The organism is Roseateles sp. P5_B10 (assembly GCF_056400485.1).
Map to the genome: position 1 here is coordinate 1 of NZ_JBFULE010000002.1, position 50344 is coordinate 50344.

Annotated in this window: 42 protein-coding genes; 22 read left to right on the forward strand and 20 right to left on the reverse strand. The window is 68.8% G+C overall.

The genetic code is table 11. The features are described from left to right. Window positions 1-2954, forward strand: a 2954-nt coding sequence (locus AC1DU6_RS00315; RefSeq protein WP_477855788.1) for an efflux RND transporter permease subunit, incomplete at its 5' end; no start/stop codon positions are given. Between the two features lie 8 nt (window positions 2955-2962). Further along, a complete protein-coding gene (locus AC1DU6_RS00320; RefSeq protein WP_477855790.1) occupies window positions 2963-4363 on the forward strand; it encodes an efflux transporter outer membrane subunit in 1401 nt (466 codons plus the stop codon). Here AC1DU6_RS00320 and AC1DU6_RS00325 read toward each other — a convergent pair. Both AC1DU6_RS00325 and AC1DU6_RS00330 read right to left on the reverse strand, forming a co-directional pair. Next, complete coding sequence (locus AC1DU6_RS00325; RefSeq protein ID WP_477855792.1) at window positions 4329-5003, reverse strand: GNAT family N-acetyltransferase; 675 nt, start codon at window positions 5001-5003, stop codon at window positions 4329-4331. The two genes, AC1DU6_RS00320 and AC1DU6_RS00325, sit on opposite strands and share 35 nt — an antisense overlap. Continuing rightward, the gene (locus AC1DU6_RS00330) at window positions 5000-5476 is read right to left on the reverse strand and encodes a MarR family winged helix-turn-helix transcriptional regulator (RefSeq protein WP_477855794.1); all 477 of its coding nucleotides are present in this window, start codon (window positions 5474-5476) and stop codon (window positions 5000-5002) included. The genes AC1DU6_RS00325 and AC1DU6_RS00330 overlap by 4 nt, the downstream gene beginning before the upstream one ends. A 479-nt stretch (window positions 5477-5955) precedes the next feature. On the opposite strand from AC1DU6_RS00330, the gene AC1DU6_RS00335 reads away from it, so the two are divergent. Beyond that, window positions 5956-6525 (forward strand): thymidine kinase, encoded by a 570-nt coding sequence (locus AC1DU6_RS00335; RefSeq protein WP_477855796.1) that lies wholly within the window; start codon window positions 5956-5958, stop codon window positions 6523-6525. A gap of 85 nt (window positions 6526-6610) precedes the next feature. Here AC1DU6_RS00335 and AC1DU6_RS00340 read toward each other — a convergent pair whose 3' ends face one another. The 3 genes from AC1DU6_RS00340 to AC1DU6_RS00350 all read right to left on the reverse strand — a co-directional run bounded on the left by AC1DU6_RS00340 (window position 6611) and on the right by AC1DU6_RS00350 (window position 9473). Further along, window positions 6611-6847, reverse strand: a complete 237-nt coding sequence (locus tag AC1DU6_RS00340) for a hypothetical protein (protein ID WP_056266878.1) — start codon at window positions 6845-6847, stop codon at window positions 6611-6613. A 95-nt stretch (window positions 6848-6942) separates the two neighbouring features. After that, window positions 6943-7704, reverse strand: a complete 762-nt coding sequence (locus AC1DU6_RS00345) for an enoyl-CoA hydratase/isomerase family protein (protein WP_457323754.1) — start codon at window positions 7702-7704, stop codon at window positions 6943-6945. After that, window positions 7701-9473: a hypothetical protein gene (locus AC1DU6_RS00350; RefSeq protein WP_477855799.1), complete on the reverse strand. Its 1773-nt coding sequence runs from the start codon at window positions 9471-9473 to the stop codon at window positions 7701-7703. The genes AC1DU6_RS00345 and AC1DU6_RS00350 overlap by 4 nt, the downstream gene beginning before the upstream one ends. A 62-nt stretch (window positions 9474-9535) precedes the next feature. On the opposite strand from AC1DU6_RS00350, the gene AC1DU6_RS00355 reads away from it, so the two are divergent. Further along, the gene (locus tag AC1DU6_RS00355; RefSeq protein ID WP_056191671.1) at window positions 9536-11188 is read left to right on the forward strand and encodes an alkaline phosphatase family protein; all 1653 of its coding nucleotides are present in this window, start codon (window positions 9536-9538) and stop codon (window positions 11186-11188) included. Here AC1DU6_RS00355 and AC1DU6_RS00360 read toward each other — a convergent pair. Both AC1DU6_RS00360 and AC1DU6_RS00365 read right to left on the reverse strand, forming a co-directional pair. After that, the gene (locus AC1DU6_RS00360; RefSeq protein WP_477855801.1) at window positions 11178-11819 is read right to left on the reverse strand and encodes a hypothetical protein; all 642 of its coding nucleotides are present in this window, start codon (window positions 11817-11819) and stop codon (window positions 11178-11180) included. The genes AC1DU6_RS00355 and AC1DU6_RS00360 overlap by 11 nt on opposite strands. 33 nt (window positions 11820-11852) lie before the next feature. After that, window positions 11853-12647: a head GIN domain-containing protein gene (locus AC1DU6_RS00365; protein ID WP_457323752.1), complete on the reverse strand. Its 795-nt coding sequence runs from the start codon at window positions 12645-12647 to the stop codon at window positions 11853-11855. 127 nt (window positions 12648-12774) lie between these two features. On the opposite strand from AC1DU6_RS00365, the gene ypfJ reads away from it, so the two are divergent. The 6 genes from ypfJ (at window position 12775) to pssA (ending at window position 17557) form a co-directional block, all read left to right on the forward strand. Further along, window positions 12775-13653 (forward strand): KPN_02809 family neutral zinc metallopeptidase, encoded by an 879-nt coding sequence (ypfJ, locus tag AC1DU6_RS00370; protein WP_056191665.1) that lies wholly within the window; start codon window positions 12775-12777, stop codon window positions 13651-13653. 178 nt (window positions 13654-13831) lie between these two features. Beyond that, a complete protein-coding gene (locus AC1DU6_RS00375; RefSeq protein ID WP_457323751.1) occupies window positions 13832-14569 on the forward strand; it encodes a hypothetical protein in 738 nt (245 codons plus the stop codon). Window positions 14570-14639: 70 nt separating this feature from the next. Next, a complete protein-coding gene (locus AC1DU6_RS00380; RefSeq protein WP_457323750.1) occupies window positions 14640-14915 on the forward strand; it encodes a hypothetical protein in 276 nt (91 codons plus the stop codon). Continuing rightward, window positions 14909-15814, forward strand: coding sequence for an HprK-related kinase A (locus tag AC1DU6_RS00385; protein ID WP_457389756.1), 906 nt, complete (start codon window positions 14909-14911; stop codon window positions 15812-15814). The genes AC1DU6_RS00380 and AC1DU6_RS00385 overlap by 7 nt, the downstream gene beginning before the upstream one ends. Continuing rightward, a complete protein-coding gene (locus AC1DU6_RS00390; protein WP_477855805.1) occupies window positions 15811-16926 on the forward strand; it encodes a nucleotidyltransferase domain-containing protein in 1116 nt (371 codons plus the stop codon). The genes AC1DU6_RS00385 and AC1DU6_RS00390 overlap by 4 nt, the downstream gene beginning before the upstream one ends. A gap of 13 nt (window positions 16927-16939) precedes the next feature. After that, window positions 16940-17557 (forward strand): CDP-diacylglycerol--serine O-phosphatidyltransferase, encoded by a 618-nt coding sequence (pssA, locus tag AC1DU6_RS00395; RefSeq protein ID WP_056191659.1) that lies wholly within the window; start codon window positions 16940-16942, stop codon window positions 17555-17557. Here the strand turns inward: pssA and AC1DU6_RS00400 are convergent. Then, the gene (locus AC1DU6_RS00400) at window positions 17554-17775 is read right to left on the reverse strand and encodes a hypothetical protein (RefSeq protein ID WP_056191657.1); all 222 of its coding nucleotides are present in this window, start codon (window positions 17773-17775) and stop codon (window positions 17554-17556) included. The genes pssA and AC1DU6_RS00400 overlap by 4 nt on opposite strands. A 296-nt stretch (window positions 17776-18071) precedes the next feature. Between AC1DU6_RS00400 and AC1DU6_RS00405 the strand changes: the two genes are divergently transcribed. Beyond that, on the forward strand, window positions 18072-18245 hold the full coding sequence (locus AC1DU6_RS00405; protein ID WP_157281035.1) for a hypothetical protein: 174 nt from the start codon (window positions 18072-18074) through the stop codon (window positions 18243-18245). Here AC1DU6_RS00405 and AC1DU6_RS00410 read toward each other — a convergent pair whose 3' ends face one another. Continuing rightward, window positions 18246-19151, reverse strand: coding sequence for a LysR family transcriptional regulator ArgP (locus AC1DU6_RS00410; RefSeq protein ID WP_457389758.1), 906 nt, complete (start codon window positions 19149-19151; stop codon window positions 18246-18248). It lies immediately after the preceding gene. Window positions 19152-19224: 73 nt separating this feature from the next. Between AC1DU6_RS00410 and AC1DU6_RS00415 the strand changes: the two genes are divergently transcribed. Further along, the gene (locus tag AC1DU6_RS00415) at window positions 19225-19863 is read left to right on the forward strand and encodes a LysE/ArgO family amino acid transporter (RefSeq protein ID WP_477855808.1); all 639 of its coding nucleotides are present in this window, start codon (window positions 19225-19227) and stop codon (window positions 19861-19863) included. 18 nt (window positions 19864-19881) lie between these two features. After that, on the forward strand, window positions 19882-21159 hold the full coding sequence (locus tag AC1DU6_RS00420; RefSeq protein ID WP_477855810.1) for a D-amino acid dehydrogenase: 1278 nt from the start codon (window positions 19882-19884) through the stop codon (window positions 21157-21159). On the opposite strand, the gene prsT is transcribed toward AC1DU6_RS00420, so the two are convergent. Beyond that, a complete protein-coding gene (gene prsT / locus AC1DU6_RS00425; protein WP_477855812.1) occupies window positions 21160-23946 on the reverse strand; it encodes an XrtA/PEP-CTERM system TPR-repeat protein PrsT in 2787 nt (928 codons plus the stop codon). It lies immediately after the preceding gene. 105 nt (window positions 23947-24051) lie between these two features. Between prsT and AC1DU6_RS00430 the strand changes: the two genes are divergently transcribed. Then, the gene (locus AC1DU6_RS00430) at window positions 24052-25350 is read left to right on the forward strand and encodes an Hsp70 family protein (RefSeq protein WP_457351300.1); all 1299 of its coding nucleotides are present in this window, start codon (window positions 24052-24054) and stop codon (window positions 25348-25350) included. On the opposite strand, the gene AC1DU6_RS00435 is transcribed toward AC1DU6_RS00430, so the two are convergent. Then, window positions 25262-25930, reverse strand: coding sequence for a YecA/YgfB family protein (locus tag AC1DU6_RS00435; protein WP_457389762.1), 669 nt, complete (start codon window positions 25928-25930; stop codon window positions 25262-25264). The two genes, AC1DU6_RS00430 and AC1DU6_RS00435, sit on opposite strands and share 89 nt — an antisense overlap. A gap of 353 nt (window positions 25931-26283) precedes the next feature. Here AC1DU6_RS00435 and AC1DU6_RS00440 point away from each other — a divergent pair, with 353 nt between their 5' ends. Further along, window positions 26284-28440: a putative bifunctional diguanylate cyclase/phosphodiesterase gene (locus AC1DU6_RS00440; protein WP_477855815.1), complete on the forward strand. Its 2157-nt coding sequence runs from the start codon at window positions 26284-26286 to the stop codon at window positions 28438-28440. A gap of 12 nt (window positions 28441-28452) precedes the next feature. Here the strand turns inward: AC1DU6_RS00440 and gshA are convergent, their stop codons facing one another. From gshA to AC1DU6_RS00485, 9 genes are all read right to left on the reverse strand, one after another. After that, on the reverse strand, window positions 28453-29946 hold the full coding sequence (gene gshA / locus AC1DU6_RS00445) for a glutamate--cysteine ligase (protein ID WP_457320587.1): 1494 nt from the start codon (window positions 29944-29946) through the stop codon (window positions 28453-28455). A gap of 46 nt (window positions 29947-29992) precedes the next feature. Then, a complete protein-coding gene (locus AC1DU6_RS00450) occupies window positions 29993-31660 on the reverse strand; it encodes a SulP family inorganic anion transporter (protein WP_477855817.1) in 1668 nt (555 codons plus the stop codon). Between the two features lie 152 nt (window positions 31661-31812). Then, window positions 31813-32799: a tripartite tricarboxylate transporter substrate binding protein gene (locus AC1DU6_RS00455; protein WP_235531782.1), complete on the reverse strand. Its 987-nt coding sequence runs from the start codon at window positions 32797-32799 to the stop codon at window positions 31813-31815. Window positions 32800-32967: 168 nt separating this feature from the next. Next, window positions 32968-33960, reverse strand: coding sequence for a Bug family tripartite tricarboxylate transporter substrate binding protein (locus AC1DU6_RS00460; protein WP_457320591.1), 993 nt, complete (start codon window positions 33958-33960; stop codon window positions 32968-32970). 8 nt (window positions 33961-33968) lie between these two features. Further along, a complete protein-coding gene (locus AC1DU6_RS00465; RefSeq protein WP_477855820.1) occupies window positions 33969-36005 on the reverse strand; it encodes a GGDEF domain-containing protein in 2037 nt (678 codons plus the stop codon). After that, a complete protein-coding gene (locus AC1DU6_RS00470; protein ID WP_477855822.1) occupies window positions 36002-38101 on the reverse strand; it encodes a GGDEF domain-containing protein in 2100 nt (699 codons plus the stop codon). Before AC1DU6_RS00470 ends, AC1DU6_RS00465 begins: the two co-directional genes overlap by 4 nt. A gap of 122 nt (window positions 38102-38223) precedes the next feature. Further along, complete coding sequence (locus AC1DU6_RS00475) at window positions 38224-39909, reverse strand: ABC transporter ATP-binding protein (protein WP_457351314.1); 1686 nt, start codon at window positions 39907-39909, stop codon at window positions 38224-38226. An 85-nt stretch (window positions 39910-39994) separates the two neighbouring features. Next, window positions 39995-41050 carry an ABC transporter permease gene (locus AC1DU6_RS00480; protein WP_477855824.1) on the reverse strand — a complete coding sequence of 352 codons (1056 nt, stop codon included), beginning with the start codon at window positions 41048-41050 and terminating at the stop codon, window positions 39995-39997. Further along, window positions 41047-41985 (reverse strand): ABC transporter permease, encoded by a 939-nt coding sequence (locus tag AC1DU6_RS00485; protein ID WP_457351318.1) that lies wholly within the window; start codon window positions 41983-41985, stop codon window positions 41047-41049. The genes AC1DU6_RS00480 and AC1DU6_RS00485 overlap by 4 nt, the downstream gene beginning before the upstream one ends. Before the next feature lie 143 nt (window positions 41986-42128). On the opposite strand from AC1DU6_RS00485, the gene AC1DU6_RS00490 reads away from it, so the two are divergent. The 7 genes from AC1DU6_RS00490 to AC1DU6_RS00520 all read left to right on the forward strand — a co-directional run bounded on the left by AC1DU6_RS00490 (window position 42129) and on the right by AC1DU6_RS00520 (window position 50204). Beyond that, on the forward strand, window positions 42129-43937 hold the full coding sequence (locus AC1DU6_RS00490; protein ID WP_457351320.1) for an ABC transporter substrate-binding protein: 1809 nt from the start codon (window positions 42129-42131) through the stop codon (window positions 43935-43937). Beyond that, window positions 43937-45742 carry an ABC transporter substrate-binding protein gene (locus tag AC1DU6_RS00495; protein ID WP_477855827.1) on the forward strand — a complete coding sequence of 602 codons (1806 nt, stop codon included), beginning with the start codon at window positions 43937-43939 and terminating at the stop codon, window positions 45740-45742. The genes AC1DU6_RS00490 and AC1DU6_RS00495 overlap by 1 nt, the downstream gene beginning before the upstream one ends. 105 nt (window positions 45743-45847) lie before the next feature. After that, the gene (locus AC1DU6_RS00500; protein ID WP_457324297.1) at window positions 45848-46177 is read left to right on the forward strand and encodes a PspC domain-containing protein; all 330 of its coding nucleotides are present in this window, start codon (window positions 45848-45850) and stop codon (window positions 46175-46177) included. A gap of 130 nt (window positions 46178-46307) precedes the next feature. Continuing rightward, complete coding sequence (locus tag AC1DU6_RS00505) at window positions 46308-47918, forward strand: wax ester/triacylglycerol synthase family O-acyltransferase (RefSeq protein WP_477855829.1); 1611 nt, start codon at window positions 46308-46310, stop codon at window positions 47916-47918. Window positions 47919-47922: 4 nt separating this feature from the next. Then, complete coding sequence (locus AC1DU6_RS00510) at window positions 47923-48441, forward strand: hypothetical protein (RefSeq protein ID WP_457324299.1); 519 nt, start codon at window positions 47923-47925, stop codon at window positions 48439-48441. Window positions 48442-48613: 172 nt separating this feature from the next. Next, a complete protein-coding gene (locus AC1DU6_RS00515) occupies window positions 48614-49360 on the forward strand; it encodes an esterase/lipase family protein (RefSeq protein ID WP_477855832.1) in 747 nt (248 codons plus the stop codon). 76 nt (window positions 49361-49436) lie between these two features. Next, window positions 49437-50204: a DUF4184 family protein gene (locus tag AC1DU6_RS00520; RefSeq protein WP_457324301.1), complete on the forward strand. Its 768-nt coding sequence runs from the start codon at window positions 49437-49439 to the stop codon at window positions 50202-50204. Window positions 50205-50344: the final 140 nt, after the last annotated feature.

The window sequence follows — 50344 nt, forward strand, 5'->3', positions numbered from 1 at the left end:
GCCTGATGACGCTGACCGTCAGCTTCAAGCTCGGCACCGACCCCGACAAGGCCCAGCAGCTGGTGCAGAACCGCGTCAGCCAGGCCGAGGCGCGCCTGCCCGAGGAGGTCAAGCGCCTGGGCGTGACGACGGTCAAGAGCAGCCCCGACCTGACCATGGTCGTGCACCTGACCTCGCCCAACGAGCGCTACGACATGACCTATCTGCGCAACTACGCGCTGCTCAACGTCAAGGACCGCCTCGCGCGCATCCCCGGCGTGGGCCAGGTGCTGATGTTCGGCTCGGGCGACTACGCGATGCGCGTCTGGCTGGACCCGCAGAAGGTCGCCGAGCATGGCCTGTCGGCCAGTGACGTGGTTACCGCCATCCGCGGCCAGAACGTGCAGGCCGCCGCCGGCGTCGTTGGCGCTTCACCGGGCCTGCAAGGCATCGACCTGCAGTTGTCCGTCAACGCGCAGGGCCGGCTGCAGACCGCTGAGGAATTCGGCGACATCATCGTCAAGAGTGGCGCCAATGGGGCCGTGACGCGGCTGCGCGACCTCGGCCGCATCGAGCTCGGCGCCAGCGAATACGCGCTGCGCTCGCTGCTGGACAACAAGTCCGCCGTCGCCGTGCCCATCTTCCAGGCTCCGGGCGGCAATGCGCTGGACATCTCGGCCAATGTGCGCGCCGCGATGGAAGACCTGAAGACGGCCATGCCCGAAGGCGTGGAATACACCATCGTCTACGACCCGACGCAGTTCGTGCGCGCGTCCATCGAGTCGGTCATCCACACGCTGCTCGAAGCCGTGGCACTGGTGGTGCTGGTCGTCATCCTGTTCCTGCAGACCTGGCGCGCCTCCATCATCCCGCTGCTGGCCGTGCCGGTGTCCATCATCGGCACCTTCGCCGTCATGCACGGCTTCGGCTTCTCGATCAATGCGCTGAGCCTCTTTGGGCTGGTGCTGGCCATCGGCATCGTCGTCGACGACGCCATCGTGGTGGTCGAGAACGTGGAGCGCAATATCGCCTCGGGCCTGTCGCCCCGCGACGCCACCTACCGCGCCATGCGTGAGGTGTCGGGCCCCATCATCGCCATCGCGCTGACGCTGATCTCGGTGTTCGTGCCGCTGGCCTTCATCAGCGGCCTGACCGGCCAGTTCTACAAGCAGTTCGCGCTGACCATCGCCATCTCGACGGTGATCTCGGCGATCAACTCGCTGACGCTGTCGCCGGCCCTGGCCGCCCTGCTGCTGAAGAGCCACGACGCCCCCAAGGACGCGCTGACCCGTGGCATGGACGCCGTGCTGGGCCGTTTCTTCGGCGGCTTCAACCGGCTGTTCTCGAGCGGCTCCGCCAAGTACGGCAGTGGCGTGAAGACGCTGATGTCGCGCAAGGCCTTCATGATGGTCGTCTACCTCGTGCTCGTTGCAGCCACGGCCGGCCTGTTCAAGGCCGTGCCCGGTGGCTTCGTGCCGGGCCAGGACAAGCAGTACCTGATCGGCTTCGCCCAGCTGCCCGACGGCGCGACGCTGGACCGCACCGAGGACGTCATCCGCCGCATGACCGACATCACGCTGAAGACGCCGGGTGTGGAGCACGCGGTGGCCTTCCCCGGCCTGTCGATCAACGGCTTCACCAACAGCTCCAGCTCGGGCATCGTCTTCGCGACGCTCAAGCCTTTTGACGAGCGCAAGAGCAAGGACCTGTCGGCCGGCGCCATTGCGGGCTCGCTGAACGCGCAGTACGGCGCCATCGAGGATGCCTTCATCGTCATGTTCCCGCCGCCGCCCGTGCAGGGCCTGGGCACGACGGGTGGTTTCAAGCTGCAGCTGCAGGATCGCGGCGGCCTCGGCTACGAGGCCATGGACCAGGCGCTGAAGGGCTTCATGGCCAAGGCCTACAAGACGCCCGAACTGGCCGGCCTGTTCTCGAGCTACCAGGTCAATGTGCCGCAGCTGTTCGCCGACCTCGACCGCACCAAGGCGCGCCAGCTTGGCGTCGCCGTGACGGACGTGTTCGACACCATGCAGATCTACCTCGGCAGCCTGTATGTGAACGACTTCAACAAGTTCGGCCGCACCTACTCGGTCCGCGTGCAGGCGGACGCCGCCTACCGCGCCCGTGCCGAGGACATCGGCGCGCTGAAGGTGCGCTCCAACACCGGCGAGATGGTGCCGCTGGCCGCGCTGATGAAGGTCACGCCCAGTTTCGGGCCGGAGCGCGCGCTGCGCTACAACGGCTTCCTGTCCGCCGACATCAATGGCGGCGCCGCACCTGGCTTCTCGTCGGGCCAGGCCCAGGCCGCGGTAGAACGCATCGCCGCCGAGACCCTGCCCCCGGGCATCGGTTACGAGTGGACCGACCTGACCTACCAGGAAAAGATTGCCGGCAACTCGGGTGCGTGGGTCTTCCCGCTGGCCATCCTGCTGGTGTTCCTGGTGCTGGCCGCGCAGTACGAAAGCCTGACCCTGCCCATCGCCATCCTGCTCATCGTGCCCATGGGCCTGTTGGCGGCGATGACGGGCGTGTACCTCAGCCATGGCGACAACAACGTGTTCACGCAGATCGGCCTCATCGTGCTGGTGGGCCTGAGTGCGAAGAACGCCATCCTGATCGTCGAGTTCGCCCGTGAGCTGGAGTTCGCCGGCAGAACGCCGATGCAGGCCGCGCTGGAGGCGGCGCGGCTCAGACTGCGTCCCATCCTGATGACGTCAATGGCCTTCGTCATGGGCGTGCTGCCCCTGGTGCTGTCCACCGGCGCCGGCGCCGAAATGCGCCAGGCCATGGGCATCGCGGTGTTCGCCGGAATGATCGGCGTGACGCTGTTCGGCCTGTTCCTGACGCCGCTGTTCTACGTCATCGTGCGCCGCGTCACCGGCAATGCACCGCTGCGCCACCACGGTGGCCAGGTCGCCGCTCCTGCCGCACCCACGCAGCCCGTCATCGACGCCCTGCCGCAACGAGGAAAGTGATCAACATCATGAAATTGAACCTGACCCCACTTTTTGCAGCGCTGCTGCTGGCCGGCTGCGCGTCGGTCGGCACGGTCGACCCGGCCCAGCTGCCGCAGGCACCTGGCGCCTACAAGGCCACGTCTGCAAACGACGCACCTGCGCTGACCGCCAGCTGGTGGCAGCCCTTTGCCGACCCCGTGCTGGAAGAGCTCGTCGGCCGCGCGATGGCCGCCAACACCAGCGTGCAAGCGGCAGCCAACCGCCTGGCCCAGGCTCGTGCGGCGCTGGGCGGTGCCGAGGCGGCACGCTTGCCGCAGCTCGGCGTCGCCGCCGGCGCCGGCCGTGCGGCCGACCCCGGGGCGCGCGGCCTCACGCAGTACAACGCCGGCCTGAACCTGGCCTATGAACTGGACCTGGGCGGCCGCYTGCTGCACGAACGCAATGCCAGCGCGCTGGACGTGCTCGCCCGCGAACAGCTGCTGGCCGACGCCCGGTTGCTGGTGCAGGCCAATGTTGCGCGCGGCTACCTGGCGCTGCGTGCCCTGGATGCCGAGCGCGAGATCGTCAGGGGCACCGTTGCGGCCTATGGCGAGACGCTGTCGCTGACCGAGAAGCGCGCCCGCGCTGGCGACGTCGCCGACCTGGACCTGGCTCGCGTGCGCGCCGAGCTGGCCGCCAACGAGGCCGAGGCGCTGGCCCTGGACCGCCGCCGCCTGGAGCTTGAAACTGCGTTGGCCGTGCTGCTGGGCGAGCCGGCCTCCAACTTCCGACTCGCGCCCACCGCGTGGGCCACTGCCCTGCCCACCGTACCCGCCGGCTTGCCGAGCGAGCTGCTGCAACGACGCCCCGACCTCGCCGCCGCACGCAGCCAACTGCAGGCCGCGCAGGCCCGCGTCGGCGTCGCCCAGGCCGCCTGGTGGCCCAGCCTGTCACTGACGGCCCAGGGCGGCGGCGTGTCGAGCGAGCTGTCCAACCTGCTGAAGAGTGGCGCCAGCACCTGGGGCGTCGGCCTGCTGGCCGCGCTGCCCATCTTTGACGGCGGCCGCCGCGAGGCGGGTGTCAACGCAGCCAAGACCCAGCTCGATGGCTCGGCGATTGCCTTCCGCGAGCAGTTCCTGCTGGCGCTGAAGGACGTTGAAGACCAGCTCGGTGCTTTGACGCTGCTGCAGCAGCAGGGCGAGGCCAATGCGCGTGCGGTCAGCGCGGCCGGCCAGGCGCTGAAGCTGTCGGACACGCGCTACCGCAACGGCCTGGTCAGCCAGCTGGAACTGCTGGACGCGCGCCGCAGTGAGCTCGCCAACAAGCGGGCCGCGCTGCAGGTGCGCTCGGCTCAGTACCAGGCCACGGTCGGGTTGATCCGCGCGCTGGGCGGCGGCTGGAGTGAGGCGCCCTTCAAGCTGGCTGGCGCTTCAGCACCGCGATATTGACCGTGGCGCGTTTGACGAAACCCAGGCTCTCGTAGAGCACGATTGCGGCGGTGTTGATCGTCCAGGCGTGCAGGAAAGCCTGCTCGCCGCGACGCTGGATGTCGGCCGTCACCGCGGCCGACAGCCGGCGCGCCAGGCCCCGACCGCGGAAGTCGGGGTGGGTGCAGACACCGCTGACCTCGACATGGCCGGCAAAGCGCATGCGCTCGCCGGCCATCGCCGCCAGCCGGCCGTCGATGCGGATGCCGATGAAGCGGCCCATGGTGTGGGTTCGCGGCAGGAAGGGCCCGGGCTCGGTCAACGTGGCCAGGGCCAGCATCTCGGCGGCATCGGCATCGCCGAGGACTTGCAAGTCTCCGTCTGCCGTCAAAGGTTGCGTCGCCACCATCTGCACGCCCAGCGCTTCCTTCACTGCGATCAAGCCCGGCGGCACGACGATGGGTGGCACCTGGGCCAGGAAGACGGCGTCATCGCCCGGCTGCACGAGGGCGGCGAGCGCGGCCAGGCTGGCGGCGCTTTCGTTGGGTGTCGCAGCAAAGCGGTTGATATCGGCCTTGAAGCGTCGCGCCTTCTCGTCACCCACGCCCCAATGCGGCTGGTGCTGCAGGYTGGCCCAGACGGGTCGGTCGAGTTCGTTCATGCCGGCCCTCGCTGCATCAGCGGCGCTTCGATCAGCGCGTCTTCCAGCGCCGCAAGCTGGGCCAGCAGGTCGCCTTCCAGCCCCGCGCAGGCCTGCGCGACGGCCGCTTCGATGGCCGGCCAGGCCTCACGCTGCGACCGCTCGACGAGACCCTGCCCCTTCCTGCTCAGCGCGATGCGGCGTATCCGCCGGTCCTGCTCCGACGCCTCCGAGCCGATGAGGCCTTCGTCTTCCAGCCCGCGCAGTGAACGCGTGATGACGGGCTGGCTGACGCCCACGGCCTGGCTCAGCTCGCCAACGCTCAGCGGCCCCAGCCGGTCCAGCGCCGCCAGCAGCGGAAACCATGCGGCCGGCTGCTCAAAGCCATGCGCCACCAGCACGGCCTGGGTCTGCGCCTGCAGCGTCTCGCCGATGCGCTTGAGGCGAGTGCCCAGGCTCAGGTGGCCCAGTTCCTTGACGACATCCTCGACCATGACGAGCTCCGCTCAACCGATATGCATATCATGCTATGCAACCGGTCCAGCGCCGTCAATGGCGGGCGTCATAGGGTGCGGCAAGCGCACCCAGCCGACAGAGGCCCCTTAGGGCTCGGCCTTGCAGTTGGGCTTGCAGACTACCTCGTTGCGGCCAAGCAGTCGGATGGACTGCAGGCTGGCCGGCGCACGATGCTTGCCGCATTTGAAGCAGGAGCGGGTGTGGCCGCTTCCAAGGAAAGGCGAACCGCCGATTTTCGACTGGTAGCGCAAGCCATCCTGGCGGACCGCGGTGACGGTGTCTTTGCTCATTCTTCAGACAGGTCGGGACGAAACGTGAATTGACGCACGGCGAAGATGACAACGCCATCTCGCAAGCCCGCGGTTGCCGCCAGCAAAGGCCGAAATCGCGGGCTTTCCCTACCCCGATCTGCGGGGTAAGCGAGCGAGGACAATGCCGCTCCGCTCCAGAAGACGACATGGCCAAGCTTTTTTTCCGCTACGCCGCGATGAATGCCGGCAAATCCACCGCCTTGCTGCAGGTGGCACACAACTACGAGGAACGCGGCCATCGGGTGCGCATCTTCACGGCTCGCCTGGACGACCGCTATGGCCACGGCTTCGTCACGTCGCGCCTCGGCCCGAAGCGTGAGGCCGAGCAATTCGACGAGACCACCAATTTCCTGGCCCTGGTCGGCCAGAACGAAGACGGGCCGGGCATCGCCTGCCTGCTGGTCGACGAGGCGCAGTTCCTGTCCAAGCACCAGGTGCAGCAACTGCACGAATTGGCGCATCTGCGCAATCTGCCGGCCATCTGCTACGGCCTGCGCACGGATTTCCAGGGTGAACTCTTCCCCGGTTCGGCCACGTTGCTGGCGTTGGCCGACGAGATGGACGAGATGAAGACCATCTGCGACTGCGGCCGCAAGGCGACGATGAACATGCGTGTGGACGCCAACAACCGCAAGGTCACCGAGGGCGCCCAGGTCGAGATCGGCGGCAACGCGCGCTACCGTTCCGTCTGCGGCCGCTGCTTCCGCCAAGGCTGAATGCAAAAAGCGCCGCCACGGCGGTCGAGGCCGTGGCGGCGCTGGGTCGTTCATGGCCCTCACGCGAGGTGAGGGGCTGACAGCCCTATTTGGCTGCTATTTGCGCATCGAGTTCCTTGCAAGAAGGCGAGCAGACGGGCTGCGACTTGCCCAACAGCTTCTTGGACTTGAGCATGGCTCGGGGGCGGTGCTTGCCGCAAAGGAAGCAAGACATCGTTGCTGCGCCGAAAGACGAGGTTGCCGCGAAGGGCGAACCGGGAGCTTTGGAGCGGTAGCGCAGACCATCCGCTTCGATGGTGGTCTTGGTGGTTTCTTTGGCCACGCTGGTCCTGTCGAAGAGTGTGTAAAGAGGGGCGCCAGGCAGGCGCGCAGGCCCCGTATTTTCCACGATGTGGCGAAAGCCCCGGCCTAGGGCTTTCAACCCCCCTTGAATCGCGCTGGTCTTTTGCCCGCCCAGGCCGCCTGACCCTCGGCAAGATCGGCCGAATCGCGCGCCTTGACGATGTCGGCCGCCAGCTGTTTGGCGTCGAGTCGGCCGGCGGCGATCGCGTTCAGGTGCTGCTTCATCGGCAGCAGGGCCAGGGGCGCCATGCCCTGCAGTTCGTCGGCCAGAGCCTGCAGCGCGGCGTCCAGCGTTGCGACGTCGGGCAGCAACTGGTCCAGATAGCCGCAGCCAAGGAGGGCGGCGGCGTCCAGCGTGCGCCCAGCCAGCAGCACCTGCTTGGCGGTGGCGAGACCCAGTCGGTCGACGAAGCGCTGCAGGCCACCGGCATAGAAATGCAGCCCGATGCGCGCCGCCGGCACGAACATCTCGACGGCCGGCACGCCGAGGCGGAAGTCGCAGGCCAGGGCCAGATCGGCGGCGCCGCCATAGACACCGCCATGCAGGCGCGCAATCGTGATGGGCCGCACGGCCTCCAGTGCATCGGCCAGTTCCCCGAAGCGCGCGCCCGCATCGACGGCGCCCAGGGCGCCGAGGTCGAAGCCACTACAAAAATGCCTGCCTTCGCCGGCCAGGACCAGCACACGCACGGCATCGTTCGCATGCACCGCCTCGATGAAGCCGCCGAGGGTGTCGAGGTCGTCCACAGCCAGACGATTGGCCTGGCGTGGCCGGCGCAGCGTGATGCGCGCCACGCCATCGGCCACCTCCAGCAACGGCGCCTGGCCACTCGTCATGGCTTGCGCCGGGCGACACGGCCCTGGGTCTGGTAGCCGGCGTTCAGGCGCGCCAGGTTGGCGCGGCGCTCCGCTTCCACGAACTCGCGCAGCACCTGCGCGTGAGTCGGCCGCAGGCCCGTGTCCTGACGCAGCACGAGTTCCGCCACCAGCCCCCAGTCCGCCTCCAACTCGGCCGGCCACAACGCCGCCTCGGTGGGCAGTGCCTCCAGCAAGGACGCCAAGGCATCGACTCTCGTCGCCGCGCCGACGAGAGTGACCATCTCAGGCCAGCGCGCCAGCAGTGCCGGCTGCTTGTCCTGGGGCGGCCACAGGGCGCAGAGCCACTGCGTTGCATGGTTTTCCACGTGCAGGCCATGCGCCGTCTGCGACACCTCGGTACTGGCATCGGCCACGTGCTGCGTCAACGCCGTCCAGGCCTGCGGCTGCCACTCAGCAACCAGCCGCGGGTCGGGTTCGCTGCGCGAGGCAAGGGCCTGCATGTCCAGCACCGGTGCCTCGACGGCCGTGGGCAGGGGCACCACCTTGGGCAGCTCGATGTCGTCGAGGACCTGCTGCGGGTCCGGCTCGGGCGGTGGCGGCGGGGCCCGGAAGTCCAGCACCGGCGCTTCGACGACGGCAGGGGGCGGTGCGCGGAAATCCAGTACCGGCGTTTCGACGGTGGCCGGCGGCGTGTCGAGCGGCCCGGCGTCTTCCGCGACGGCGGGCGTGGACAGCGGCGGCGCGGGTGGCGGTTCAGGCATTTGCGCGACTGCGGGCTGCAGCGGCTCGTCGGGCAGCTCGACGGGTTCGATGAGCGGTTCGGGCTCGGGCTCGACCGTCGGCGGCTCCGGGTCCAACACTGCCGCTTCGACCGCAGCAGGTGGCGGAATTTCGAGCGGCTCAGCGTCCTCCACAAGGGCAGGCGCTGTTGGCAGCGGCGCGCTCAACGACTCAGGCGCCTGCGCGGCAGCGGGCTGCAGCGGCTCGTCGATCGACTCGGCGATGTCGATGAACGGCGTTGATTCCGGCGCGAACACTTCGGGCGCTTCAACGTCTGCCATCAGCGCGGCGGCACCCACGTCCGACGAGGGCGCTGCGAGCGCTTCGCCGCCATGCATGACCGCAGTTGCGGGTGGCGRCTCCGCCAACGCTTCATCGTCCTCAACGATCTGAGGCGGCTCGAACCGGAGATCAAGCCATGCCGCTTCGGCGGCGAAAAGCGGCGGCGCTCCAGGCGAGTCGACAGCGTCGGGCTCGGCGGGCACCGAGGCCATTTCCTCAAGGACCTGTGCTTCGGCTTCGAAGAGGGGCCATGGCCCCTCGACCGGCGGCGCAGGCGGCACCTCGCTCACAGGCGGCGGCACGAACTCGGCCTCGGCAAGCGGTGGCGCGGGCGAGACTTCCCGAACCAGGAGCTCGACGGCGATGCGCGGCGGCGGCGCCTCGGGCAACTCGATGTCCTCAACGTCCAGCATCTCGTAGCCACGCGCCTTCAGTCGCGCCTTCTTGGCCTCGTCGGGCCCGCTGCGGCCCGCGCGCACCAGGGACCTGAGTTCCAGGTCCAAGGGCGCCGGAGCGGGCGGGCGCCAGCCGTCCAGCAGATGCGTGGGGTCGAAGTTGACGGTTTCAGCCCTGACGAGAGGAAGCAGCGGCTCACTGCCCTGCCCATTGCCGTCGCCCCGCAGCAACGCGCCGAGCGCCAGATCCTGCAGCGGCACGGGCACAGGCGCGGGCGGACGCCAGCCGTCCAGCGCATGGGTGGGGTCGAAGGTGTCCGGTTCGGCCATGGCGTTTACAAGCCAGACATTGTGACGACGTAAGCTTGCGGACCCACTGTCACGAAAACGTCATGTTGCACACTCGCCGTCGCCTGCTGAGCCTGGCCTTCGCCGCTGCCCTGTCCGCCTGCGCAACGACGGCGCCGCCGGCCGTGGCGCCGCAAAAAAACCCCAAGCTCCTCGTCCTGGTCGTCATCGACGGCCTGCCGATGCGCCAGGTGACGGGCTACCGGGACCAGCTGGCACCTGACGGCTTCGCCCGCTTCCTCGACCATGGGCGCTGGTTTTCGCAGGCCCACTACGGCCATGGCCACACGGTGACGGCAGCCGGCCACTCGGTGATGCTTTCCGGCGCCTATCCACAGCGCAGCGGCATCATCAGCAACGAATGGCGCGACCCCGCCACCGGCGCCCAGGTCTACAACACCGGCGACGTGGCTTACCAGTACATCGACAGCCCGACCGCGCCGCTGGCCGGCACCAGCCCGCGCAACCTCAAGGTCGAGACCCTGGGCGACGTGCTGCGCACGGGTTCGCCGGCGTCCAAGGTCATCGGCATCTCGGGCAAGGATCGCGGCGCCATCCTGCCGGCCGGCCACAAGGGCACGGCGTATATGTACATGACGGAGACGGGCCGTTTCGCCTCCAGCACCTATTACATGCAGGCCCATCCGCAATGGGTGAAGGATTTCAACGCCACCAACCCGGCCGACGCCTTCTTCAAGAAGACCTGGGCTCCCCTTCTCCCGGAGGCGGCCTACGCCCGCTCCGTGCCTGACGGCCAGTCCTGGCAGATCGCCAGCGGCAACGGCAACAAGCTGCCGGCCGTCATCGGCGACAAGATGGACGGCCCCGGCCCGCGCTTCTACGGCGGCCTGCTGGCCTCGCCCTTCGGCGACGAGCTAACGCTGGCCTTCGCGCGCGCCGCCATCACGAACGAGAAGCTCGGCCAGCGCGGTGTGCAGGACATCCTGTCGGTCAGCCTGTCCAGCCACGACTACATCAACCATGCCTTCGGCCCCGAGTCGCGGCTGTCGCACGACCACACCCTGCATCTGGACCGCCATCTGCAGGCCTTCTTCCAATTCCTCGACAAGGAAGTCGGTGCCGGCAACTATGTACTCGCGCTGACGGCGGACCACGGCTTCACCGATACGCCGGAATGGGCGGCCACCCAGGGCCGCGATGCCGGCCGCTTCAACAGCTCGCCGTCACTGGCGGTCGTCAATACCGCCCTGTCGGCACGCTTTGGCGTCGACAGGCTGGCACGCGACTTTTCCGCTTCCGGTCTGTTGCTGGACGAGAAGCTGGCCGCCGACAAGGGCCTGAAGTTCGCTGACGTCCAGGCTGCCGCCCGCGAGGAACTGCTGAAGCTGCCCGGCGTGGCCACCGTCTTCACCCGCGAGCAGTTGCTGGGTGACGACCGCACCACCCCCTACCTGGAAGCCATGCGCAAGTCCTTCGATCCGACGCGCGCCGCGCAGTTGCAGATCGTGCTGAAGCGCAACTGGATCTTCAGCTACCGGCCTGGTGGCAGCACCCACGGCAGCCCTTACGACTACGACACCCATGTGCCCCTGCTGTTCTGGGGTCCGGGCTATGTCGGCCAGGGCGAGGTGAAAGAACGCGTCGAAATTGCCGATCTGGCGCCCACGCTGGCCGCCATCGCCGGCTTGCCCGCGCCGGCCCAGGCTCAAGGCCGGGACCTGAAGCTCAAGCCCTGACGATCAGTGCCGCTGCCGATTCGCCCCAGATGGCCTCGGTGAGCGTCAATGCCCCGAGGCGCTCGCCCAGCGCCGCGGCCTGGGCTGGCCCAGTGGACGGCAGCATGACGAGCAGCCGCCCGTCGTCCAGGCGCATGCAGCCATCCTCGCCACGGGTGCGCGCCAGCAGCTCGGCCGGATCGGCCTCGGGTGCCAACGTCGCCACGGACAAGGGCCAGGCGCGCGGGTCGGCCAGCAGAGCCTGCAGCAGTTCGCGGCCGGCCTGAGCCGACAGCAACTGGCCCGTCAAAGGCCGCGGCCCCGCCAGCGCGCTGATGTCCACGCCGGTCAGCGCCAGGCCGCCGTCTGGCATGCGCTGCTCCACCCACCAGAGGCGCCGGCCGTCGCGCCAGGCCTGTTCATAGCCTCGCTGCGCCATGCGGCTGCGGCGCTCCGGCACGTCGGCCGGGCCGACGCCGGCCCGCTGGGCGGCCTCGACCATCTCGAGCCAGCCCGGCGATGCATCGGCAGCCAGCCCCCAGGCCTGTCGATAGGCCGCATTGGCTTGCCGCAGGCATTCGCCCGCATCAAACAGGGCCAGCAGCAGCGGGCCATCGGCCAGCGTCTGCCACCAGAGGTCGTTGGGGTTCACGGCCCCATTCTGAGGGGCCTGGGCCGTCGCGCTCTAGCGGCGGCTGATCTCGCCCGAGCCGCTGACGCTTTGGCGCAACTGCGGCCGTCCGGCGTAGCTCAGGTCGCCGGAACCGCTCAGTTGGACGTCCAGCTGTTCCGTCACCCCGACAGACACGTCGCCCGAACCGTTGATGTTGACTCGGGCTGCGCGGCCGGCAAGGGAGCGCGCGTCAACATCGCCCGAACCGCTGACCGTCCAGCTCTGCTGGTCCGCCCGGCCGGCCAGGCGCACATCGCCCGAGCCGCTGATACTGACGCTCAGGTCCTTCAGCTCGACGGCACCGAAATGCACATCCCCCGAGCCGATGACGTTCAGGCTGAGGCTGTCGGCCTTGAAGCGCTCCACGGCCAGGTCGCCCGAGCCATTGATGGCGATGGACTGCAGGGCCCGGGCGTCGACGCGCACCGTCGGCGCGGAACGCGTCGTGAAGCCGGCGTCGCGTTTCATGCGCACCACCAGGGCATCGCCCTCGACAACGGTCTCCACCAGCGGCTCGATGTTGTCGTCGGCAACCACCGTGGCCTGGTCGCTGCCCGCCTGGGTCAGCTTGACGTCGAAGGGGCCGTCGATGCGCAGCTTGCTGAAGCTGCCGAGGGCGCGCGCCTTCTCGACCTTGACGCCCGAGCCCTTGATGCGGTTCTTGCCGCTGCCGTAGTCGATGGGACCGCTGAAGTGGGCCGTCCAGCCGTCGGATTCCTTCTTGATGCGCAGATGCCAGTCGTTGTCGCCGGCAAAGCTGCTGGTGGCAAGGGCGGCGGCAAGGGTCAGCAGGGCGAGGCGTTTCATGGGGGCTCCTGGTTCGGCGATGCGGCGGCAGTGTGTCCAGCCGGCCGGTGCGACGCCCGCGAGAGGCGACGGACTGCGTTTTGGCGGTCATGGGCCGTAGGATTGCCCGATCAGCAGGAGAGACAGCATGAAGTTGGATGGCCAGCGTGAGAGCGACAACGTCGAAGATGTCCGTGGCAGCAGCAGCGGGGGTGGTGGCCTGCCCATCGGCGGGCGCGGCCTGAGCCTGGGCGGTGTCGTCATCGCCCTGCTGGCATCCTGGGCCTTCGGCATCAACCCGCTGACGGTGCTCGGGCTGCTCGACGGCGGGGGCGGCGCTGCGCCGCAGGTCCAGCCGGGCGCGCCGGCCGAGCAACACCCYAAGGATCCGGGTGCGGTATTCGTCAGCAAGGTACTGGCGGATACCGAAGACGTCTGGGGCGCCTACTTCCAACGCGCAGGCCAGCAATACCCCGCTCCCAAGCTTGTCATCTTCCGCGACCGCTGGCCCACCGGCTGCGGCACCGGCGAGGCCGCCATGGGCCCGTTCTACTGCCCCGCCGACCGCAAGGTCTACATCGACCTGGGCTTCTACGACACCTTGCGACAGCGCCTGGGCGCGCCGGGCGACTTCGCCCAGGCCTATGTCATCGCCCACGAGGTCGGCCACCACCTGCAGAACCTGATGGGCACGACCGAAAAGCTGGATCGCGCCCGCGGCCGCGTCTCCGAGCGCGAGGCGAACGCCATGAGCGTCAAGCTGGAGCTGCAGGCGGACTGCTTTGCCGGTGTCTGGGCGAATCTGTCGCAGCGCAGCAAAGGCTGGCTGGAGCAAGGCGACATCGAGGAGGCGCTGAACGCCGCCTCCCAGATCGGCGACGACACCCTGCAAAAGCGCTCCCGGGGCGCCGTCGTGCCCGAAAGCTTCACCCACGGCAGCAGCGCGCAGCGTGTTCGCTGGTTCAAGCGCGGCCTGGAAGCGGGCGATCTGAAGACATGTGACACGTTTTCGTCAGCCGCCCTCTAAGTCCCTGATTCAGGCCCACCCAATCAAGGGGGCGCCAGATGACCCCCAAAAGGCTTTGTGTGAAACACTGCCATCCAAACCGCCGAGCCCCCTATTAGCATCGGCCCGCTCTGACGCCCAGAGCGAGTTGTGCCCTAGTCTGGTGCAACCCAAAAACGGATCCACGAGGCACACTGTCATGAGCGAACGCCAAATCAACGACCCGCAGTCGACGCCCAAGGTGCCGGCCTCCGTCGACGCGTCCGCCGGCCGGCCGACCTCGACCCGGATGAACGCGTCGCGCCGACGCTTTGCCCAAGCGGGCGCGGCCACGCCGGTCGTGCTGGGCAGCCTGTTGAGCAAACCGGCGCTGGCGAGCCAGGCCTACAACTGCACCGTGTCGGGCCAGATGTCCGGCAATGCGTCGCCGCGGCCTGGCAAGGCGGACTGCAAGCTCCTCGGCAAGTCGCCCGGCTACTGGAAGAACGCAAGCACCTGGCCGGCCGGCACGCTGAAGGGCACGCTGCCCACGGCGAGTTGCAGCTTCGGCGGCAACAAGGGCACCGTCTTCGGAGGCTTCATCAGCGGTGGCCAGACACTGATGGACGCCTTCCGCTACAAGGCTGAGTCCTCGGCCTGCAATGTTTATGGCTACCGCGATTCGGCGTTCGGGTTGTGCACGAGCAAGGCCACCCTGCTGCAGGTGCTGAATTCGCCCGGCGGCCAGAACGACACGATGATCTACGCGCTGGGCCGCGCCACCGTGGCGACCATCCTGAATGCACTGAACGTCGGTACCGACTACCCGATCACGGTCGCCCAAGCCATCAAGATGTTCAATGCCGTCTGCCCGCTGGGCGGCAAATACCAGGTCAATACGACGGTCTCCTGGGACGCCAACCAGGTCATGGCTTACTTCCAGAGCCTGTACTCCTGAGCGGCCGGCACCGTCGGTGTGACACTTCGGGCGTCCGTAGCGACGCCCGAAGTCTTTCTGCAGCCACTCCGTGACCTCCACCGATCCAGTGCCAACGCCTCGATGGGCACTCACTTACGGGGCCGATCTGTCGATCAGGGCCTGGGGTGACGACTGCCTCGTGCATCACGCGCTGTCCAACGACACCCATCGCCTCGCCGCCTGGCTGGTACCCGCCCTGCGACGCCTCGCCGAGCAGCCGCCTGCGGAGTTCGACGAACTGGCTGCGCTGATGGATGCCGATTCGGAAATGACCGCCGATGTGCTGCAACAGCTCGAACAGCTGTTGTTGGTCCAGCGATGCTGACGCTGGGCATGCTGGCCCCGGCGGAACTTGGCCAACGGCTGCACGACGGCCTGACGCTCAGGACTGGCCCCTTCGCCTACCGCATCCACAGCAGCTGCCCGCCCGTGGCGGCGGGCCTGGCGGCGTTGTACGCGGATTTCGAGCTGGAACCCGAGGGCGGCATCGCCGACTTCCACGTGCATGTGCAGCCTGTCACCGGGCTGCGGCGCTGGCTTGGCGCCCAGGTGGAATTCCGGCTGGATCAGCACAGCCCCTTTCTGCCGCTGCCTGCCAACCACGCCTTCGCTCTGCTGGAATGGGGCATGAACTGGTGCCTGGCCAGCCAGGCGAATCACTACCTGCTCTTCCACGCGGCGGTACTCGAGAAAGACGGCCAATGCCTCGTCATGCCGGGCGACCCCGGTGCCGGCAAAAGCACGCTGACGGCCGCGCTGATGCTGTCGGGCTGGCGGCTGCTCTCTGACGAGATGGCCATGATCGACCGCGATGACGGGCAGGTCGCACCGCTGGCCCGTCCGGTCAGCCTGAAGAACCAGTCGATCGCCATCATCCGCCGCTTCTCCCCGCAGGCCGTCTTGGGTGAGGCGGCCCGCGACACGCACAAGGGCACGGTCTCCCATTTGCGCGCGTCGGCCGCCAGCGTGACCGGCCAGCAACAGCAGGCGCGGCCTACGCAGCTGATCTTTCCGCGCTGGCACGCCGGCGCGCCGACGCAGCTGGCGCCGGTGCCCAAGGCCCAGGCCTTCGAACGGCTGGCCGGTCATGCGTTCAACTACAGCATGCTGGGCCGGGCGGGTTTCGAGCTGACGGCGGCGTTGATCGATTCGTGCGGGTGCTGGGATTTCTGCTACTCCGACCTGGCGGAAGGGCTGGCCACGCTTGACGGGCTGAAGTCATGACGCCGGCATGGGAACCGCTGCTGCGCTCCTTGCGCGAGCCGGCGTTCATGGCTTCCCATGGCGAAGCGACCTGGGACCTGCTGCTGCGCCAGGCCGTGTCGGCCGGCTTGCTGGCCCGGCTGGGTGCGCTGGCCCGTGAGGCGGGCGTCGAGCGCTCACTGCCCTTGCCCGTGCGCCGCCAGATGCGCGCGCTGCTGGGCGTTTCCCAGGAACAGCGGCGCGCCGTGCGCTGGGAGCTGGTGCTGCTGTCCCGCGATCTGGCAAGCCTCCCCGGCCCCGTGATGCTGCTCAAGGGCGCGGCCTATGTCGCCGGCGACCTGCCGCCAGCCCCGGGCCGGCTGTTCTCGGACATCGACATCCTGGTGCCGCGTGAGCAGCTCGACGAGGCGGAGGCGGYGCTGATGCTCGGTGGCTGGGCCAGTGCTGCGGGGACAGCCTACGATGAACGCTACTACCGACGATGGATGCACGAGCTACCGCCGATGGTGCACCTGCGCCGCCAGACCAACCTCGACCTGCACCACACCATCCTGCCATTGACGGCGCGCATCAAAACCCACAGCGCACCGCTTCTGGCGGCCGCCCAGCCGGTCACGGAATTCCCGCGTTTCAGCCTGCCGTCGGCGCCGGACCAGATCCTGCACAGCGCGACGCATCTGATGCACGAGGGCGAATGGGGGCACGGCCTGCGCGACCTCAGTGATCTCGACAGCCTGTTGCGCCGCCATGCTGTCGAGCCTGGCTTCTGGAACACCTTGCTGGCGCGCGCCGCAACCCTGTCGCTGGGCCGGCCGCTGTTCTATGCCCTTTGCCTGTGCCGGCGCCATCTGCACACACCCGTCCCCGAGGATGTGCTGGAGCGCTGCCCTGCCCGCCCCGGCCCTCTGTTGCGCTGGCTGATGCAGGGCTTGCTGAGGCGGGCCCTGACCAGCGCCCACCGCGGCTCGATGGCGCCGGGCACGCGCGTTGCCGAGTTTGCGCTCTTCGTTCGCAGCCATTACCTTCGCATGCCACTGCATCTGCTCGTGCCTCATCTCGTCGTGAAAGCGGTCAGCCGGCCGCCTGCGAGCCCGTCCCGGCGCGACGACATCGATCCGCTGGAGCAGCGTTGAGGAGGAGGTCCTGATGGAAAAACCCAAGCCCTTTTCGATGATCCGCGAGTTCCATCTCGCCGATTGGTTCACCCTCGGCAATGCCTGCGCCGGCATGGGCGCCCTGTTCGCCGTGATGAGCTTCCTGCAGACCGGCGAGCGCCAACATCTGCAATACGCCTGTGCGTTGATTCCGCTGGCGCTGGCCTTCGACGTGCTGGACGGCCGTATTGCGCGCTGGCGCCAGAAGAGCTCGGCCCTGGGCCGCGAGCTGGATTCCCTGGCCGACGTGATCTCCTTCGGCGTCGCGCCCGCGGCGATCGCCTACGGCTGCGGCATGCAGGGGCTGTATGACCGCATCGTGCTGGTGTTCTTCGTCGCCTGCGGCGTCAGCCGGCTGGCGCGCTACAACGTGACGGCGGAAAAACTCAGCGCAGGCTCGGACAAGGTGGCGTATTTCGAGGGCACGCCGATTCCGACGTCCATGCTGCTTGTGGCTGTGCTGTGGGTGGCCGCGGTTCAGGGGGCCATCGGTGACGCGCTATGGGGTGGCGTCTGGTGGCTGGCGGGCTTCAAGTTGCACCCGCTGGTGCTGATGTTCGCGCTATCCGGCTCGTTGATGGTGAGCCGGATTCGGATTCCGAAACTCTAAGCCGTTCGGCGCGACAACCAGCTCAGCGGCGATTCCTGAATCGCGACAGACGACTGGGATTCGAGGAAATCACTGGGCGGCTGGCTGCGATATTCGCTGACGCCCACGCCGTCCAGGCAGGCATCCAGGCCGAAGGCGGTGCCGAGGTCGGCGGGATCCGGCTCGCTGCGCGCAGCGACGTCTCGGCGGAAGAAGCGCAGCGCTGGAACGAATCGCATGGCAGACCTCATTGGCTTGACGGGCCGACAACAACATCAGCACCGTGAACCCAGTGTGCGGGATTCATGTGACAACCGAACCCCCCATCTGTGAGTAAATATTGCCTCGCCAGGCATTTCCGCACAGGGGCAACCCCTGTTTTTCCCAGTGTTGATGGGGTCTGCGGGCCGATGCCCCCGATCCGAGGGGAGCGTTGCGCTTTTGCAATTCTTTTCTGCGCCTCCCTAGAGCTCAGGATAGGTTCGCAGGGTCCGGCGCTTAAGCTGCCCCACCTCCAAGCCCCCCGGCTTTTTGCATGAGTTCAGAACTGTTGAAGTGGGTCGCCAGCGGCCTGATTGCCACCGTGCTCGTCTGTACGTTGTGGATGGCGAGTGCCATACATCCCGAACAGGGCGGCACCAACTTGATGCTCGCCCAGGTGGCAGCACCGACAACGGCCGCATCGGCTCCAGTGACGGCCACTCGCTGATCAGCCCAGCGCAAGCTTGGCGCCGTCCGCCAGGGCCTGGCCGATCTGATCCAGCAGGGCGCCCCGCCCTTGCAACTGCCATTGGTGCCAGTACAGCGCCACGTCGACGCCGATCTCCGGCCTGAGCACGACGAGCTGGCCGGCTTCGACAAGGGCGCGAACCTGGATCTCGGGCGCCACGCCCACGCCCCAACCCATGGCGGCGGCGCGCACATAGGCTTCGCTGGACGGCACAAAGCGTTCGCGCAGCCTTGGTCCGCGCACGCCGAAGGCCTGTGACACCCATTGCACCTGCGTGTCGTCCTTGCGGTTGAAGACGAGAAACGGGGTGTCGGCGAAGTTGCCGGCGTGCAAACCTTCGGGCAACTGGCTCGCCAGGAAACCCGGGCTGGCCACTGCCACATAACGCATGACGCCCAGGGCCTGCACCCGGCAGCCCTGCAGCGCCTCGGCCACTGTGGACATGCAGCCGAGCACCGCGCCCTGGCGCAGGCTGTCGTGGGTGAAGTCCTGGTCGTCGACGACGAGCTCCAGCCCATAGCCCTCACGCAGGCCCCGCTGCACGAGCGCGTCCAGCGCTGCGGGCACCCAGGTCGCCAGGCTGTCGGCGTTGACGGCAATGGCCAGGCGCGATTGCGGCGCGACGCGCTCGCCCAGTTCTCGTGCCACATCCACGCGCAGCGCCTGCAACTGCCGGGCAAAGCGCAGCAGCACCTTGCCCGCCTCCGTCAGCCGCAGCGGCCGCGAGCGCACCACCAGCGGCTGGCCGACCTGGGCCTCCAGCGACCGCAAGCGTTGCGACACGGCGCTCTGCGTGATCGACAGGCGCTGGGCGGCACGCTCGAAGCCCTGCTCGTCGGCCAGGGCGGCCAGGCAGTCCAGCGCGGCGTGATCGAAGTCATTCATTAGCACTGCTAATGTATGGCCAATAATATGAATGACACTTCTTGAATTGCCTGCCGATGCAGAGAATCCGCCGATGCCCGCTTCCGCTCTGGCCTCTGCAACCGCGCCCGCCGTCTTTGCGCAGGGCTGGGCCATGGGCGCCGGCCTCATCCTGGCCATTGGCGCCCAGAACGCGCTGGTGCTGCGCCAAGGCCTCAAGCGGGAACACGTCGGCGCCGTCGTCGCGGTCTGCACGCTGTCGGACTGGCTGCTGATTGCGCTGGGCGTCTTCGGCCTCGGTGCGCTGATCCAGGGCCAGCCGCTTCTGCTGGAAGTGTTTCGCTTCGGTGGCGCCGCCTTCCTGCTCATTTACGCGCTGCTCGCCGCCCGGCGCGCCTGGCGTCCCGCCCCCGGGCTGGATGCCGCAACAGCCGCGTCCAGCCTCGGCGCCACCTTGTCGGCCGCTTTTGCCTTCACCTATCTGAATCCCCACGTCTACCTGGACACCGTCGTGCTGCTCGGCGGCCTGGGTGCGCGCCAGCCGGCCGAGCTGCGCACCGCCTTCGCGGCCGGGRCCGGCCTGGCGTCGGCGATGTGGTTTGGCCTGCTCGGTTTCGGCGCGGCGGCGGCGGCGCCGCGGTTGCGCAGCGCCCACACCTGGCGGGTCATCGATGCCCTCGTCGCTGTGCTGATGGCCGCGCTGGGTTTACAACTCCTCCTGCAACCCCTCTAAGAACTCAAAAGGACAGCCATGAAGATCGTCGTTCTCGGCGCCGGCATCATCGGCATCGCCACCGCCTGGTATTTGCTCGACGAGGGGCATGAGGTCATCGTCGTCGACCGCCAGCCGGACGCCGCGCTGGAGACCAGCTTCGCCAACGGCGCGCAGATCTCGGTCAGCTTCTGCGAACCCTGGGCCAATGCCGGCGCACCCTTCAAGGTGGCCAAGTGGCTGTTGCGCGACGACTCGCCGCTGCTGTTCCGTCCGCGCCTGGACCCCAACCAGTGGCGCTGGGGCCTGGCCTTCCTGATGCAGTGCACGAACGCCGCCTTCGAGCGCAATGTCGAGGAACTCGTGCAGCTGGGCCGCTACTCGCATGCCTCGCTGAAGGATCTTGTCGCGCGCACCGGCATCGAATATGACCGCCTGGAGCGCGGCATCCTGCATTTCTTCTCCAGCCAGGCCGACTTCGACAACGGCGCCGCCGGCGCCGAGATCATGCGCCGSCATGGCGTGGACCGCCGCGTGCTGGGCCGTGAGGAGGTGCTGAAGGTCGAGCCGGCGCTGGCGGCCTTCGGCAACCGCATATTCGGCGGCACCTTCACGCCCAGCGACGAAAGCGGTGACGCCAAGGTCTTCACGCAGAAGCTCGCCCGGCTGTGCGCCGAACGCGGCGCGCAATTCCTGTACGAGCACGACATCCTCGGACTGCAGCGTGCGGGCGACGGCATCGAGTCCGTGCAGGTTGCCCACACGCGCAGCGGCGAGCGCCTGACGTTGAAAGCCGATGCCTTCGTCGCCGCCATGGGCTCCTACACGCCGGCCCTGGTTCAGCCCCTCGGCGAGCACCTGAACATCTATCCCGCCAAGGGCTACTCGGCCACGCTGCGGCTGAAGAAGCCCGAGGCCGCCAGTGTTGTCAGCCTGCTGGACGACACCCGCAAGATCGCCATCTCGCGCCTGGGCGACCACATCCGCATCGCCGGCACGGCCGAGCTGTCGGGCTTCGACCTCAACCTCGATTCACCGACGGCCGGGGTGCGCTGCGCCGCCCTGGTCAAGCGCTACGAGGAACTCTTCCCCGGCGTGGCCGACACCAGCGAGCCCAACTACTGGACCGGCCTGCGTCCCAGCACGCCGACCAACATCCCCTACATCGGCCGCAGCAGGAAGGCTCGCAACCTGTGGATCAACGCCGGCCACGGCACCCTGGGCTGGACGCATGGCGCCGGCTCGGGCCATGCGATGGCCGAGTTGATCGCTGGCCGAAAGCCGGGCATGGCCTTCGGCTTCTACGGTTCGGTCTGATCAGAGCGTCTTCAGCAGCGCCTCGACCTGGGCCTGCTGCGGGAACTTCTTGCCCAGCTTGGCCAGACCTTCAAGCTCGGCCTTGGCGGCCGGCTTGTCGCCGGACTGGATCAGGATCTGCGCCAGGTTGAGCTTGTAGGCCGGCTGGTCGGGCTGGTCGCTGATGAGCTGGCGCTGCGCGCTGATCGCCTTGCTGAAGTCCTTTTCGTTGGCCAGCACGGTGGCATAGGTGTCTCGCAAAGCCGCGTAGTCGGGGTTGAGCTTGAGGCCACGTTCGGCCAGTTCGCGCGCACCGGGCTTGCCGGTCTTGCTGCGCAGCCAGGCAACGTTGTTGATGACGGGCAGCGCATCAGGGTTGCGCTTGAGCAGCGCTTCATAGCGGCCGAGCGCCGGGTCGAGTTCGCCGCGGGCCAGCAGGATGTCGGCCGTGGCTGCCGGGAAGCTCTGGTCCTGCGGGTGCGCAGCCGCCCACTGGGTCTCGAAGGCCTGCGCCTCGTCACGCTTCTTGGCCGCCATCAGCACGGAGAACAGACGCGGTGCGGCGTCGGCCGGCTCGCGCAGGGCGACGGCCTTGCGCAGGGCCGCGATGGCTACGTCGTAGTGCTGGCGGTTGCTCTCGATCTCGGCTTCGGCCATCAGCGCAAAGGCCTCTTGCGGATTCTTCTTCTGGCGCTCGCGCAGGGCGGTCAGCGCCTCGTCAACGCGACCCTGGCGGGCGGCGAGCTGGATCAGCAGGCGCTGGGCCGGCACAGAGGCCGGTTCGGCTTCCAGCGCGCGCTTGACCTCGCGCTCGGCGCCCGCGTCGTCCTTCTCCATGAAGCGCAGCTGGGCCAGGCCCAGCCAGCCTTGGGCGCGCGTGGGCGCCATCACCGTCAAGCGCGTATAGGTCTTGGCAGCCTGGGCCTTGTCGCCCGACGCCAGCTGGGTGCGTGCCAGGCGCTCCAGCAGGTCGGCGTTGAGCGGCAGAGCGGCGGCGGCCTCCTGCGCCGCCTGGGCGGCCTTGGCGGCGTCGCCGTTGCGCAGGTAGTGGTCGATCAACGACACGCGCAGTGCGGCCTCGGTCGGCTCCTCGCGCACGCCGGCGGCGAGCACCTCGGTGACGCGATCGACCGGCGCACGCGTCTGCGCCAGCAGGTCGGCCAGGGCCAAGCGGGCCTGCGGCGAATGCTGCTGGGTCGTGACGAAGCTCTCCAGGCGCTTGACCGCGGCCTCGCTGCGGTTGGCCTGCATGTCCAGCGTGACCAGGCCCAGCACGGCGGGCAGATAGCCGGCATCGGCCTTCAGCGAGGCTTCGAAGGAGGCTTGCGCCGCCGCCGTGTCCTTGCGGACGAGGTGGATCCGCCCACGCAGGCCGTCCGGCACCGGGCTGTCCTTCATCTTGGGCGCTAGCCTGTCCAGGGCTGCCAGGGCCGCAGGCAGGTCATTGCGCCGCAGCRGCGCATTGATCAGCATCAGGTCGTAACTGCTGCCGCTGTCCTTGGCGGCAATGTCGCGCAGCTGGTTCATGGCCGCGTCGGCTTTGGCCCGGCTGGCGCCGCCCGGCGCAGCGCTGTCGCGAATGATGGCCGACAGTGCCAGGGCCGCGGTGGTCTTGGCGTCGTCAGGGCGCAGCTTGGCGGCGGCACCGAAGGCCTGATCGGCAGCCTCGAAATTGCCCTGCATCAGCTGGGCCTTGCCGGCCATCAGCAGGGAGTCGGCGTCGGCGCGGCCGCTTTCAAGCATCGGGCGCAGCGTCTCCAGCGTCTTGGCGGGCGAGCGCCGCTGCAGCTGCAGCCCGGCGAACTGGCGGCGCAGCGCCAGGTCCTCGGGCGCGAGCTTGAGGGCCTGGTTGAGCAGGTTCTCCGCGTCGGCAAGCTCGCCCAACTGCTGATGGGCTCCCGAGGCCAGGCGCAGCAGCGGCAGGTAGTTGGGCATCACCTTGAGCAGGGGCACGGCCAGCTCTTTCGCCTTGGCCGCATCACCCTTGGCCAGCGCGAGCTGGCCCTGCATGAAACGACCCTGCGGCTTCTTGGCGAGATCCGGCGGCATTTCGTCGACGAGCTTGGTCGCCACGTCGATCTGCTGGCGACCGAACGCCAGGCGCAGCAGCAGCGAGCGCGCGTCGTAGGAGCGCGGATCCAGCACCAGCACTTCGCGCAGCAGCGGCTCGGCCTCATCCATCTTGCCGCGCGCCAGCAGCACCTCGGCCTTGAGCAGCAGCGCCTTGCCCGCCTTGGGGTTCTTCAGGATCAGCTGGTCCAGCGCCGCGAGGGCCTCGTCGGGAAAGCCGGCGGCCACCTTGGTGCGGGCGCTGACGATGATGGCGTCCTCGGACTCGGGCTGCAGCTGCAGGGCTCGCCCGGCCGCCGCCTTCGCTTCGGTCACGTTGCCCTGAGCCAGGAAGGCCATGGCCAGGTATTGCTGCAACGTCGACTGGGCCACGGGGTCGGCCAGGGTCTGGTCGGAGAATTCGCCGATCAACTTGCGCGACTGGCCGGACAGCAGCAGCGTTTGCGCCAGCAGCGGCGCCAGTTCGTCGCGCGGCGCGCCCAGCTCCCAGGCCCGGCGCAACTCGATCTCGGCGCCGGCTACGTCACCGGCATCCAGCAGCGCCTTGCCCAGTAGATGCCGGGCCTTGGCGTTCTCGGGGTTCTGCTGCAGCAGATTCTTCAGTTCAATGACAGCACCGCCGACGTCCTTCTGCTCCATGCGCTTTTGCGCGGCGGCGAGCAGGTCCTGCTCGGAACGTTGGCCGCAGGCCGCCAGTGCGGCAGCCAGCAGGAGGGGAGCGAAATGGCGCGTCTTCATCGAATCTCCGCAAATCAGGCGCGCGATTGTGTTCCTAGAATCCGCGCCCTTTCCTCCGAACTTTTCAGGACTTGTCAGGACTGGCCTCCCAGGGCCGTAATTCGAATGATTGCCCCTCCCCCTTTTTGCGCGATTGACTTCGGCACGTCGAATTCCGCGGTGGCGGTGCCCAATGCCAGCACGGCCGCCGGCGAGATGCATCTCATCGAGCTGGAACCGGCTCAACGCACGATGCCGACCGCGGTCTTCTACTTCACCGAAGGCGCCCACGACGCCGACGGCCCGCCGCGCGCCTTCGGCCGCGCCGCCGTGGCTGCCTATGTCGAGGGCCACGACGGCCGGCTGATGCGCTCGATGAAGAGCATCCTCGGCTCGCCCCTCATCGACCAGACCACCGACGTGGGCGGCGGCCGCGGCGCCAAGTATTCGGACATCGTCGCCGGCTACCTGAAGCGGCTGCGCCGCCTGGCCGGCGAACCCGAGCGCGCCGTGCTGGGCCGGCCGGTGTTCTTCGTCGACAGTGAGCCCGAGCGCGATGCGGCCGCCCAGGCCCAGCTGGAGGCCTGTGCCCGCGCGGCGGGCTTTCGCGAGGTGCATTTCCAGTACGAACCGATCGCGGCGGCCTTCGACTTCGAGCAGCAGGCGACGCGCGAACAGGTCGTGCTGGTCGCCGACATCGGTGGCGGCACCAGCGACTTCTCCATCGTGCGCGTCGGCCCCGAGCGCATGCAGCGCCTGGCGCGCCGCGACGACATCCTGGCCAGCCACGGCATCCACATCGCCGGCACCGATTTCGACCGCCACATCGAACTCGCCGGCCTGCTGCAGGAGTTCGGCTACCGCACCACGGGACCCAGCGGACGCGAGGTGCCCAGCGGCATCTATTTCGACCTGGCCACCTGGCATCTGATCAACACCTGCTACTCGCCGCTGCGCGTGGCCGAGTGGCGCGGCATGAAGAGCTGGTTCAGCGACGTGCGCCAGCACGCCCGGCTGATGACGGTGCTGGAGGAGCGCCTGGGCCACGAGTTGGCCGCTCGCGCCGAGGGCGCCAAGATTGCCGTGTCGGGCGGCGAGGACACGACGGTGGACCTCGGTCACATCGAGACCGGCCTGGTGCTGCCGCTGAGCGAGAAGACCGCGGTGGACGCGCTGCGCGCCGACCTCGACCGCATCATCTCGACCGCCCACGAAACCGTGGCGCTTGCCGGCCTGAAGGCCGGCCAGATCGACGCCCTTTACTTCACCGGCGGCTCAACCGGGCTGCGCCTGCTGGTGGACGGCATGGCCGCCGGCTTCCCCGCCGCGGCGCGCGTCAGCGGCGACCGCTTTGCTTCGGTCGCGACCGGCCTGGGCCTGCACGCCCGACGGCTTTTTGGGCCGGCTGCGGCTTCAATGGCCTAGACACGTCCGCCAGCATCAACACCGCGCTGACCAGCCCCTCGACCGCTTCTTCCAGATCGGTCGGCGGCTCCAGCGACTCGATCTCCTCGAGCAGCGTATCGGCGTCCTCGAGGTCGTCCGGGTCCAGGTGCAGATAGAGGGCCGCCAGCGGCTCCAGCAGCGGTTCCTCGGGCAGCTTCATCAGCGCGGGATGGGCATCCAGCGCATGCGCAAAGCCGGCCACCCAGGGCAGTACGGTTTCGCTGGGGCTGGCATCCTCGTCAAGCTCGAACACCCAGGGGTCGAACCACTGCCGACCGACGATGGCCAGGTTCAGCTCCTTGTGGCGGCGGCGCAGCAGCCCGATCAACTCGTCGCTGATGCGCTGGGGAATGGGTCGCCCCTCGCTGTCCAGCAGCGGCGGCAGCCATTGCTCCAGCGACACGACTGAAGGCTGCAGCAGCACGCCACAGAGATAGCCGTCGGCCATGCTGACGTCCAGCGGTTCCAGCGGCGCCGGCAAGGCGTCAAGCAGGGCCTGCAGGCGCTCCAGATCGGCTTCGGACAGGGCTTCGGTGGGGCGGTGCTGGGGGGCTGACATGGCGGGATTATGGGCAGTGCAAGTGAATATTGCCCACCGGGGCGCCGGCCGAAGCTCTAGAGTGCCTCCATCCCAACGACGCCCTCTACCCTGAGGGCTTCACGACCCGGCAGCCTGCTGACCGGGTCTTTTTTTGTTGGTCACTTGGCACGCAGCTCGCTGGCGCGAGCCGCTCGGCGCTGGTGCGCCGGGACCTGCGGCCCTGTGCCAAGAGGCCCATCCGCGCCCCGTGGGGCGCGAGGCCGGTCACGTTGCACGCATCTCCCCAGCGTGAGCCGTGGGTTCCGGCACCCCTTCACGCAGCAAGCGAATGGCGCCGGGCCAATCTTGCGTCGGGCTTTCATACTGGCGGCATGTCCGCTGCCGTACTCGCGCTGCGCTTCGACCCGGCGGTCGTGGTGCTGTCCTACCTGACCGCTGCCTTCGCCTCCTATGTGGCGCTGGACCTCGCCCAACGCGTGCGCACGCCCGATGCGCTGGTCGCCCGCACCTGGTGGATTGCCGGTTCGCTGTCCATGGGCACGGGCATCTGGGCCATGCATTTCGTCGGCATGCTGGCCCTCAAGCTGCCCTTCCTCGTCGGCTATGACAGCGCCGTCACACTGCTGAGCTGGCTCGCGGCCGTGGGCGTGTCGGCTATCGCGCTGCGCGTTGCGGCCGGAGAGGCGCTGACGCCCACCCGCCTGGCCGTGGGCGCCATCAGCATGGGCGCTGGCATCTGCGCCATGCACTACACCGGCATGGCCGCCCTGGTGCTGGCCCCCGGCATCCAGTGGCACTGGGGCCTGGTGGCGGCCTCGGTCGCCGTCGCCACCGGCGCAGCCGCCGCGGCCCTCATCATCTTCTTCGGCCTGCGCAGGCTGCCGCGGGCCTGGGCCCGCTGGGGCCAGCTCGTCGCGGCCCTCGTCATGGGTGCGGCCGTGGCCGGCATGCACTACACCGGCATGGCCGCCGCCGACATTGCCGAAGGCACGGTCTGCCTCAGCGCCGACGCGCTGCGCGGCGACAACCTCGGCAATCTCGTCGCCGGCGCCACCTTCGCGCTGCTGTTGCTGACGCTGATCACCTCGGCCCTGGACGCCCGCGGCCAGCGCCGCACCAACCGGCTGCAGCAGTCCCTGCAGGCCGCCACGACCGAGCTGCAGGAAATCGCGTTGCGGGACCCGCTGACCGGCCTGGCCAACCGCCAGCTGCTGGACGACCGCCTGCAGCATGCCGCCGCGCGCGGCCAGCGCGAGGGCGCTCGTCTGGCCCTGCTGACCGTCAACCTGGACGGCTTCAAGCCCATCAACGACAGCTTCGGCCTGGCCGCCGGCGACCAGGTGTTGCGCGAGACCGCTCTGCGGCTGCAAGGCCTGGCCCGTGGCCACGACACCCTGGCCCGGCTGGCCGCCGATGAATTCGTGCTGGTGCTCGAAGGCGATGTCGGCGAGACGACGCTGGCCCAGATCGCCCAACGCCTGCTGGACGCGCTGGCCGAGCCCATGACCGGCGTGCCTGGCGCCGGCAGCCAGCCGCTGCGGCTGTCGGCCTCGGTCGGCATTGCGCTGTACGACGGCAGCGGGCCCGGCGAGGCGCTGGTGGCCCAGGCGGATTCGGCTGCGCAGGCGGTCAAACGTGCGGGCGGCAACGGTTTTGCGTTCTTCGAGGCGCATATGCAGGCCGGCGTGCGCGAGCAGGTCGAGTTGGCCCGCGACCTGCGCGCCACGCTGGCCGGCGAAACCGGCAGCGGCCGCCTGGCCCTGCATTACCAGCCCAAGATCGCCACTGCCCAGGGCGAAGTCAGGGGCGTCGAGGCGCTGCTGCGCTGGCAGCATCCGCAGCGCGGCGCCATCAGCCCGGTCGTCTTCATTCCCGTGGCCGAGCGCTTCGGCCTGATCGTGCCGCTGGGCGACTGGGTCATCAAGGAGTCCTGCCGCCAGATTGCACTTTGGCGTGAGGCGGGCCTGCAGATGCGCGTGGCCATCAACCTGTCGGTGCAGCAGCTGCGTCAGCCCGACGCCCTGGTGCGCCGCTTCGAGGAGGCGCTGGCCCAGTATGGCGTCGACGCCCGCCAACTGACCTGCGAGATCACCGAGTCCGTCGCGATGGACGACGCCACCGCCACCGAACGCTCACTGCAGCGCCTGGCCGAACTCGGTCTGTGCCTGTCCATTGACGATTTCGGCACCGGCTATTCCAGCCTGGCCTATCTGCGTCGCCTGCCGGTGTCGCAGCTSAAGATCGATCGCAGCTTCATCCAGGACCTGGAGAGCAGCGCCGACGCCCGCGCCATCGTCAGGGCCGTCATCGAACTGGCCCATGCGCTAGGCCTGCAGGTGGTGGCAGAAGGGGTCGAGACCGAAGGCCAGGCCGAGGTGCTGCGCGGCAAACGCTGCGACAAGCTGCAGGGTTTTTTGTTCGCGCGCCCGATGCCGGCCGAGGACCTGACGCGCTGGGCGAAGGACGCGCAGGACGACCGACCGCGCTTCAGCTCGTCGGTCTACGCAACGCTGGACCCCAGCATTTAGGGCCGAACGGCCCTAAACCGCCATCCGCGCCGGCGCCACGTAGAAGCGCCGGAACTCCTCGAAATCCATGGTGTCGGCCGCCTCGATGCGGGCCTGCTCGGCCAGCGACTCGGCCGCCATCTTCTCGAAGCGGCGTTGCAGCTCGTCTGGAAACGGCAGCGCCAGCAGGGCCGCACGCGTGGCATCGCTCTGGCGGCGGGTGAAGCCGACATAGCTGTCGTCGAAGTCCTGGGCCATCACAGTCAGCACGCGCGCCGATGGGCAGAGCTCGGGCTGCTGCAGGCGCTGGCCGACGCGGCGCAGGGCCGCGCGGTAGGCGTCGCCGCCATGGGCCGCGTCAAGGGCTGCGGCGTGCACAGCGCAGGCGGCGAGGATCTCGCCGGCCCAGTCGGCGAGGCTGCGCTCACCCCCGCGCCAATGCTCCAGCATCAGGCCCGGCTCCCGGCCGCGGGCGGCCACGCGGTGCTGGTTGCGGCTGTTGGCGGCGATCTCGTCGGGCGTGTCGTCGGGGCTGTCGCTCTTCAGGCAGTGCAGCAGGAAGGCGTCCAGCACGCGGATGGCGTCGGCACCGATGCCGACCGGCTCGAAGGGGTCGAGGTCCATCAGCCGCACCTCGATGTACTCGACACCGCGCTCGCGCAGCGCATGCAGCGGCCGCTCGCCGGAGCGGATCACCCGTTTGGCGCGAATGGTGCTGTAGAACTCGTTCTCGATCTGCAGCAGGCTGGTGGAGAGCTGGTTGTAGTCGCCGCCGGGCGTCTGCACGCCAATGGCCTCATAAGGCGGATAAGGCCGGCTCAGCGCCTCCTGCAGCGAGGCCGCATAGCTCTCCAGGCAGTTGTAGGTGACGGCGATGCTGGACTGCGCGTCGCTCTGGTAGCCCAGCCGGCCCATGCGCAGCGAGGTGGCGTGCGGCAGGTAGAGGGTGTGGTTGGAGAGGCGCTGCAGGCCATGCTCGCGGTCATGCACGAAGCTGTCGCACAGCGCCGGGCTGGCGCCGAAGAGGTAGAGCAGCAGCCAGCCCTCGCGGCGGAAGTTGCGGATGGCACCGAAATAGCCCTCCGTCGACACGCCCGGCAACGACCAGTTGTAGTGAATGCCCGAGATGGTCTGCATGCGCCGGCCATAGCGCTGGCCCAGGCCCATGCGGTAGACGCTCTTGGCACGGCCGACATTGCTCGAACCGTAGCGGCCGATCGGGATGGTCTCGTCCGTGGGCAGGCCGCAGGGCATGGAGCCCACCCAGAGCCGCTCGTCGGCAAGGGCCCGGTAGACGGCCTGGTGGACCTCGGTCAGCTCCAGCAGGCAGTCGTCGACACCGGCATGCACGCCGGTGATCAGCTCCAGCTGCGACTCGCTGTAGTCGGTCGTGATGTGCGGATGGGTCAAGGCCGCGCCGAGGGCCACCGGATGCGGTGTCAACGCCAAGCCGCCCCCGGGGAGGGCGCGCAGGCTTTCCTTCTCGATGCCACGGCGGATGCCGAGCAATGTCTCTTTGTCGTTCATGGCGTCCGGGGACCGGGAATTGGGCCAAGACGGTAGCAGATGAAGGCTAAAGCTGCCCAGGCGCGTCCATGTCAGCCAGACTCGGCCTCAGGGCATGTTCGCCGGCCTGGATGCCTTCGTGGTGGCTGAGGTAGAGCGAAACGTCATAGCGCTCCAGCCAACCCACGGCCTTGAGCCTGTCCAGCACCGGGCCCTTGACCTCGGAGAACTCCAGCCTCAGCCCCTCGGCCCGCAGCGCCGCATGCAGCTCCTGCAGGGCGGTCAGGCCCGACACATCGATGTGGTTGACCGGCGCCATCAGCATCAGCACGCGCTGCGGCGCGCCGACCTTCTCGCGGTGCTCGCGCACATGGGCCAGCACGGCGTCGACCAGGCCGCGGGCGTTGGTGAACACCAGGCTCTCGTCGACACGCAACCCCACGACCTCGGGCYGGCACTCGACGGCATAGCGCTCGAGGTTGCGGTAATGCTGCGTGCCCGGCACGCGGCCGATGCGGGCGACGTGGGGCTGGGCCGTGCGCTGGATCAGCAGCGCGACAGAACCCACCACGCCGATGGCCAGCGCGGCCGCGATGCTCCAGCACAGCACGGCCACCGTGACGGCCACCATCAACAACCCTTCGGCGCGCGCATAGCGCCAGGCCTCACGGTAGGGCTGCAGCGAGAAGCCGCCCAGCACAGCCACAACGATGGTCGCGGCCAGCACGGGCTTGGGCAAATGAGCCAACGGTTCGGCCAGCAGCAGCATCGCGACGAACATGAAGGCGCAGACGAACACCAGGCTCCAGCGGCTGGCCGAGCCGGCCTCGTGCAGCAGGATGCTGCGCGAGAAGCTGCCCGCGACCGGCATGCCGCCGCTGACCGACGCGACCAGGTTGGCCGCTGCCAGGCCGCGCATCTCGGCCGCCGGCAGCAGCTTTTCGCCACGCCGCTGCGCCAGCGATTCCGACACCGCCAGGCTGGAAACGAAACCCATCAGGGCCACCAGGGCGGCGGACGGCAGCAACTGCAGCCACAGCGCGGCCTCCAGCCGCGGCAAGCCGAGCGGCAAGACCAGCGACGGCAGCGCACCGACCTGGGCAACGCCCATGGCGGCGGGCGTGAAGGCCGACAGCGCCATCGCCGCAACCAGCAGCAGCAGCGGCGCCAGCCGCGCCAGCAGGCGTGGGCCGGCCCGGCGCGACAGCAGCAGCAGCGCGATGCCTGCGCCTCCCCAGACCGCGCTGGCGACGCCGAAGCCGCCCTGCGGGGCCGATGCGATCAGGTCGGGCAGCGTGAAGCCCGCCGCCGCACTGCCCAGCAACACCGGCAGCTGGCCGGCCGCGATCATCAGCGTCGCGCCGGTCTCGAAGCCGCGCAGCGCCGGCACCGACAACAGGCTGGACAGCGCATCCAGGCGCAGCAGCGCGGCCACCGCCAGCAGCAGGCCCACTTCGGCTGCGAGCACGAGCGCACCTTCGGTCGCACTGACGCTGGCCGGCAACGCGCCCAGGGCCTGCGCGATCATCAGCGCCAGCACCGCCACCGGGCCCAGGCCCAGCACCGGGCTGGAGCCCAGGGCCGCATAGGCCAGCAGCGGCAGCAGGCTGGCATACAGCCCCACCTGCGGCGGCAGGCCGGCCAGCATCGCGTAGGCCAGGCTCTGCGGGATCAGCAGCACGGCGACAACAGCACCGGCGACCAAGTCGGCGCGCCAGGTGGGCATGAATCTCATCGGTGATCGATGCCGTGAATGAGTCTTGCGGGCTGAGCGACGGGCCGCTCCCTAGCCGGCCCGCACTGGCGATGTGCTTGCGGCTCGATGCCGCAAGCATCGCCGTCCTCTCGGGGGACCGGCCAAGGTAAGCCTTGGACGAGGGGCTTCATCTAGTCGACCTTGGCGCCCGAGACCTTCACGACCTTGGCCCACTTGAGGGTCTCGCTGGCGATGAGCGCCGCGAACTCCGCGGAGGAGCCCCCACCAGCCACTGCGCCCTGGCCTGCCATCCGTTCGCGCAGCGCCGGCGTATTCAGCGCCGCGGCGGCTTCGCGCTGCAGGCGGGCGACCTGGTCGGCCGGCTGGTGGGCAGGCGCCAACAGGCCGAACCAGGAGCTGGCCTCATAGCCCTTCAGGACCGCGCCGCCCGCCTCGGCCATCGTGGGCAGGTCGGGCACGGCCGGGCTGCGCTGAGCGCTGGTGACGGCCAGGGCCAGCAGCTTGCCGGCCTTGATCTGCGGCAGCGCCGAGGGCAGGTTGTCGAACATCAGGTCGGTGTTGCCGGCGATCAGGTCGAGCAGGGCGGGACCCGAGCCGCGGTAGGGGAAGTGCAGCATGAAGCTGCCCGTCATGCTCTTGAACAGCTCGCCGGCCAGGTGGATGGACGTGCCGTTGCCGCTGGAGGCCATGTTGAGCTTGCCAGGATTGGCGCGCGCGACGCGGATCAGGTCAGCCACGCTGTGAATGCCATAACGCGCCGCGTTGGCGGGGTTGAGCACCAGCACATTGGGCACGGCCGCGACCAGCGTGATGGGCGCGAAGTCCTTCGCCGGGTCGTAGGGCAGCTTGGGGTAGAGGGACGCATTGATCGCGTGCGTGCCGACCGTGCCCATCAGCAGCGTGTGGCCGTCCGTGGCCTTGGCGACCTCGGCCGAACCGATATTGCCGCCGGCGCCAGGCTTGTTGTCGACGACGACAGCCTGCCCCAGGCGCTGCTGCAGTTCGGGCGCCATCGCCCGTGCCAGCAGGTCGGTCGTACCACCGGGCGTGAAGGGCACGACGAGACGGATGGGCTTGCTCGGCCACGGCGCTTGGGCGGCGGCAGGCAGCGCGAGGCTGCCGGCCAGGGCCGCAACTTGGCGACGGTTCAGCTTCATGGCGATCTCCATCAGTGATGCGCGTTCGGGCCGAGCGMCGGGCCGCTCCCWAGCCGGCCCGCGCTGGCGATGTGCTTGCGGCTCAATGCCGCAAGCATCGTCGTCCCCACGGGGGACCGACTGGGCTTGCCCGCGTCCAGCAGAGCAAGACCGGGCGAGGGGCTCACTCTATCTGTCTACCTTGACGCCCGAAAGCTGGACGACGCGCGCCCATTTGGCCGTCTCGGCGGCAATCAGCGCAGCGAACTCCGGCCCGCCGCTGCCATGCACGAGCATGCCACGTGCGGTCAGCCGCTCGCGCAGCGCGGGACTGGCGAGTGCGGCAACGCTGTCACGCTGCAGGCGGGCAAGCTGCTCCGCCGGCTGGCCGCTGGGAGAAAACAGGCCGATCCAGGCACTGGCCTCATAGCCCTTGAGCGCCGGCCCGCCGGCTTCTTCGACGGTGGGCAGCTCCGGCAGGCTGGGGCTGCGCCGCGCGCTCGTGACGGCCAAGGCCAGCAGCTTGCCGGCCTTGATCTGCGGCAGGGCCGAGGGCAGGGAGTCGAACATCAGGTCCATGTTGCCGGCGATGACGTCCTGCTGGGCCGAGGCCGCGCTGCGGTAGGGGAAGTGCAGCATGTAGGTCTGGGTCAGTCGCTTGAAGAGCTCGCCGGACAGGTGCGTCGGGTTGCCGTTGCCGCCGGAGGCGATGTGCAGGCGCCCGGGCTGGGTGGTGGCGGCGTGCACCAGGTCGCTCACGCTGCGCACGCCCAAGGCTTGCGCGACACCGGGGTTGATGACGAGCACCAGCGGCACGGTCGCGACCAGGCTGATCGGCGCGAAATCCTTCACCGCGTCATAGGGAAGGCGGCGCCACAGCAGCGGGTTGATGACATGCGTGCCAACGCTGCCCATCAGCAGCGTGTGGCCATCACTGGCGCCGGCGACTTCGGCGGTGCCGATATTGCCGTCGGCGCCGGGCTTGATGTCGATGGTCACCGGCTGGCCCAGGCTCTTCTGCAGCTCGGGCGCGAGCTGACGGGCGGCGACGTCGGCCGCGCCGCCCGCTGCATAGGGCACGACGATGCGCAGCGGCCGCGTCGGCCATGGACCACCGGGCTGACCGTAGGCTGATGGCGCGGATGAGGCGGCCAGCCACAGCAGCAGGTGGCGCCTTTGCATCAGGACGCTCATGGCTGCACCGGTCCGGGCAGCTGCCTGAGCTTGACCTGGCCATTCATGCAGGCGGCGTCGAAGTCCTGCAGCACGGCGGCCAACGCATGGGCGTTGGGGGCCTCGACGGCACTGATGCCGACACCACGGTTGCGACCCTCGGCCTTGGCCTGGTACAGCACCATGTCGGCCCAGTTGACGGCCTGCTCCCAATGCAGGCGCAGGCCCGCGCCGGCCGCGCCGCCGAGGGGGAAGCTCGCGAATCCGATCGACACCGTGATGCGCAGCGGGCCCTCGGCGGTCTCGATCGGCTGGCTGCCGATGCCGCGCAGGACGCGCTCGGCCATCAGCGCGAGGTCGTCGCCGGGCAGCGCGGGCGCGAAGACGAGGAACTCCTCGCCGCCCCAGCGCACCACGAGATCGGTATCGCGCACGGCGGCGCGGATGCGGCGTGCCACCTCGACGATGACGGCATCGCCGGCCGCGTGGCCGTGCCAGTCGTTGACGTTCTTGAAGTGGTCGATGTCGATCATCATCAGCGCGCCGACAAAGCCCTCGCCCTTGGCGTCGCGGGCGCTCTGGTCCATGACGGCCAGGAAGTGGCGCCGGTTGGACAGGTCCGTCAGCGGATCGCGTTCGCTCTGGGCCCGCAACAGGCTCTGGTTGGCCGTGAGGCGCGCCTGGGCGCGGCGCATGCGCACCAGCGTCACGCCGATGAGGGCGACGGACAGCAGCAGCAGCGCGCCGATGGCGAAGCCGACCTGCTGCGCGAGCTGCTGGTTGGAGATCTGCTGGTCCTTGAGCTGGCCGTCGCGGGCCAGCAGGTCGAGGTCGCGCTGCTTGGCGGCGCTGTCGTATTTGCGGCCCAGCTCCTCCAGCGCCGCGGCGCGGTTGCGCTCGTTGGCGCGGGTGTTGAGATCCCGCTCGGCATGCAGGGCCGCCAGCGCCTCCTTGTACTGGCCCGCTTCGCCCCAGGTGTCGCCCAGCTCACGCAGCTCGCGGGCGCGCGGCACCAGGTCGGCCGGGTCGGTGCCGAACTCGCCGACCTTGGCGAGCTCCTGGCGGGCCTGGTCGAACTGGCGCAGCTTGATGTGGGCCACGGCCAGGTTGTGGTGCAGGCTGCGCTCGTAAAAGCGGTCGCCAAAGCGCTGCAGCACCGGCATGGCACGCTGCCCGGCGACCAATGCCTCCTTGGCCATGCCCAGATGCATGTAGGAGTCGACCAGGTTGGAGCGCAGTTGCGCGGCCAGGTGGGGCGCATCGGCCTGCTCGGCCAGCAACAGCGCGGCCTCGACGGCGCTGCGCGAAGCCGCCATGTCGCGGGCGCGGCGCTCGACCGCGGCCTCGTAGTTGCGCACGCGGGCGCCAGCCACGAGGTCGCCCGCGGCCTCGGCCGCGGCGGCACGCAGCTCGGCTCGCGCGGCGTCCATGCGGTCCTGGGCCTGCTGCGCCACCGCCAGCATGCCGTGGCTGAGGGCGGTCAGATGCTTGTCATCGCCGGCACGGGCCAGGGCCAGGGCTCGCCTGATGCTGGCCTCGGCGACGGCGAAGGCGCCCTGGGCGTATTGCTCGCGCTGCAGGATGCGCAGGGCCTCCCAGGCGCTGCGGAAGTCGCAGCCCTGCTCGCGCACGGCACGCACCTCATCGCCGACGGGGCAGCGTTTGTCCAGGCCCGCCAGGGCCCGGGCAGCCAGGGCCGTGGCGGATCTGCCGGTACGTTCCTGAGCCAGGGCACGCAGCACCCAGCTGCGGTCGACGCCGTCCTCGCGGCCCATCAGTTGCACGGCAACGGCATCGGCCGCCCCGGCCTGGCCGGCAGCCAGCAGCACACGGCCCCGTGCCATCAGCCAGGCGGCCTCGCGCGGCTGGCCGGGCTCGGCATGGGTGGGCCAGCGCTGCTGCAGCTCGGCCAGCATGGCCTCGGGCGCATCGAAGGCGCGGCGGGTGATGTTGGCCAGCAGGGTGTCCTCGGCCACCGGGTCGGGCGCCGTGACCGGTGCTGCGGTCGCGAAGCCCGAAGCCAGCATCATCAGCAGCAACGCAATGGTTCTCATGCGTTGGCCGGCCGGCTGGCGGCGTCGGGATGGAAGCCGCTGTCGGCCGCGCGGGCCGGGCCGCTGAGGGCCTGCAGGCCCACCAGGCCCTCGGCCCAGGCGGCCTCCAGCCGGGCCGTCAACTGCGCCGCGGCCAGGGCATCCTCGGCATGAATGCGCTCGACGCCATAGGCCTTGTTGCGGCCATGCGCCTTGGCCAGGTACATGACGGTGTCGACGAGGTCGATGGCGCGTTCCCAGGACAGGCGCAGCCCGTGCGGCGCCACCGGCAGGCTGACGAAGCCGATGGAGGCCGTGACAGTCACCTCACGGCCCTCATACAGAACAGGCTTGCTGCCGACCAGGTCGAGCAGACGCTGGGCCAGTTGGTTCGCCAGCATGCCGTCGTGGCTGCGTGCCACGATAAGGAATTCCTCGCCGCCCCAGCGCACGATGAGGTCGTCGTCGCGCACGGCCTGGCGCAGCCGCTCGGCAATCTCGATGAGGACGGTGTCACCGGCGGCATGGCCGAAGCTGTCGTTGATGCGCTTGAAGTGGTCGATGTCGATGAGGAAGAGACTGGCCGCCAGACCCTCGCCGCTGGCCAGGGTCTTGATCGCGGCCTGGAAGTGGCGGCGGTTGGCCAGGCCGGTCAAGGGGTCGGTCTCGCTCTGGCGCTTCAGCGAGGCATTGCTGTGGGCCAGYGCCTCGTTGGTGCGACGCACGCGGCGGAAGGCCTGCCAGAGCAGGCCCAGCGACACCAGCACGCAGCCGCCCATGGCCGACCACAGCGTCAGCGCCAGGTTGCGCTGGTGGACCTGCTCGGCCTTGAGGGCGTTGTCGCGGTTGAGCAGTTCGATGTCGCGCGCGCGCTGCTCGGCGTCCTGGCGCTCCTGGGCCTCCAGCAGCAGCTTGCGGGTCTCGTCGCGCAGCACGCGCTCGTCCATGCGGCGATGCTCGCGGTAGGCGGCGATGGCGCCGGCCAGGTCGCCGGCGCGTTCCAGATAACCCGCGAGCTCCTGCCAGCCGGCGGAGGCGTAGGACATGGCGCCCTGCTGTTCGTCCAGCGTGATGCCGGCGCGCACGTCGTCGCGGCCCTCGGCGATGCGGCCCATGGCGATCTTGGCCAGGCCGATGTTGGAGCGGGCGACGCTTTCGGCGCTGATGTTGCGCGTCGCGCGCGCCAGCGGCAGCGCCTGCTCGGCGAGTTCCAGCGCCCGCGCCGGGTGGCCCTGGCGCAGGTGATAGTCGGCGAAGTTGGCCAGGCCCAGGGCGCGCACCGAGTCGGCACCAGCGCGCGTGGCCTGTTCCAGCGCATCCGAATTGGCCTGTAGCGTGATGCTGGAGTCACTGTCCTCGGCGTAGACGATGCCACGCATCGTGTAGACCTGGTTCAGCGTCATCGGGTCCGGGTCCTTCTGGGCCTYGGTGAGCGCCTGGCCGATGAGCTGGCGGGCGCGCGCCGGCGTGTCCGCACGGCTGGACGTGAAGGCCAGGTCCACCAGCGTCAACGCCACGCGCCAGGGCCGGCCGATCTGTTCGGCCAGGCGCTGGGCAGCGTGGCCCTGGTTCAGCGACAGGTCGAGTTCACCCGAATCGCTGGCGATGGCCATGAGCTGGTGGTGGTAGCGCCAGCGGAACACGGGCGCGGCGGCATTGAGCTGGGCGGCGTCCACAGCCAGCAGCGTCTTGCGCGCCTCGCGCAGGTCGCCGTGGGAGCGCAGGTATTCGGCGCTGGTGCTGGCGGCTGCGACGGCGGCCGCGGCGCGCAGTTCACCGGCTGGCCAGTCGCGCAGGCGCTGGGTGATCTGGTCGGTCAGCGCCCGGTCGCGTGCATAGGCGGCGAGCAGGCCACGCAGGGCCAGAACGTCCAGCTCGGCGGCGCTGCCGGCTGGCAGCTTTTCGCCGCGGACCCGCAGCTCCTGCTCCAGCGCCGCGGGCTTGGCGCGGGCAGCGCGCTCGATGCGTTCGAGGTCATGGGCCAGGCCTTCGTCCGGCACGTTCGATGCGGCGGAGGCGGGCGCACCGGGACCCTCGCTGGGCGAGCAGGCGCACAGCAATGCCAATGCGGCCAGCGCCGCGCACAGCGTCGATCGTGAAGCCAGGGATTGATGCATCGAAACGGTTGGCGGCCGGGCTTGCCGGGCCGCGCTGCTGATTTCAGCGCGGTTCGGCCTGGCTGTTGCGGATCCCACGTCAGAGACCGTTGAAATTACACGCAACCGTAAGAATCGCCAGGCTAGGCCGGTCGGGCGCCGGGCCCCTGATATCCGCGCGGCACCGCGCCAAGCAGGCGGCGCGTGTAATCCTCACGCGGGGCCTGGATGATCTCGCGCGTGGGTGCCTGCTCGACAACGTCGCCGTTCTGCATCACCAGCACCTCGTCGGAGATGAACTTGACGACGGCCAGGTCGTGGCTGATGAAGATGTAGCTCAGGCCGAATTCGTCCTGCAGGTCCTTCAGCAGGTTGAGCACCTGGGCCTGCACCGACACGTCCAGCGCCGACACCGCCTCGTCCAGTACCAGCACCTCGGGCTGCAGCGTCAGGCAGCGCGCGATGGCGATGCGCTGGCGCTGGCCGCCCGAGAACTCGTGCGGGTACTTGGCCATTGCGCTCTCGTCCAGGCCCACCTTCTTCAACAGGGCGACGGCACGGGCCTCGCGGTCGGCGGTGCTGGTGCCGATGCCGTGGATCTCCATCGGCTCGCGCAGCGTCTGGCCGATGGTGAAGCGCGGGTTCAGCGAGGCATAGGGGTTCTGGAACACGACCTGGATGCGGCGGCGCATCTGCTGCCAGTCGGCACCGCTCATCTTCAAGAGGTCCTTGCCTTCGAACAGCACCTGGCCGCCGGTGGGCTCATGCAGGCGCAGCAGCGTCAGGCCCATGGTCGTCTTGCCCGAGCCCGACTCGCCGACCACGCCCAGCGTGTGGCCCTTGCGCAGCTTGAAGTTGACGCCCTTGACGGCCTTGAACTCGCGCTTGCCGAACAGGCCGTCCTTGAGCCAGAAGCTTTTCTGCAGGCCGGTCACTTCCATGATGACGGGCGCGCTGTCGTCCTTCACCTTCGCGTCGTTGCTTGCCGCCCGGCCGGCGATGTGGTCGTCGATGACCATCAGCCGCGCCGGGTTCTCCGTCAGCGACGGCCGGCAGGCCAGCAGGGCCTTGGTGTAGGCGTCCTGCGGGTCGTTGAAGATCTGCGCCACCGGTGCGTTCTCGCGCACCTGGCCGTGGCGCATGACGACGACCTGGTCCGAGATCTCGCCGACGACGCCGAGGTCGTGGGAGATGAAGAGCAGGCTCATCTTGTGGCTCTCCTTGAGCCGCGCCATCAGCTCCATGACCTGGCGCTGGATGGTCACGTCCAGCGCCGTCGTCGGCTCGTCGGCGATCAGCAGCTTCGGGCTGCAGGCCAGGGCCACGGCGATCATCACGCGCTGCTGCTGACCGCCGGACATCTCGTGCGGATAGGCCTTCAGGCGCCGCTTGGGCTCGGGGATGCCGACCTCGTTGAGCAGCTCCTCGGCACGCACCAGGGCCTGGCGGCGGCTCATGCCCATGTGCTTCATCAGCGGCTCGCAGATCTGCGTGGCCACGTCGAAGACCGGGTTCAGCGAGCTCATCGGGTCCTGGAAGACGCAGGCGATGTCGCGGCCGCGGATGGCCTGCAGATCGCGCAGGGAAGCCTGCAGCAGGTCGCGGCCCTGGAACAGGATGCGCCCTTCGCGCTCGGCATTGCTGGGCAGCAGGTTGAGCACGGACATGGCCGTGACGCTCTTGCCCGAGCCCGACTCGCCGACCAGCGCCACGGTGCTGTTCTCCGGCACGTCGAAGCTGACGCCCTTGACGGCGAGCGTGCGCTGCATGGCGCCGTTCTGCTTGCCCATGCGAAAGGCGACTTTGAGATCTTGGATGCTTAGCAGCATGGCTGGCCTCCCGCCGGGCCGCCCCAAGGGCAGGCCGCGCCCCCTCGGGGGGCAGCGAACAAAGTGAAGCGTGGGGGCATCTGTTTCATTCCAGGCCTCGCAGCTTCGGGTCCAGCGCATCGCGCAGCGCGTCGGTGAACAGTGCGAACGCGGTGACGAAAACGGCCATGCAGGCCGTCACGGCGGCCAGCTGCCACCAATAGCCGAGGATCATTTCGTTCTGTGCCTCGGCCAGCATGGTGCCCCAGGACACCTGGTCGACGCCGACGCCCAGGCCGAGGTAGCTCAGGATGACCTCGCTCTTGATGAAGCTGACGACGTGCAGCGACAGCTGCACCAGCGCCACGTGCGACACATTGGGCAGGATGTGCTTGAACATGCGCGAGGCCTGCGAGGCGCCGATGGCCTCGGCCGAGCGCACGTACTCGCGCACGCGATGCTTCATGAATTCGGCGCGGATGAGGCGGTAGATGCCCGTCCAGCCCGTCAGCGCCAGGATCGAGACGACCGCGCCGACGCCGCGCGGGAAGATGGCCGCGAAAGCGAAGATCAGCAAGATGCTGGGGATGGCGGTGAAGACGTTGTAGACCCACTCCAGCAGGTCGCCGACCTTGCCGCCGAAGAAGCCCGAGATGGCGCCCAGCACGGTGCCGATCAGCGTCGCGACGAGGGCCGCCGCCAGGCCGACGACGATAGACACCTCGGCCCCCTTGATGACCTTGGCCAGCACGTCGCGGCCCAGGCGGTCGCCGCCCAGCGGCAGGGTCTCGGCCCTGGGCGCCTCCTCGGTCTTGAAGGCCTTGGCGCGCTCCGCCCACTCGGCGTAGCGCGGCGCCAGCGGGTCGATGTCGGACAGGTCGACGTTGGGGCCCTTGGGTGTGGCGATGGTGCCGGTGTCTTCCTGCGGCTGGGGCCCGAGCAGCGTGGGCGGCGCGTTGGGCACGCCGACCTCCTGCTGCCAGCCCGAGGCCAGCAGCTTGGTGGCCGCCAGCAGCACCAGGACGAGGAAGGCACCGACGACCCACATCGACACGACGCCGACGCGGTCGGTCTTGAGGCGCCGCCACGCGGCGGCCCAGACGCCGCCGCTCGAAGATTCCGCCGCCCGGACCGGGCCGGAGGAGTTGGAGACCGCGGTCATTTCAGCACCACGCGCGGGTCGACCATCTTGTAGAGCAGGTCGACGACAAGGTTGACGGTCATCGTCAGTGCGGCGAGGTAGATGGCAAAGGCCTGGATCACGGGATAGTCGCCACGGTTCACGGCCAGCAGCAGCTCACGGCCGAGGCCCGGGATGGAGAAGAACACCTCGATCAGGAATGACCCGACCAACACGCCAGGCAGCAGCACGGACACATTGGTCAGGATGGGAATCATCGCGTTGCGCAGCACATGCTTGAGCAGCACCGTGCCCTCGGTCATGCCCTTGGCGCGCGCGGTGCGSACATAGTCGTGGCCGATCTCGTCGAGGAAGAAGCTGCGGTACAGCCGGATCTGCGGCGCCATCGACACGGCCACGGCGACCAGCACCGGCAGCGGCGCGTAGGTGGTCAGGTTGGTCCAGTGGCTGCTCGTCCAGCCCTGCACGGGGAACCAACCCAGGCGGAAGGCGAAAAGGTACTGCGCCAGGATGACGTAGACCAGCAGCGAGATGGACACGGCCACAGTCGTGCAGATCATCACCGTGCGGTCGGTCAGGCTGCCGCGCACGGTCGCCACGGCCAGCGCGAAGGGGATGGCCAGCATCACCTCGAGGATGAGGATGGGCAGCGTCACCGTCAGCGTGGCCGGCAGCCGGGTGGCGAACAGGTTGGCGACCGATTCGTTGGTCGCCCAGCTCTTGCCCCAGTCGAAGCTGACGATCTGCTTGATGAAGATCCACAGCTGCTCCCAGACCGGCTTGTTCAGCCCGAGCTGCTCGCGGATGGACTCGATCTGCTCCGGGCTGGCGTTCAGGCCGCCGAGGATGATGGCCGGGTCGCTGCCGAAGTACTTGAAGAGGAAGAACACCAGCAGCACGACACCGAGCAGGGTCGGGATCATCTGCCACAGGCGTCGGATCAGATAGGCCGCCATTCAGGGCTCCAGAAACCACAAACCCCGCCGTGGGTGCGGGGTTACACGAGAGAACGGGGCGGAGTCTATGCGAGTCACCTTCGGCTTTGCGTTGACGGTTTCACTAGACTCCGCGACTTTCCTGCCACCCCGCGCACGTTGCGATGAAGCTTCCCTCCCTGCTGACCGCCCTGCTGCTGGCCTGCGCTCTCCAAGCTGCCCAGGCCCAGAGTCCGGCACAAGAAAAGGTGCTGCGCTACGCCTTCAAGTCCGCCGAGACCGGCTTTGACCCTGCCCAGATCACCGACACCTACTCCAAGGCGGTCGTGGCGGGCATCCTGGACGCGCCGCTGGAGTACGACTTCGGCGCCCGCCCCTTCAAGCTGCGCCCGGCCACGCTGACGGAGATGCCCGAGATCAGCGCCGACTTCAAGACGCTCACCTTCCGAGTCCAGCCCGGCATCCTCTTCTGCGATGACCCGGCCTTCAAGGGCGCCAAGCGCGAACTGGTCGCGGCCGACTACGTCTACTCGATCAAGCGCCACTACGACCCCAAGCTCAAGAGCGGCAACCTCTACCTGCTGGAGAACGCCAAGATCATGGGCCTGTCGGAGCTGCGCCGCGAGCTCATGAAGGCCAAGAAGCCCTTCGACTACGACCGCGAGGTCGAGGGCCTGAAGGTGCTGGACCGCTACACCTTCCAGGTCAAGCTGGGCGTCGGGGACCCGCGCTTCATCTACCAGTTCAGTGATGCCGGCTTCCTCGGCGCCGTGGCGCGCGAGGTCGTCGAGTTCTACGGCGACAAGATCATGGAGCATCCGGTTGGCACCAATGCCTTCCGGCTGGCCGAATGGCGGCGCAGCTCGCGCATCGTGCTGGAGAAGAACCCGAACTTCCGCGACGTTCGTTACGCCGAGACCACCCCTCCCGAGGCCGACCCGCGCGTGAAAGGCGAGGTGGCGGCGCTGCAGGGCCGCAAGCTGCCGATGGTGGACCGCGTCGAAATCGACATCATCGAGGAGGCGCAACCCCGCTGGCTGGCTTTCCTGCGCGGTGAGTTCGACGTCATCGAGGAGGTGCCGCCCGAGTTCGCCAGCATCGCGATGCCCAACAACCATCTCGCCCCCAATCTCGTCAAGCAGGGCCTGTCCATGACGCGCTACCCGCGCGCCGACGTCGCGGTGTCCTACTTCAACATGGAAGACCCGGTCGTCGGTGGCTATACGCCCGACAAGATCGCGCTGCGCCGCGCCATCAATCTGGCCGTGGACCTGGACAAGGAGATCCGCCTCGTGCGCCGCGGCCAGGCCGTCAAAAGCCAGAACGGCATCCCGGCGGTCGCCTTCGGCCATGACCCGGCAATGAAGACGGAGATGAGCGAGTTCGACCCCGCCAAGGCCAAGGCTCTGCTCGACCTCTACGGCTACACCGACAAGGACGGCGACGGCTGGCGCGACCAGCCCGACGGCAAGCCGCTGTTGCTGGAGTACGCCACTTCGCCCGACAGCACCTTCCGCCAGCTCGCCGAGCAGTGGCAGAAAAACATGGAGGCGCTGGGCGTGCACATGGTCTTCAAGATCGCCAAATGGCCCGAGCAGCTCAAGGCCGCCAACGCCGGCAAGTTGCAGATGTGGGGCGTCGGCTGGGTGGGCACGACGCCCGATGGCGATACCTTCCTGGCGCTGGGTTCCAGCAAGTCCAAAGGCAATGCCAACAAGGCCCGCTTCGATCTGCCTGCCTTCGAAGCCCTCTACGACCGCCAGAAGGCCCTGCCCGACGGCCTCGAGCGCCGGGCTGCCATGCAGGAGGCCCAGCGCCTGATGGTGGCCTACGCACCCTATAAATTCCACGTCCACCGCATCTGGACCGACATGGCCCAGCCCTGGGTGCGCGGCTACAGCCGCAACATCTTCGTGCGCGACTTCTGGAAGTACATCGACGTCGACCGTAGCGCCACGCCCAAGGCCAAGTGATGAAACACCTCCTCGCCCTGCTCACCGCCTGCCTGTCCCTGCTCACCCCGGCCCAATCTGCACACGCGGCCGAGCCGGTCAAGACGCTGCGCTATGCCTTCAAGATCGCCGAGACCGGCTTCGACCCGCCGCGCCTGGCGGACATCTATTCGCGCAGCATCACCGCCCACATCTTCGAGACGCTGTATGCCTTCGACCCGCTGGCAAGGCCGACGCGGCTGATGCCGCTGATCGCCGTCGGCGAGCCCGAGATCAGCGCCGACTTCCGGACCTTCACGATGAAGGTCAAGCCGGGCATCTACTTCGCCGACGACCCGGCCTTCAAGGGCAAAAAGCGCGAGGTCACGGCCGCGGATTTCGTCTACAGCATCAAGCGCTTTGCCGACCCGGCCACCAACGCCCAGGCCTGGACGAGCTACGAGGATCAGGACATCACCGGCCTGGGCGCGGCGCGCGACAAGGCCCTCAAGACCAAGCAGCCCTTCTCCTACGACACCGAGATCGCCGGCGTGCGCGCGCTGGACCGCTACACGCTGCAGATCAAGACCAATGGCCCGCGTCCGCGTCTGATTGAATCCATCTTTGCCGGCAATGACCTCTACGGCGCGGTGGCCCGCGAGGTGGTCGAGTTCTACGGCGACAAGATCATGGAGCACCCGGTCGGCACCGGCCCCTTCATGCTCAAGGAGTGGCGGCGCAGCTCGCAGATGGTGTTCGAGCGCAACCCCGACTACCGCGAGCGTCACTACGAAGCCCAGCCCGCGCCGGGCGACGCCGAAGCCCAGGCGATCTACGCGCGGTTCAAGGGCCGCCGCATCCCGATGATCGACCGCGTCGTCGTCGATGTCATCGTTGAGAACCAGCCGCGCTGGCTGGCCTTCCTGAACAACGAGCACGACTTCATCGAGAAGGTGCCCGAGGAATTCATCACCCAGGCCGCGCCGGGCGGCAAGCTCGCACCCAACCTGGCCAAGCGCGGCATGCAGGCCGTGTTCACGCTGGCGCCCGACATGACGCTGACCTGCTTCAACCTCGAAGACCCGGTCATCGGCGGCATGACGCCCGACAAAATCGCGCTGCGCCGTGCGATCTCGCTGGCCTTCGATGTGCGCAAGGAAATCAAGAGCGCGCGCCGCGGCCAAGGGACGCCGGCCCAGGCGCCCATCGTGCCCAACACCAGCGGCTACGACCCCGCGTTCAAGAGCGAGATGAGCGACTACGACCCGGCGCGCGCCAAGGCGCTGCTGGACATGTATGGCTACGTCGACAAGGACGGCGATGGCTGGCGGGACCTGCCCGATGGCAGCCCGCTGATCCTCACGCGCAACACCGAGCCCAACTCGCTCAACCGCGCCATCGACGAGCTATGGGAGAAGGCCCTGCGCGCCGTTGGCATCCGGCTGCAGGTCAAGATCCAGCAGTGGCCCGAGAACATGAAGGCCGCGCAGGCCGGCAAGTACCAGATGTGGCCGGTGGGCTCGACGGCGGCCTCGTCGGACGGCCAGGAGGCCATGCAGCGCCTCTACGGCCCCGCTTCGGGCACGCAGAACCTGCCGCGCTTCAAGAACGCGCGCTTCGACGAGATCTACGACCGCATGCAGGCCATGCCTGACGGCCCCGAGCGCGAGGCCCTGTTCAAGGAGGCCAAGCGCATCGCCGTGACCTACATGCCCTACAAGGTGCATGCCCACCGCATCCTGACCGACATCGAGCAGCCCTGGATGAGCGGTTTCCGCCGCCCGCTGTTCTGGCAGGACTTCTGGCAGTTCGTGGATATCGATCCAGCAAAGCAGCCTGTCCATTGATTTCCGCGGGCGCGTCCCGCAGATTCGACCGACTGTCGCAACACGCTGGCCTGCACGCGCCAGGCCGCTAGGCTTCGTCCCATCAACCCCGAAAGGAGCCCCAAGATGAACGACGCAGAAGAACTCAACAAGCTGGCCGATCTGCATGCACGCGGTGTGCTCAACGACGAGGAGTTCGCCCGCGCCAAGGCCCGCTTGCTCAGCGGCCAGGCCAGGGCGAGCCAAGGCAGTGCGGCAGGCCCCAACGTCGGCGCCGTCAACGGCCTGCGCCGCGCCCGCATCGACCGCTGGGTCGGCGGCGTCTGCGGCGGCATCGCCCGCACGACCGGGCTGGATTCCTGGGTCTGGCGCCTGATCTTCACGGTGCTCTTCCTGGCCTTCGGCAGCGGCATACTCCTGTACGTCCTCCTCTGGATCTTCGTGCCGGAGGAATGAAAGAGGCCCTTGGGCCGACGCCTCCAGTGACTGCCACGGAACCGGCTTTGCCGGGCCGTCGGCAGTGCCCCCTTGAGGGGGCGGCCGTCAGGCCGTAGGGGGTGGGATAAATACACCAGGAGACAGCCCGATGAAACAGCTCGCCGGCCTCGACGCCAGCTTCCTCTACCTGGAAACGCCGCAGATGCCGATGCATGTCGGCGCCCTGCACCTGCTGGAGCTGCCTGTCGGCTACGACGGTGACTACGTCGAAGACCTGCGCGAGCACATGCGGGCGCGCATGCCGCTGCTGCCGGCCCTGCGCCGCCGCCTGGTTGCGATGCCGCTGGGCCTGTCCAATCCGGGCTGGGTGGATGCCGACCCCGATCTCGAGGAGCACATCGTCGAGATCCCGCTCCCTGAAGGCAGCGGCATGGCTAACCTGGAGGCGCAGGTCGGTGCCCTGCACCCCGTGCTGCTGGACCGCAGCCGGCCGCTGTGGARGTTCCATGTCTTCACTGGCCTGGAGCCGGGCCCCGACGGCCAGCAGCATGTGGCCCTGTACACCCAGCTCCACCACGCCGCCGTGGACGGCCAGGCCGCCGTCGCGCTGGCTCAGGTCATCCTCGACCTGAGCCCGGAGCCGCGTGCCATCGACGCCATCGCCGCGCGCGGCAAAAAGCGCGGCCAGCTCGGCACCGTCGGCATGCTGCGCGCCGCCGTGTCGCAGCAATGGAAGCAGACCGTCAAGCTGGCCCGCTCCCTGCCCAGCGCCGCCAACATCCTCGGCAACATGGCCATGGGCTACGCGGGCGGCGCCGCGGCCGGCGCCTCCATCGACAAGCTGCGCACGCTGCTGGGCGACGTGGCCGCCCAGACGACGGCGGTGGTGCGCGGCAAGACAGCCGTCTCCAGCCTGGGGCCGGCGCCACGCACGCGCTTCAACGTCAGCCTGTCTGACACCCGCTCTTTCTCGGGCGTGACCCTGCCGCTGGCCGAACTGCACCGCACCCGCAAACGCCACCACGCCAGCGTCAACGACGCGGTGCTCTTCGTCATTGGCGGCGCGCTGCGGCGCTACTTCGCCAAGCACGGCCCGCTGCCGCGCAAGAGCCTGATCGCCGCCGTGCCCGTGTCCACACGCGCTGCCGGCGACACCACGTCCAACAACCAAGCCACCATGACCTTCATGAGCCTGGGCACGCACCTGAGCGACCCGAGCGAGCGCCTGGCCCATGTGATGGCCTCCAGCAAGGCCATGAAGGCGCAGATGAGCCAGCTCAAGAGCCTGATGCCGACCGACTTCCCCTCCTTGGGCATCCCATGGCTGATGCAGGCCGGCGCCATGCTCTACGGCCGCGCCAAGGTGGCCGAGAAGCTGCCCGTCGTCGCCAACGTCGTCATCTCCAACGTGCCCGGGCCACAGCTGCCGCTGTATCTGGCCGGCGCCAAGATGCTGACCAACTACCCCACGTCGATTGCCGTGCACGGCCTGGCGCTGAACGTGACGGTGCAGACCTACAACCAGTCCCTGGACATCGGCCTGATGGCCTGCGGCGAGGCCTTGCCGGAGACGGCGGAGCTGTCGGCGTACGTCGAGGCGGCGTTCATGGAGTTCCAGGCGCTGCCGGTAGCGGAGGTTGTCGAGCCTGAGCCGGTGCCAGTGGTGAAGAAGGCACCGGCCAAGAAGGTCGCCGCCAAGAAGACGGTGGCGAAGAAGGCGGCGGCGCCAGCCAAGCGGCGCCCGGCCAAGGCCACATGAGCGCGTGAGCGATGCCGTCTGCCAAGGCTGTGGATCGGCGCTGCCGTCCGCAGATGCCGTGTGCGCACGTTGCGAGGCCGAGCTGACCGCCGCGACAGCCATGCCGCCTGGCAAATACATCTGTCCGCATTGCCAAGAAAGGTTCGCTGCACTTGCGCCTGTGCCCTGGCCGCCCAAGGTGCCATGGTGGCGGCCCACGACTATGCGGCTGCAGTGCCCACACTGCGACACGCCGCTGCGCGACCGCCACGCGGTGCAGCTGCCCGGCTGGCTCACCGTCAGTATCTTCGCCACCCTCATTTGCGTGCAGCTCTTCGCGACCGGATGGTTGCGCCTGGTGATCGGCTTCCCGCTGCTGGCGCTCTACGCGCCGCTGATCCACGCGAGCTGGAATATCCGGAAGGACGCGGACAACCCGCATCGCTTCGTCCCGGGCAATTTCCGCTTCTGGGCACAGGGCAATGAAAAGCTGCAGCAGCAGGTGGAGCGCGTCCGGCAAGCCCCTGGCGATTCGCCCCGCTGACGTCACCAACGCGACACCCCAGCCCCGGGCAAGCACGCCCCGGAAACAGGCGACAGCTGGCTAACATCGCCGGGCCTGCCCGTTCCCCGCTTTCCGCATGCCCGCCTCCCGCTCGCCACGTTTCTCACACTGGCACCAGACCCCTACCACCCCTCATCCCGACTGGTCCGACTTGCGCGCACCCAACGCCTGGCTGCTGATGCTGGAGGGCCGCGCGCCCTGGGAGTACGCGGCCCTGCTGGCCACCATGCCGTGGATGAAGAAGCTGCCACATGGCGACGGCCACCCGGTGCTCGTCTTCCCCGGCCTCGGTGCGCACGACTTCACCACGGCACCGCTGCGCGCCATGCTCGACTCGCTGGGCTACGCGACCCAGGGTTGGGGCCAGGGCTTCAACTTCGGCCCACGCGCCGGCGTGCTGGAGCAGACCAAGGCCGACCTCATCGAGCTGCACCGGCGGCACGGCCGCAAGGTCAGCCTGATCGGCTGGAGCCTGGGCGGCATCTATGCCCGCGAGCTGGCCAAGGAATGCCCGGAACTGGCGCGCTGCGTCGTCACGCTGGGCACGCCCTTCACCGGCCATCCGCGCGCCACCAACGCCTGGCGCTTCTTCGAGATGGTCAGTGGCCATGCGTCCAACGACCCGGAGCTGATGGAACAGATCCGCCAGGCACCGCCGGTGCCGACGACCTCCATCTACTCCAAGAGCGATGGCGTCGTCGCCTGGCGCTGCAGCGTCAACGCGCCCTCGCCGCTGGCCGAGAACATCGAGGTGCAGGCCAGCCACATCGGCCTGGGCGTGAACCCGATCGCGCTGTATGCGCTGGCGGACCGCTTGGCACAGCTGGATGGCGAGTGGAAGCCGTTCGAGCCCAAAGGGGCGCGACGGTGGTTCTACAGGACGCCGGTGCGGCCGTAGAACGCCCAGCCACCCGTCGGGCACGCATCGTGCAGCATGCACGACGGTGCTCTTGTGTGCTGTTGACAACCCCACCATGCCCTGGACCTTCGCCCACCCCGCAGCCGTCCTGCCCCTGCGGTCTCTCTGCCCCCGCTGGCTCTCGTTTCCCGGCCTGATCCTGGGGGCCATGGCCCCCGACCTGAGCTACTACGTCGGCATGCACGGCCCCTGGCGCGCCTTCTGCCACACGCCGATGGGGGTCCTGACCGTCTGTCTGCCGGCCGGCCTGCTGTTGTTGGGCCTCATGCTGCGGTGGCCGCGCCCGCTGACCGTGCTGCTGCCCGAGCCTCACCGGTCGTTGGTGCGCGGTGAGCTACAGCCGCCGCCGCGAGCGGCCGTCGCGCGCTGGGCGGTCGCCGTGCTCTCCATCCTGCTCGGCGCGGCAACCCACCTGCTGTGGGACCTCTTCACCCACCCCGTGCCGCCACTCACCGACCTGCTGCCCTGGCTGGCCCAGCCGCTGCTGACCTTCCTGGGCCGGCCGCTGACGGTCGCCCGGCTGCTGCAGCACCTGAGCACCGTGGCCGGCGCGCTGGTCCTTGCCGTCGCCTACGCCCGGGTGGTGCGCCGGCAGCCCGACCGCACGGAAGCGCCGGACCCGCGGCGCGCCCGCGTGCTGTGGGCCTGCCTGGCGGTGGCGCTCGCGGTCGGCGCACAGTCCGCCTGGGCCCTTACGCCCGACACGCTGCCCGGCTACCCGATGCGCCGGCTGGTGCGCACGGTCGTCTGGAGCACCAGTTGCTTCGCCACGCTGTTCGTCATCGGCAGCGTCGCCTGGTGGCGCCGCCTGGGCGACGCCTGACCCTTGAACCCATATTCAACCCGCTCCCGCATCTCGCGGTAAGGTATCGCCCTTAACCCGGACCCCCGACCATGCAACACCACACCCTCGCCGCCGAAGACAAGGCCGCCAAGAAAGACGCCCCCGAGAAGATGGAAGAG

Excerpts from the sequence above, each read along its gene's own strand:
- AC1DU6_RS00330 (WP_477855794.1), bottom strand. The coding sequence starts at position 5,476 with ATGGTCGAGGATGTCGTCAAGGAACTGGGCCACCTGAGCCTGGGCACT.
- AC1DU6_RS00335 (WP_477855796.1), top strand. The coding sequence starts at position 5,956 with ATGGCCAAGCTTTTTTTCCGCTACGCCGCGATGAATGCCGGCAAATCC.
- AC1DU6_RS00345 (WP_457323754.1), bottom strand. The coding sequence starts at position 7,704 with ATGACGAGTGGCCAGGCGCCGTTGCTGGAGGTGGCCGATGGCGTGGCG.
- AC1DU6_RS00355 (WP_056191671.1), top strand. The coding sequence starts at position 9,536 with ATGTTGCACACTCGCCGTCGCCTGCTGAGCCTGGCCTTCGCCGCTGCC.
- AC1DU6_RS00365 (WP_457323752.1), bottom strand. The coding sequence starts at position 12,647 with ATGAAACGCCTCGCCCTGCTGACCCTTGCCGCCGCCCTTGCCACCAGC.
- AC1DU6_RS00375 (WP_457323751.1), top strand. The coding sequence starts at position 13,832 with ATGAGCGAACGCCAAATCAACGACCCGCAGTCGACGCCCAAGGTGCCG.
- AC1DU6_RS00385 (WP_457389756.1), top strand. The coding sequence starts at position 14,909 with ATGCTGACGCTGGGCATGCTGGCCCCGGCGGAACTTGGCCAACGGCTG.
- pssA (WP_056191659.1), top strand. The coding sequence starts at position 16,940 with ATGGAAAAACCCAAGCCCTTTTCGATGATCCGCGAGTTCCATCTCGCC.
- AC1DU6_RS00400 (WP_056191657.1), bottom strand. The coding sequence starts at position 17,775 with ATGCGATTCGTTCCAGCGCTGCGCTTCTTCCGCCGAGACGTCGCTGCG.
- AC1DU6_RS00405 (WP_157281035.1), top strand. The coding sequence starts at position 18,072 with ATGAGTTCAGAACTGTTGAAGTGGGTCGCCAGCGGCCTGATTGCCACC.
- AC1DU6_RS00410 (WP_457389758.1), bottom strand. The coding sequence starts at position 19,151 with ATGAATGACTTCGATCACGCCGCGCTGGACTGCCTGGCCGCCCTGGCC.
- AC1DU6_RS00430 (WP_457351300.1), top strand. The coding sequence starts at position 24,052 with ATGATTGCCCCTCCCCCTTTTTGCGCGATTGACTTCGGCACGTCGAAT.
- AC1DU6_RS00435 (WP_457389762.1), bottom strand. The coding sequence starts at position 25,930 with ATGTCAGCCCCCCAGCACCGCCCCACCGAAGCCCTGTCCGAAGCCGAT.
- gshA (WP_457320587.1), bottom strand. The coding sequence starts at position 29,946 with ATGAACGACAAAGAGACATTGCTCGGCATCCGCCGTGGCATCGAGAAG.
- AC1DU6_RS00455 (WP_235531782.1), bottom strand. The coding sequence starts at position 32,799 with ATGAAGCTGAACCGTCGCCAAGTTGCGGCCCTGGCCGGCAGCCTCGCG.
- AC1DU6_RS00460 (WP_457320591.1), bottom strand. The coding sequence starts at position 33,960 with ATGCAAAGGCGCCACCTGCTGCTGTGGCTGGCCGCCTCATCCGCGCCA.
- AC1DU6_RS00465 (WP_477855820.1), bottom strand. The coding sequence starts at position 36,005 with ATGAGAACCATTGCGTTGCTGCTGATGATGCTGGCTTCGGGCTTCGCG.
- AC1DU6_RS00475 (WP_457351314.1), bottom strand. The coding sequence starts at position 39,909 with ATGCTGCTAAGCATCCAAGATCTCAAAGTCGCCTTTCGCATGGGCAAG.
- AC1DU6_RS00480 (WP_477855824.1), bottom strand. The coding sequence starts at position 41,050 with ATGACCGCGGTCTCCAACTCCTCCGGCCCGGTCCGGGCGGCGGAATCT.
- AC1DU6_RS00490 (WP_457351320.1), top strand. The coding sequence starts at position 42,129 with ATGAAGCTTCCCTCCCTGCTGACCGCCCTGCTGCTGGCCTGCGCTCTC.
- AC1DU6_RS00495 (WP_477855827.1), top strand. The coding sequence starts at position 43,937 with ATGAAACACCTCCTCGCCCTGCTCACCGCCTGCCTGTCCCTGCTCACC.
- AC1DU6_RS00500 (WP_457324297.1), top strand. The coding sequence starts at position 45,848 with ATGAACGACGCAGAAGAACTCAACAAGCTGGCCGATCTGCATGCACGC.
- AC1DU6_RS00520 (WP_457324301.1), top strand. The coding sequence starts at position 49,437 with ATGCCCTGGACCTTCGCCCACCCCGCAGCCGTCCTGCCCCTGCGGTCT.